Origin of the sequence: Brevundimonas sp. (assembly GCF_027484365.1) — a bacterium.
In the GTDB taxonomy this organism is placed as follows: Bacteria; Pseudomonadota; Alphaproteobacteria; order Caulobacterales; family Caulobacteraceae; genus Brevundimonas.
Genome location: NZ_JAIXTC010000009.1, coordinates 1 through 54532, shown reverse-complemented (window position 1 = coordinate 54532; position 54532 = coordinate 1). Strand labels below are relative to the sequence as shown.

Here is a 54532-nt window from a genome sequence, read left to right as displayed (position 1 = left end):
GGCGTCACCGAACCCAGCGTCTTCGGCTTCATCTCCGTGCGCGGCCGCCCCATCCGCCCCTTTGTCGACCGCGTCGCCGCGGCTGTGGAGGCGCAGGGCAAGACCTGTCAGGTCATCGACCATTCGGCCCTGTCCTCGGTCTCCGAATGGTTCTCGCGCATGGAGGACACCCATGACTTCGTCCTCTATGTCGCCGAGCTGGACGAGCCGTCCTGGGCCAACCTCTGCGCCCGCCAGGTGGACCGACTGTTCCTGGTCGGCGACGCCCTGACCGCTCCCCCATCCAACATTCCGATCCGAACGGCGCACGGCCTGCAGCAGTTCACCGATCTGATCCTGCTGCGCGATCCGCGCATGCGCCGTCCGGCAAATACCGCCGTCTGGCTGGACAAGATCAACCCGGGTCGCTGGTTCCACGCCATCGAGGGCGACGCCGCCGATGCGGCCCGGATCGCCCGGATCGTCACCGGCACGGCCGTCGGCCTCGTCCTCTCCGGCGGCGGCGCCCGCGCCTACGCCCATATCGGCGCTGTGCGGGCCCTCCACGAAGCCGGGGTGCGGTTCGACTTCCTCGGCGGCTCTTCGATGGGCGCCGTCATCGCCGCCGGTCCGGCCCTGGGCTGGACCGATGATGAGCTCGACGCCCGCATCCGCACCGCCTTCGTCCGCTCGGACCCCCTGTCGGATCTCGCCTTCCCGATGATCGCCATGACCCACGCCGGCAAGGTCGCCGGGCTGCTCCAGGACGCCTATGGCGAGATCGACATCGCCGACATGCCCCTGCCCTTCTTCGCCGTCTCCTCGAACCTGACCAGCGGCCGGATCGAAGTGCACCGTCGGGGTCTGCTGCGGCGGGCCATGCGCGCCTCCATCTCCATCCCCGGCGTCATGCCGCCGGTCGTGATCGACGGCCAGGTGCTGGTGGACGGCGCGGTGATCAAGAACTTCCCGACCGACGTCATGCGCCAGCTGAACGCCGGCCCCATCGTCGGCGTCGACATGTCCCAGATGCGCGGCGTGGATCCTGCGACCCTGGCCAATCCGCCGTCCTGGTGGCGCTGGATCGTCTCGGGCGCGTGGAAGAAGGGTCCGCCGATCGTCTCGGTGCTGATGCGCTCGGCCACCATCACCACGGACGCTGACATGATCAGTTCGCGGGCAGAGGCCGACCTCCTGATCCTGCCGGAACCCGAGGGCTCCGACATCCGCGACTGGAAGGTCTACGAACCTGTGGTCGCGACCGGCCATGCCGCGGCGATCAGCGCACTGTCGAAGCTGGAGGGGCCGATCGAAACCCTTCGCCAGCGGCCCGACGTCACCGCATCACCGCTGGATCAGGACGAGCCCGAACCCGTCGTGGCCTGACGATCGAAGGGTGAGAATGGTACCGCCTCTCAGGCTTGAACTGAGGACCTCCGGTTCCACAAACCGGCGCTCTAACCAACTGAGCTAAGGCGGCACAGCGCGCCCCGATTGTCGGCCGATCGGAGGATCGAACCGGGGAAGGGCGACGCGAGGGGCGTTGTCTAGCGGCGCCACGAGCGGCGATCAAGGCCGCTTTGACACCTGCAAGCCATCCGGCAACGAAAAACGCCCCGAGGTTTCCCTCGGGGCGTCTTCCCTGGTCCGTTTCCGGGCCATGTCCTAGTCCGGCAGGTTGAACCTGACGGTGAAGCGAACCGTACCCCCGGTGGCCACGCCGTCGACCGAACGGGGCGACAGACGGGCGCTGCGGGCGGCAGCCAGGGCGGCGCGACCGAAGCCGGCGCCCGACGGCGTTTCCGAGACGACCGAGCATCCGGAGACGCTGCCGTTCGGGTTGACCGTGCAGCTCAGATCCGCGCTGCCCGACAGGCCGCGCTCGAGAGCGCGATCGGGGTATTGCGGGCGAGGCTGCGAGGCCCAGCTCGGGTTGGTGATCACCGGCGGGCGAACCGGAGCCGGCGGGGCCGGCGGCGGCGGCGGTCCGGGGACGATGACGGGGGGACCCCGATACTCGACCCGGTCTTCCTTCTTCGTCGGCTCGATCGGAAGGGTGATCGGCGGCGGAGGCGCTTGGGTGTTGATCACCGGCGGACGGACCTGCAGCTTGGGCGGCGGCGGGGTGTCCGGCGGAGGCGGAGGCGGCGGCGGCGGCGGGGGCGGCGGGATCGGTTCAACGATCTCGACGTCCACGGCGTCGTCCGAATACTCCTGGATGCGGAGTTCGAACTTGGTCTTCTGAAGGTAGAAGATCATGATCGCGAACAGAACGGTGACCGTTCCGAGGGCGATCAGCCAAACGCCGGGGGAGACCCCCATGAAGCCCTTCTTGCGAGGGGCGTCATAGCGGCTGCGATGATACTCAACGGGTGCGTCTGTCATGTCCGGACCTACTGCGGCGAGTTGTCTTCGCCGACCAGGGCGACGGAATAGAAGCCGTTGTCCTGCAGGGCGTTCATGACCTGCATGAAGTCACCGTAGCGGGTCTGCTGGTCGCCGCGGATGAAGATGCGCTCTTCCTCCGGGTTACGGGTCCGGATCAGGCGCCGCAGGTCGTCCCCGAGCTGTTCAGGGCTGCTGCGTCCGTCACCGATGAAGACGTCGCCATCGTTCTGGATGGAGATGAACACCGGCTTCGGCGGATTCTCCTGGGGCGGTGCGACCGCGGTCGGAAGTTTCACCTCCACCGACACGGTGGCGAGCGGGGCTGCCACCATGAAGATGATGAGGAGGACCAGCATGATATCAACGAAAGGCGTAACGTTGATATCGCTGTTCTGCTCGACGTGATACTTCCCGCCGCCGCCGCCTGAAAGTTTGGCGGCCATCCGTCTTACGCTCCCTTGTCGAGTTGACGCGAGATGGCGTTGATCAGCTCAGCGTTGAAGCCGTCCGAACGGGTGCCGTAAGCCGAGATGCGGGTGTTGAAGTAGTTGTAGAAGATAACGGCCGGGATAGCGGCGAACAGGCCGATACCGGTGGCGAGCAGGGCTTCAGCGATACCCGGGGCGACGACGGCCAGGTTGGTCGTGTTCGACTGGGCGATACCGATGAAGGAGTTCATGATGCCGTAAACGGTGCCGAACAGACCCACGAACGGGCCGGTCGAACCGGTCGAGGCGAGGAACTGCTGACCGCCCGAGAGGCGAGCGGCAAGGCCGGCCTGGACAGCGGCGACGGCTTGCTGAGCGCGCAGCAGGGCCGAGTCGCTGTGGTCGCCATGGATGTTCAGGCCTGCCTGGCGGGACAGTTCGATTTCTTCGGTGGCCGCGGCGGCCATGTCGGCCAGCGGGTTGCCGTCGAACTCGTCGGACGTCGACACGCGACGCATGTCAGCGATCGTCCGGGCGCCGCGGAAGGCTTCCAGGAACTGGTCGGTCTTGCGGTTCAGGCCGCCGAACTCGATCAGTTTGATGAGCAGCAGGGTCCAGGAGAAGATCGAGGCCAGCAGCAGGCCGATCATGACGATCTTAACGACGATGCCGGCTTCCAGGAACATCGAGATCGGCGTGATGCCGCCCGAACCGTGGCCGCCGGAGACGGCGTCGCCGACCGATTCCGGATCGGCTTCGGCAGCGGGAGCGGCCGGAGCCGGGGCGGCGGTGGCCGGAGCGGCGGCGGCAGGAGCCGCGGTCGCGTCAGGGGCTGCCGGGGCTTGCGCCAGAGCCGGCGAGCCCGCCATCAGGACGGCGGCGCCGGCCAGGGCGAGAAGGGTGTTGGTCTTAATCATGTGTCGCCAGTTCCTGCTTTTTTGGTCTGACTCGTGGAACCCAAGGAACGGAGCGCGTCAGGGGCGCTCCGCCCTCTATGAAAACGGTTTTGTCCCGCCGGCCGGCCAGGATGGCCAACGACGGAACGCCTTCTGTCGCATCCGGTTGCCCGAGGGCGCCCATCGGCGGGTTGGTCGAAGCCTTTGAGCACGATGCTCACGGGGCGTTCGGCCGCTCACGCAAAGAAAGCGGTCAAGCTCCTTTGGCGAACCGATAACAGAGCGTCAAGGCTTCAGAGGTGCTTTTCGCCCCGCAAGCGAGCCCCCGACCCAAAACCCCGCAATGTCTTACCACTGCTGCATTTCGGCGTTAGGTTAATCGACCCCGCCGATGCCAAACAGGCATGACAGGCTTACGTTTGGGAATGGCCTGTCAAACACGCGGATTCCGGCGGTCCAGCAGCCGGGATCGGGAGTCTATGCGGTCCCGTGCATCACGGAGCCCACCGGGCGGACGAAGAGTCTGATTTGGGGGAAAAGGGAATGGTGCCTGGAGGCGGGTTCGAACCACCGACACATGGATTTTCAATCCATTGCTCTACCAGCTGAGCTATCCAGGCGCCCGCGCGGAAACGCGAGAGGCGGGTCTATAGGCGAGCCGAAACGGGGTGTCCAGAGCAGGATCAGTCTTCGTTTTCAGGATCGGCGTCGGGGACGCCCTCGTCGGTGTCAGGCAGGACATAGGCCCCCACCAGCCAGCGCTGCAGATCCACATCGGCGCACCGCTTCGAACAGAAGGGCCTGTAGGCCTCGACGGTCGGATTCCTGCGACAGATTGGACAGGTCGCCATTCGTTCAGCCCTCCTCGACGGTGAAACGCCCGGGTGCGACCGCCGGGTCCGCCTTAACCCCTGCGCGCGGACCGAGGCGTGCGACCAGCGATGCCGAGGCTGCGGCGTCCTCGGGCGCGCACCGGGCCGTGAACCGCGGGGCGGTCGTGTCCGACAGCATCCTGTGCCTCAGAGACCGCGCGACATCGATCGCCCGCGTCGCCGGCGCGCGTCGCCGGCCGGCGTCCAGCAGAATCTCCTCCACCGGCCGGGACCGCCACGGCAGGGCCAGCTGCAACAGGCCGAACCGGCTCAGCGGCCCGAGGGTCGCGTCGTCGCCGGCAAAGGCCGCCCTGGCCATCTCCGTGATCTGGGCCGGGTCCAGAGCGGTCCCGACGAGGTCGACGGCGACCAGCCCGCCCCACCCCCTCAGCCGGATCATCCGGGCGGCGTGCATAAGGCCGAGACGATTGGCCTGGGCCCTGCCCTTGCGCGCGTCCCGCCCCGGAAGGTGCGTATAGTCGATGTCCACGGCGATCAGTGCCCGCGTCCGCTGCACCGCCAGGTCCAGCGCCCGGTCGGCGAACACTTCGCCTGGATTGAGGGCGTCTTCCTCGGCCTCCCGGCTCGCCTGAATCGCCTCGACGCCGGTGATCGGCGACAAGCCCGGCGCGAGGAGTCGCAGGCGTTCGGCGACATCGGGCCCGGCAGCGAGCAGACGGGGCCTGCCCTCCCCTGCCCCCAGTCGTTTCAGCGCCGGCCCCTTGGCCTCGCGCCGTTCGGCCGTCACCTCGACCTCGATAATCTCGCCCGCCCGCAGGCTCTCGCCCTTGCCCAGCGGCAGGAAGCCCGAGGGCCCGTCGCACCCCAGATCGACGAAGACGGCCCGGAAGGCGGCGTCGGCCTCGATCACCCGTCCGACGACCCGGGCGCCCAGCCGGTGCTGCGGCGGATCGTCCTCCCTGTGGATGATCAGCCGTTCGAACCGTCCGTCCCGCGCCACGATTCCCCGGATCTCGCCCGGCGTGTCGTCCAGGAAGACCTCGACCCCGCTCATTTGCGCCAGCCGGCGCCCGCCAGCAGGTTGACCGTCTCGGGCAGGGGCAGGCCCATCACGGCCGGATGGCTGCCGATGATCTTCAGCACGAAGGCCGCCGCCGGCCCCTGGATGCCATAGCCCCCGGCCTTGCCCTTCCAGTCACCGCCGGCGACGTAGTCGGAGATCTCGGCGTCCGACAGGCGTTTAATGGCCACGCGGGTGTCCACGACCCGATGCCGCACCGTCTCGCCGGTCGCCACGGCCACACCGGTGAAGACCCGATGGTTCCGGCCCGACAGCAGACGCAGGAATTTCTCCGCCTCCGCCGCATCGACGGGTTTTTCCAGCAGGCGACGTCCCACGGCCACCACCGTATCCGCGGCCAGCACGACGGCGTCCGGCGTCCGCGCGGCGATCGTCAGCGCCTTGGTCCGGGCCAGCCGGACGGCAAGCCGCGAAGGCGTCTCGTCCTTCAGCGGGGTCTCGTCGATGTCGGCGGGATCGATACGATCGGGGATGATCCCGATCAGCGCCAGCAGTTCGATGCGGCGCGGGCTGGCCGAGGCCAGCACCAGTTCCGGCTTGGGGTTCACCCCAGGCCCTTACTTGAAGCGATAGGTGATGCGGCCCTTGGTCAGGTCATAGGGCGTCATCTCGACCAGGACCTTGTCCCCGGCCAGCACGCGGATGCGGTTCTTGCGCATCTTGCCGGCGGTGTGGGCGATGATCTCGTGATCGTTCTCGAGCGTCACGCGGAACGTGGCGTTCGGCAGCAGTTCGCTGACCGTACCGGGAAACTCGAGCAGTTCTTCCTTAGCCATGCGGCCTCTCGCGCCCTTGAATACGAATCAAGGCCCGCGCCGGACGAAAGCGCGAGCCGTAAGAAGTCGGCGCTAATGCACGAAATCCGCGCGTTAGTCGAGTTCTCCTCCCCATCGCTTCGCGACAGGGAGGAGAAAACTACCCGCGGCGATAAAGTGCGCAGACCAGCGTAAACAGCCGCCGCGCCGTCTCGTGGTCGATCTGGACCTTGCCGTCCAGCCGCGCCTTCAGCAGTTCGGCCCCCTCGTTGTGGAGGCCCCGCCGGCCCATGTCGACAGCCTCGATCTGGCTGGCCGACGATCCACGCAGCGCCTCATAGTAGCTGTCGCAGATCATCAGATAGTCCTTCAGCACGCTCTTCAGCGGCGTCAGGCTCAGGGCATAGGTGCGGGTGTAATCGACGCCGGTGATGTCGAAGACCAGCCGGTTGTCCTGCAGCGACAGTTTCAGTCCGTAGGGGCCGCCCTCGGAACCTTCGGGTTCGAAGAGGTTCTTCTCGATCAGGTCGAAGATGGCGACGCGACGCTCGTGCTCGATCTCCGCCGTCGCCGACGGCAGGGTCGCCTCATCCAGGTCGACCGAGGCCAGTCGATGATCGCTCACGCTTCAGCCCCATTGGGAGGAGTGTCCAGATGGGTCGGCGCGACCCGGGCGGGCCAGCGTTCCGACAGGTCCGTCACCACCGCGTCCAGGCATTCGACGTCGACCCTCAGGTCCCCGCCCCCGGCGAACATCAGGATCGCCCGCCCGCCCGGGGCCTCGCCTTCGAAGAAATGGATCGCCAGCAGTTCCAACGGCGCGTCCGGCAGCCTCGGCAGGCCCCGGCTCTTGACCGAGATCACGTCGCCGAACTGCATCGCGGCGCGGACGCGGGTCCCGCCGCATTCCCAGCAGAACCGGCTCAATTCGATGGTCAGACGCCGCGCGCCCTTCTCCCAAACGATGTCCGCGGGCCTCAGGATCGCGTCCTGAAGGGCCGCCGAGATGATGGCCAGGTCCTCGCCGTCCTCGGCCAGCAGGCGCAGGGGCTCGTTCGCTCCGCCGCTGCTCGCAGCCCGGATCGCCTCCTGTTCGTCTCTTTCGACGGCCTCAGTGGTCATCACCCGGTCCTTCGACGGGCGGGCCCTTGACCCGCCGGATATCCGCTCCGCATGCGCCGAGCTTCTCTTCCAGACGCTCGAACCCACGATCCAGATGATAGACGCGACCGATATTGGTTTCACCCTCGGCGACCAGACCCGCGATCACCAGGCTGACGGAGGCCCGCAGGTCCGTGGCCATGACCGGGGCACCCTTGAGCTTCTCGACGCCCGTGACATGGGCCTCGCCCGCATGGACCGAGATCTCGGCCCCGAGCCGCGCCAGCTCCGGCGCATGCATGAACCGGTTCTCGAAGATGTTCTCGTGGATGACGCTGAGGCCGTCGGCCGTGGTCATCAGGGTCATGAACTGGGCCTGCAGGTCGGTCGGGAACCCCGGATAGACCTCGGTCGCCACATTGACGGCTTTCAGACGCTGCGACGGATCGCGCTTCACGATCACCCCGTCGTCGGTCGGGACGATCTCGACCCCCGCCTCGACCATCCGGTCGGTCAGGGCGGTGATCAGCCCGGCCCGACTGTTGGTCAGTCGGACCTCGCCTCCCGCCATGGCGGCGGCGCAGGCATAGGAGCCCATCTCGATCCGGTCCGGGATCACCGACCACTCGCCGCCGTTCAGCGAGGTCACGCCTTCAATGACCAGGGTGTCGGTGTCGATCCCCTCGATCTTCGCGCCCATCATCACCAGACAGCGGGCCAGGTCGCCGATCTCAGGCTCCCGCGCGGCGCGCTTCAGCACCGTCGTTCCCTGCGCCAGGGTCGCGGCCATCAATGTGTGTTCGGTCGCCCCGACCGAGACGAAGGGAAACTCGATCTCGGCCCCGATCAGACCCTTCGGCGCTGTAGCGGAGACATAGCCTTCCTCCAGCTCGATCACCGCCCCGAGGCGCGTCAGGGCGTCGATGTGCAGGTCGACCGGTCGCGCCCCGATCGTGCAGCCGCCCGGCAGCGACACCTTGGCCTGCCCGGTGCGCGCGAGCAGCGGCCCCAGGACGTTGAAGCTGGCCCGCATCTGGCGGACCAGATCATAGGGAGCGAAGGTCGAAGTGATTTCGCGGGCGTCGAACAGGGTCTCCTGTTCCGCGCCATAACCGTTCTCGGTCACCGCGATGCCGAACTGCTGCAGCAGCCGGCCGAGGAACTTTGTATCGGCGAGGCGCGGCATGTTGGTCAGCAGAAGCTTCTGGTCGGTCAGAATCGACGCCGCCATCAGCTTGATGGCCGAGTTCTTGGCCCCGCTGACCGGAATCGATCCGTGAAGCGGGCCGTTGCCGTGAACCGTGATGCTGTCCATGTCGTCCTTGAAGCCGCAAGGATCGACTGTCCCGGCGAGCCGGCTATCTAGCGCGCTCCCCCCGTGTCGCGAAAGGGCCGCCTCCCGCCGATTCGATGACTTTCAGTTGCCGCGCCCTAGTTCCCCGGCCTGTCCCGCTTCGGCTGAACCGCCTTGCGACGCCTGAGATTGTCCCGCAGCGCCCTGGCCAGCCGCGCGGTGCGTTCCGCCCGTTCGATATCCGCCGATGTCCGGGCCGCGGGCGGCGTTGCTTCGGCGGGCGCGGGCGTGGAGGACTCGGGCGGTTCGGTCATGCATCCACTCAGCCTCGGGAAAAGTTTCGGGGCAAGGGAAAATGGGCTTCCCCCCCGGCAGTGGAGTGGCTATACGGCCGCTTCCTCGGAACAGGCCGCCGTAGCTCAGTGGTAGAGCGCATCCTTGGTAAGGCTGAGGTCGTGGGTTCGATTCCCCCCGGCGGCACCACTCCGAAACGATAAGGCCCGGTCGCGAGACCGGGCCTTTTTGGTTTCCAGGCTCAAGCGGCCGGCTCGCCGTGTGGCGAGCGCCAGCCCACAGGGATGTTCTCAGTCCTCGGCGCTGATGATGGGTGTCCGATCGCGCCGGCCCTTGTCCTCGTCCCAGCTGAAGCCGATCGACATCGACCGGGACCGGCCCGGCGCGCCGTACAGCGAATCATAGACGCCGAAGGGCCGGATCCGCGCACCATAGCCGACCTGGTCATAGCCATACTCGCCCGGATAACCCCAGGCCCCATAGCCGTAGCCCGGGTAGCCATAGCCGTTCTTCGTCTGGCTGTAGGCCAGGTCCAGCCGGCCGTTCTCGCCGATCGGCAGGGAGACGCCCACGGACACGGAGGAATAGTCGTTGGTCCCGATCGAACCGCTGACGAAGCCGTGCATCTGGCGATCGTCCTGCGGACCGGCGGTCTCGGCGAACGGCTCAGATTCGGGCGCACGGGCCGCGACCCAGCGGTCGATCTGTTGGCGGGTGGTCAGGTTGTGCGGCGTCACGGCGACGACCTGGGCCGCGTCGGGGCGCGCATCAGTGGTCGGGGCCTCGGCCCCCACCATCACCGCGCCGGCCCCATGCCGCGCAGTCGTGACGACGCCGTCCGGGTCTTCCGAACCCAGGAGGGCGGTCAGGGCGAGGGCGATCAGCATGGGCGGGACTCCGGACTGGCGACCATCCTAACCCGGATTGAGGCCGGACCGTGATGGCTTAGTTTCAGGGGCGTCACGCCACCCCGTCGCCGCGCCCCAGCGGGTCGGGCAGAGGCCGCCCCTCCTCCACGAATTGCAGCGCCACGGAGTTGATGCAGTAACGCAGGCCGGTCGGCGGCGGACCGTCGGGGAAGACATGGCCCTGGTGGCTGCCGCAGCGGGCGCAGGTCGTCTCGGTCCGCACCATGCCGTAGGCGCGGTCCTCGATGGCCGTGACGTGATCCTCCGAGACCGGCTGGGTGAAGCTCGGCCAGCCCGTGCCGCTCTCGAACTTGGTCGTCGCCCGGAACAGCGGCAGGCCGCATTCGCGACAGCAGAACACGCCGGCCCTCTTCTCGCCCAGCAGCACGCCGCAGAACGGCGCCTCGGTGCCGTGGGAGAGCAGGACCCGCTTCTCCTCGGCGTTCAGATCCGCCTCCAGCGCCACGCGCTGCCCTTCGGACGGCGGCGTCAGGTCGTATCCGGCGGCGGACAGGTTCGGGCGGGCGTCGGTGATGTCGGTCATGGACGGGACATGGGGGCAACGCGGCGCGGTTCCAAGTGTCGCGATGCGCACCTCGTATCGTGGGTCTGAGAGGCTGCAAAGTGGACGAGTGAAGCTGTCCGCTTTCGACCCATTGCGGACCTCGGTCGGCATCTTGTCGCGGCCGGCATGCGCCTTTAGGTTTCGAGTGCCCACGGGCAGGAGGTTTTTTGTCAGCTTTCAACCACACCGCCTGATCTAGGCGCGCTCTCGAAGGAGAGCGCCCGAGCAGAGCGCCGACGCTGGAGAACAGCGGGCGCTTCTTCATGCCTGATCACAGCGAGAAAACCGTTGAACAACATCACCATTCGCCAGCTTACAGCGGGCGACCTGACTTCTGCGAAAGACGTTATCGACACCACGGGCCTTTTCCCTGGAGAGATGCTCGACGAAATGGCCGCGCCGTTTCTGACCGGCATCGCACCGGATGATCTCTGGTTCGTCGCCATGGATGCCGAGGTCGTTCTGGGGCTCGTCTACTGCACCCCGGAACGTATGACGGACGGAACCTGGAACCTGCTCCTGATCGCGGTTCGCGAAAGCCAACAAGGCCAGGGCGTTGGGTCCCGGCTGACACGTCACCTCGAACAGACGTTGTCCCAGCGAAACGGGCGCGTGCTTATCGTGGAGACGTCCGGGCTCCCGGACTTCGACCGCACCCGCGCTGTCTACAAGACGCTGGATTACGTCGAGGTGGCTCGGATTCCCGAGTTCTATGCAGCGGGAGAAGACAAGGTCGTCTTCTGGAAGCTACTCCACTAGCGTTCGGGAGGGACGGGGCTTCGGCTCCGTCCTGACCTCCCGGGAAGGAATTTCCGCTTCCCACCCATAGCGAACATCTGCGACGACCGCTCACCGTCGCAGGCCGTGCTGCCTGAAGCGCCCGGCCCAAACGAAAAAGGCCGGGCAAGGTCTCCCCCGCCCGGCCCCATCTCACTCAGACCGCGCTCAAGCCGCGGGCAACCACGTCGCCCGCGTTAGCGCACCAGAATGTATCAGCCGCCGAACAGGGTCGCGACCCAGGTACGCACGGCGTTCTCGTCCGCCGGGTTGCCCGTGTAGGCCAGGCCCTGCGCCGGGGTGAAGGGCGCGTTGTTCGGGCGTTCGCGGCTGGTCCAGGCCTTGTGGCCGTAGCTCAGGTCCGAATAGTTCGACGGCAGGCGGGCCTGGGTCGGCTCGATGAAGATGGTGTCCGTCGCCGTCACCGAACCGGCGATACGGACGTTCGGCAGTTTGGACAGCAGGTCGAGGGTGTCGAGGCAGCCGCCCGAGCAGCCCGCGTCGACCAGAACCACGACCGGACCCTGAACCGGGTTGGCCGCGCCCGTGTCGGCGACGGCGGCGCGTCCCGGCAGGGTGAAGGTCTGCTGACCGGCGGCGAGGGCCGCGTCGAAGGCCGCGACGATTTCCTGCGTCTGGGCAATGACCGGCGCGGCTTCCTGGACGAAGCGCGGGTCGGCCTGCATCCGGCCCAGGGTGTCGGCGTACCAGGTGCGGTTGCCCGGGGTGGCGCGATAGGTGATGGCGCCGGCGGCCGGCTGGCGGCTGACGGTGAACTCCGGGGTCCAGATACGGTTGGCCAGGCCATAGCCGCGCGCGGTCGAGGTGTAGGCCGAGGCGCCCGAGGCGGCGCGCAGGTCCAGCACGAAGCCTTGCGGGCCGCGCAGGGCTGCCGCCTGGCCTTCGACCAGGGAGTTGAAGGCGTCCCAGCCGGCTGAATCGGCGAACGAGTGGACATGCACCCACGGACGGCCGTTGACGGTCTCGACGTTCAGCGGCGTCGCCGGCGGCATATAGACAGTGGCGCGATAGGCGGCCTCGAGGTCACCGGCGACCAGCGGCACGGGGCGCAGTTCGACCGCGCGGGGCCGGGCGCGGGCGTCGCGCTTGAACTCGCAGGTCGAAGGCGTGCCGGCGGCGAACGGGTTGTTGCGGTTCCACAGAAGGTAAGGGGCCGAGGTGACGCGGCCGGCCTCGGTGTCGAGATTGCCCTCCCACTTGTCGAGCTTGGCGCGGGCGTACTCTTCGATCGGCGTCAGGTTGCAGCTGACCACGATCTCGCCGATGCGCGGCGCGTTGCGCGTGCCCGGCTTCACATAGGTCACGACGTACTGGCCGTTGCGCCAGCCGGTCGTGATCCCGGGCCAGCTGATGCCGAAATACGGGCCGAGGCCTTCGAACGACGGGGTGATGGCGATGTTCGAATCGCGGAAGCCGCCGGCGTAGTAGCGCATCAGATAGGCGTGGGCGTCGCCCGAATTGACCTGGCCGATGCGGCCGTTGGCGTCCGCCAGACCGGCATCGAGCCAGCTCCGGAAGGTGTCGCCCGGCGCGCCGGGAATGACGGCTGCGGGGTGGTTGTCACGGAGCGCGTCATGCGCGGCCTGCAGGTCCGTGCGCGCCAGGGCGCGGAAATCCTGCGCGACCGCGGCGGTCGCCGTCAGCATGCAGGCGGCCGCCGAAACGGCGGTCAGAAAGCGGATCATAACGAACTCCAGGCGGGGGATGCGAATGGCTCGGCCGCGAGTTAAAGCCGATGAACCCTGATCTTGCCAAGCGAGAACGGCGCCCGTGTGACGGTTCGCCTCTCGCGCGAGGGAGTGCAGCCCCCGTTTACAGGCTCGCGAGGCCCGCCTACGGATCGCCGCATGTTCTCAAAGATCCTGATCGCGAACCGGGGCGAGATCGCCGTCCGTATCATCAAGACGGCCCGCCGCATGGGCATCGGGACTGTCGTGGTCCACTCCGACGCCGACGCCGGCTCCATGGCCGTCGAGATGGCCGACGAGGCGATCCACATCGGCCCCTCGCCCGCGGCGGAGAGCTATCTGCTGCAGGACAAGATCGTGGACGCGGTCCGCCGCTCGGGGGCCGAGGCGGTCCACCCGGGCTTCGGCTTCCTGTCGGAGAACCCCGTCTTCGCCCGACGGCTAGAGGCCGAGGGCATCGCCTTCATCGGTCCCAACCCCCATGCCATCGAGGCCATGGGCGACAAGATCACGTCCAAGAAGTTCGCCGCCCAGGCCGGGGTCTCCACCGTCCCCGGCTATATGGGGCTGATCGAGTCCGACGAACACGCCCTCCAGATCGCCAACGAGATCGGCTATCCGGTCATGATCAAGGCCTCGGCCGGCGGCGGCGGCAAGGGCATCCGCGTCGCCCACTCCGACGCCGACATGGCCGACGGCTTCTCCGCCGTGAAGGCCGAGGCCCTGACTGCGTTTGGAGACGACCGCGTCTTCCTCGAGAAATTCATCATCGACCCGCGCCACATCGAGATCCAGGTCCTGGGCGACAAGCACGGCAACATCGTCTCCCTGTTCGACCGCGAGTGCTCGATCCAGCGCCGGAACCAGAAGGTCATCGAGGAGGCCCCCTCCCCCCTGCTGGACGACGCCACCCGCAAGGCCATGTCCGAACAAGCTGTCGCCCTCGCCCGCGCCGTGAACTACGACTCGGCCGGCACGGTCGAATTCGTCGCCGGCCAGGACCGCAGCTTCTTCTTCCTCGAGATGAACACCCGGCTCCAGGTCGAGCACCCGGTTACCGAATTGATCACCGGCGTCGATCTGGTCGAACAGATGATCCGCTCGGCCGCCGGAGAGACCATGGCCTTCGGTCAGGACGACCTGAAGATCAACGGCTGGGCCATCGAGAGCCGGATCTACGCCGAGGACCCCTATCGCGGCTTCCTGCCCTCGATCGGCCGCCTCGTCCGCTACGACCAGCCCGAGGAGGGCGAAAAGGACGGCTATACGGTCAGGAACGATTCCGGGGTCCGCGAGGGCGACGAGATCTCCATGTTCTACGATCCCATGATCGCCAAGCTGAACACCTGGGCCCCGACCCGCATCGGCGCGATCGACGGCATGAAGCGGGCGCTCGAAGACACCCATCTTCAGGGCGTCGGCCACAACGTGCCCTTCCTCGCCGCCGTCATGGACCAGGAGCGGTTCCGCTCGGGCGCCCTGTCGACCAGCTACATCAAGGACGAGTTCCCCGAGGGCTTCAAAGGCGCCGCGCCCGACCGTCGCCGCACCGACATCCTGATCGCCACGGCCGCGGCCATGAACGAGATCCTCTCCGAACAGTCCGGCGACCCGTCCGACCGCACCGACTGGATCGTCCTGATCGACCGGGACGCCCACGGCGTCTCACTCGGCTACGACGAGGATGAGGCCCTGACCCTCGACCTCGCCGGCGAGGATCGCGCCCTCCAGCTCTCCGACATCGACTGGCGCCCGGGCCTGGCCCAGTTCCGCGCCGTCCTCGACCACGAGCCCTTCACCGCCGAGGTCGCCCGCATCGCCGACGGCTTCTCGATCCGCACCGGCGCGACCCGCGCCCGCGTCCGCGTCCTCACCCCCCGCATGGCCGAGCTGTTCGCCCGCCTGCCCGAGAAACAGGCCGCCGACACCTCGAAACTGATCCAGTCCCCCATGCCGGGCCTCGTCGTCTCCATCGCCGTGACCGTCGGCCAGGAGGTCAAGGCCGGCGAGACCGTCGCCGTCATCGAGGCCATGAAGATGCAGAACATCCTCAAGGCGGAGCGGGATGGGGTCGTGAAGGCCGTCGGCGCCAAGGCCGGCGATCCGGTGGCTGCGGATGATGTGCTGGTGGAGTTCGCCTAGAACCTTCCTTCCTTTCGTCATTCCGGGCGGAGAGGCGAAGCCTCGCAGACCCGGAACCCAGCGGCGCGCGAGAGCGCGAAACTGTCGCGTTCGCTGAGCCATCGCCTTCGCTGCGCTACGGCGCCGCCCTGTTCCGGGTCTCCGCTACGCTGCGCCCGGAATGACGAAAGGATATGGCCGTCGGAGCGCTCGCCGCTTGATCATCGGCGGATGTGGAACGGGGTTTGGGTGGCCGCTAGCGGTTGCTAGCTAAAATGAGTTTGGCGGTAAGCTAGGTGCCTTCGGCGGGGGAAGCAGCAACGGCCAAGACGGGTTGGTGATGAAATTCCAAGTGTCTGCATCTGCACGCCCTTGCGCTCGCCTACCGTCTATTGCGGCGATGACGAACAGAGCCTCGGGGGGAAGTCGGGGTGCCAGAAGTTCAGCCAACACGTTCGACGTTATGGTCTCATCCGTGACGATAAAGATTGCTCCGACCGCCGCTCGCCAGTTTATCACCGAAGGTATCACACCAATGGCGTTTATGACGGCCTGTCGTTCGACGTATTGAAACGTCATCATATGACAATGCAAGATCACGATGGGCGCTCCAAATCCCGCGCAACCTCATTCGAAATTGCCTGCAGAGATGTCGGATTGATCGGTATATTACTACCTTTTTCCTGAATTAGATCGAGCGCTTGCTTCTTGATCAAATATTCTTCGGATTGCAGTCTGTTCGGACTTGCGATCATAAAGTAGAGATAGCCAATCGCTGCCACAACTACAGGCATCGACCCTATCATGAACAGAAATGTTTGGAGATGTGGCGGTACATATCTCAGCATCACGAAGCAGGGTATTGTGACCAACGCGCACAGAAAGAGGGCGGGATTCAGCGCGTTCCGGACGCGAATACGCCCGGTCGCGGTCGCGCTGCTAGAAACCAAGCGATTGACGATCTGTGATGGATCCATGATCGGATAATGCACGATTCCCGTCGAACATGGTTCCAAGATCGGCAGGCCTCGATCTACTGAATGATGGCAAGCTTGATGGACTAACCTCCCTTAGTCCACTACAATCCTTTCCATGGACACCCTCAACATCCACGCCGCCAAGACCCACTTCTCCGGCCTCGTCGAACGCGCCGAGAAAGGCGAGACGATCATCATCGCCCGCGCCGGCAAGCCGGTCGCCAAGCTCACCCCGCTCGAAACCGGGGTGACCGACCGCGTCGCCATGGCCGCGCGCCGGATCGGCTTCATGAAGGGCGAGTTCTCGATCCCCGACGACTTCAATGAAATGGGTCGTGAGGAAATCGAGCGGATGTTCAACGGCGACGACAAGGGTTGAGATTCCTCCTCGACACCCAGATAGTCCTGTGGACAGCTGCGGAGCCGGACAAGTTGCCCGCCGCAGCCCGCAACTTTCTGTCTGACCCCGACAACGACATCGCCTTCAGCGTCGTCAACCTGTGGGAGACCGCGATCAAGCGTGCGCTGAATCGACCCGGTTTTCAGATCAACCCTCGTCGCCTGCGTGAACGGCTGATCGCCACCGGCTTCATCGAGCTGGCGGTCACCGGCGAACATGCCTTGGCCGTCGAGCACCTGCCGCCGATCCACCGCGACCCGTTCGACCGCATCCTCGTCGCCCAGGCCATGGCCGAAGGCCTCGTCCTGCTGACCAGCGACCGCCTGCTGGACGGTTACCCCGGCGACATCCGCTGCGTCTGATCGCCATCTAACCCCAAGACTACACCGCCCAGACTCGCCCCCTCCAGCGCATCCCGCACCGCCGGCAGGCGGTTGCGGCTGATCGGCAGGGGCGGCCCCTCCTCCACCAGCAGCCGCCCCCGGCCTCCGTCTCGCTCATACCCCTGCACATGCGCCATGTTGGCGATCACCGACCGGTGCACCCGCAGGAAGCCTCCCGGCAACTCGGTCTCCAGCCGGTCCAGCCGCGCCGCGTGCAACAGCCTGCGCCCGTCGGCCAGCCTCAGCTCGACATAGTCGTCGGCCCCCACCACCGCGATGATCTGCGCCAGCGGCACCCGCAGCAGACCCCGCGCCGAGGCCACTGTCAGACAGTCGGGCCGCGCCGCCGCCTCGGTCAGCACCGCCTCCCGCGCCCGGTCGTCCCGGCCCAGCCGGATCATCTCGGCCATCAGCAACGGCAGCACCAGCCCGGCCGCGAACACGAAATAGGACAGGTCGACCAGCCACCTCGGCATCGCCACCCCCACCATCACGAACGCCACCAGATAGGCCAGGGTCAGCCGCGCCCCCGTCTCTCCGCGCCGCACGGCCACCGCCGCCGCGACCGCCGACAGCCCCAGCCCCACCATCAGGGCGATCCCCGTCTTGAAATCGAACCCGGGCACCAGCAGGCTGGCGGCGAGGCCTGCGACCGTCACCCCGATCAGGCCTCGTCGCGCCCCCGGCCAGAACCGGCCCGCCACATAGCCGACCAGCAGCACGGCGAACGCCGCCGTCAGCCCCCAGATCCCGACCAGTCGCCAGACGTGCAGCGGATAGGGATAGTTCACCAGCGCCCTCAGGGTCTCCAGCACCGCCTGAAGCCCCGCCACCCCCGCCATCCCCGTCAGGATCAGGCTGGACCCGGTCCGCCGCAGCGCGTGGATCACCCCGAAGCCGAAGGCCGCCGCCAACAGGGCCCCGGCCGCCAGAAACGTCGCGGCCAGAGGCAGGGCCTGCGACGGCGGCGGGAACCCCGCGACCCCCATCCTCCCGATCGGCCCGTCCAGCCGCAATCCGCCGTGGAACGACGACATCCGCACCACCAGAACATTGCCGGTCGGCCGCCATGCCGACGACTCGATCGGAAACGCCGCCCCATGGAGCCCCGGGACCTCCGTCGCCGCCGAGATGCCCGGCCGTCCGTTGGCCCCCAGTCTCACCCCGTTCAGCCAGACCTCGGAGGATGCGATCCCGCCGACATAGAATGCCTGTGGCTCCGCTCCCGCCGGCCGGTCGATCACCGCCCTCAGCCAGAGCTCGCGCCCCTGCGGATCGATCACTCCCTCTATCGGGCGACAAGCCCCGACCACGGGCCCGGCCGCCTCCAGCGCCCCGCGGCACACGGTCCAGTCCTGCGCCCCTGCTACACAGGGCAAGGCGATCAGGATCAGGCTCATCAGAATCGTACGGATCATTCGCGGACCCTATCGCGCTGTTCGCCGGAAGGCGTCACCGCTGACCGATCCAGCGTCACCATTCACCGAAGCGGGGCTGCACACCGCCCCGGGCCGGGGCAGTCAGACCCCATGACCCACATCTCCCTGAACCGCCGCACCCTCCTCGCCGCCGGCCTCGCCGTCCCGGCCCTCGGACTCGCCGGTCGCGCCCTGGCCCAGACCCCGCCCTCGCCCCTGACCGGTCCCTTTACCTTCACCGCCCGCAGCGGCGAGACCGCCCCGGCCGAGCGCGGCTTCTTCGACGTGCCCGAGGATCGCAACGATCCCCGCTCGCGCCGCATCCGTCTGGGCTATATCCGCTTCCCCACCACCGCACCCAACCCGGGTCCGCCGATCGTCTATTTGGCCGGAGGCCCGGGCGGCAGCGGCGCCGATGCCGCCACTGGCCCGCGCTTTCCCATCTTCACGGCCCTGACCGCCGTCGCAGACGTCATCGCCTTCGACCAGCGCGGCACCGGACTGTCGGCCCACATCCCCGCGCGCCCCGACCCGACCGGCCCCTTCCCCGACCTGACCCGCGCGGGCCTGACCGGCTACTACCGCGAAGACATCCAGAAAGCCTGGATCGACTGGACCCGGTCCGGGGTCGCCATGGCCGGCTACACCACCGAACAGAACGCCGACGACATCGAGGATCTGCGTCGCCATCTGGGCGTCGACCGGATCAATCTGTGGGGCATCAGCTACGGCACCCATCTGGCCCTGTCGGTGCTCAAGCGCCATCCGGACTCGATCGGCCGCGTCGTTCTGGCCAGCCTCGAGGGCCAGGACCAGACGGTCAAACGCCCGGCCCATATCGACGCCTTCCTCGACCGGGTCGACGCTGTACTGGGTCAGGACCCGGTCGCCCGCGCCGCCATCCCGGACCTGCCCGCCCTGATGCGCCGCGTCCACGCCCGGCTGGACGCCGACCCCGCCCCGATCACCCTCGCCTCCCCCACCGGCCCTGTCACGCTGAAGCTCGGAGGCTTCGGAGTTCAGTTGATCACCGCCGCCATGGTCGCCAATCCCCCGACCCTCGCCCGCCTCCCCGGCCTGTATCTGGCGCTCGACGCCGGCCAGACGGACGGCGCCGCAGGCTACTTCGGCGGCGTCACGCGCGTGTTCGGGGTTTCGGGCATGAACGAGGCGATGGACATGGCTTCGGGCATCTCGCCTGCCCGCCTGGCCCTGGTCGAACAGGAAGCCCGGACAGCCGTCATGGGCGACGCCCACAACTACCCCATGCCCCATCTGCTGGGCTCCATTCCCGGACTCGATCTGGGTGAGGACTTCCGCCGTCCGATCACCATCGACACTCCGGCCCTGCTGCTCACCGGCTTGCTGGACGGCCGCACCCCACTGGAGGAACAGGCCGAGGTCATCGACCAGTTCCGCGCGAGGTCACAGATCCACGTCGAGAACGCCGGCCACAACGTGTTCGAATCCCACCCCGAAATCGCCCCCCTGCTGGTCCGGTTCTTCGCGGGCGAGGCCGTGCCCGACACCCACCTCTCCCTCCCGTCCCCGACGTTCGTCATGTCGTAGATTGACCCGGCCGGGCGGGCGCGCATCATCGCCGCATGATCCGCACCGTGCTCACAGCCGGCCTCACCCTGGCCCTGGGCGCCTTCGCCCTGGCCTGGCTCGACCTTCAGCAGGCGACGCGCCGGATCACGCCCGAGCTCTACGCCGCCGTGATCGCCATCGTCTTCGCGGCCGGGGGACTTTGGCTGGGCTGGAAGATCGCAACACGCAGGCACGGTCCCGACTTCGTCCGCAACGACGCCGCCGTCCGCTCGCTGGGCCTGACGGGTCAGGAGATGAAGGTGCTCGACGCCCTCGCCTCGGGCCGCGCCAACAAGGAGATCGCCCGGTCGATGGGCCTGTCGCCCAACACGGTGAAGACCCACCTCGCCAACCTGTTCTCCAAGCTCGAGGTCGCGACCCGGACCGCCGCAGTGACCCGTGCCCGCGACCTCGGACTGATCCCCTGAACGGTCCGGACTGTCGAATTCACCCGTTCGGGCGATAGGATCGGCGCGCCGCCGGGGTCAGCCTCCCCGCATCACAAACGCAAGGGAGGCCGCCATGGCCCGCATCATCCTCGTCTACGGCCTGATCTCGGGACTGATCATCATCGCCGGCGTCATCGGCACGGTCGTCATCGGCGGCGACCAGCCCCACGGCAACGTCTGGCTCGGCTATCTGATCATGCTGCTGGGCATGGCCGCCGTCTTCATGGGGGTGAAACAGCACCGCGATCACAACCGGGGCGGCGTCATCAAATTCCTGCCTGCGCTCGGCGTCGGCCTGGGCATCGCCCTGTTCGCCTCCCTCGCCTATGTCCTGGTCTGGGAGGGCTATCTGGCCGCCACCGACTATGCCTTCATGGACCAGTATATCGCTGCGACGCTCGAGGCCCGCCGCGCCGAGGGCATGCCGGCCGCCGCCTACGCCCGGCTCGAGGCCCAGATGCGTGAGATGGCCGAGGCCTATGAATCCCCCCTGTTCCGCCTGCCGTTGACCTTCGCCGAGATCTTCCCGGTCGGCCTTCTGGTCTCGGTCGTCAGCGCCGTCTTGCTGCGCAACAGCCGCTTTCTGCCGGCGCGGGCGAGGGGGTAGCCGGGAACCGGGCCCGGAGTCGGTTAACAGACACTGCGGCTCCCCGGACTGGACTTCCCGCAGTTCAGCTTCGATAGGTGGAGCCAGCAGCCTCGCATCATGCGCCTGCCGGGGACCGCATGCCTCAGGATTTCTTCCGACGCGCCGCGTGGCGCGGCTATCTGCTGGCGATCTTCGCCTGGGCTGTCGCCTTCGGCGTGCGCTACGGGCTGGCGCACTGGTTTCCGCCCGGCTTCCCCTATCTGACCTTCTTCCCGGCCGTGGTGCTGGTGGCCTATTACGCGGGCCTGCGTCCGGCTGTCCTGACAGCGACGCTGTCCGGCCTGACCGCCTGGTGGTTCTGGATCGGCCCTCCGGGCTTCGACCTCGCCGTCGCGACCCTGGTCGCCCTGGGCTTCTACATCTTCGTCGCGGCGGTCGACATCTTCTTCATCGTCGGCATGGACGGCGCATCACGCCGGCTGGCCCGCGAGGTCGAGCGCAATGCCGCCCTTGCGGAGAGCCGCGACATCCTCCTGCGGGAGGTCCAGCACCGGGTTTCCAACAACATCCAGGTGGTCAGCGCCCTGCTGAGTCTGGAAGCCCGCGCCGCTGCCGATCCGGGGGCCCGCAAGGCCCTGGCCGATGCTTCCACCCGCACCGCCCTCGTCGCCAGCATCCAGAGAAGCCTCGCGGACGCCGAGCAGCAGGCCACCGCCTTCGAGGATCTTGCACGCACCATCGTCGATGACGCACTCGCGGCCGCCGCCCGCGACGATGTCGTCGTCTCCATCTCCAGCGGCGAGGTGGCGCTGTCGGCCGAAGAGGCCACGCCGGTCGTCCTGATCATGCTGGAATGCGTCAACAACGCCCTTGAGCACGCCTTTCCGGATCGTCCCGGCCGGATCACGATCGAACTGTGCGACCACGGCGAGATTCGAACTCTGGTCATCGCCGACGACGGCGTGGGCGTTTCTGAAGCGGCGAGCGCCGAACCGGGGAGTCTGGGGCTCAGGATCATCAAGGCCCTGGCCCGGCAGCTGGGGGGCCAGTGGTCGCTTCGCTCTGCCGACACCGGCGCATGCGCCCGGCTGTCCTGGCCGAGCGCCGCCGCGTCGCGCCGGACCTGACACAGCCCTCCCAGGAAGGCGCGCCGTCCGGAGCCTCTCCTTCGCTGTCCTACTCCACGACCGCCTGGGCGATTCCGGCCAGCAGGCTCGCCGCCGTCACAGGCTTGGCCACGTGCAGATCCGCCCCCGCCGCCAGGGCCTCGTAGCGGTGCTCGGCCATGGCGTTGGCGCTCAGCATGATGATCGGGGTGCGCGTCCCGCCCGGCTCGATCCGGCGGATTTCACGGGTGGCGGTCAGGCCGTCCATGACCGGCATCTGCATGTCCATCAGGATGACGTCGAAGCGTGACCGGCCCACGGCCTCGACAGCCAGGGCCCCATTCTCCACGGTCACGACCTCTGCACCCGCAGACCCCAGGATCAACTGCACCACGCGCTGATTGGTCGGATGATCCTCGGCCAGCAGGACGCGCAGGCTGCGCTCGGGCATGAAGAGCGGGACCGGCCCGAACTCCGCCGGGGCGGCCAGGCCGTCGTATTCCTCGAGCGCCACCACCCGCTGCAAGGGCAGGGTCAGGGTGAAGGTCGAGCCCTCGCCGGGGCAGGACCGCGCCTCGACCACACCGCCCATAAGCTCGGCGAGGGACCGGCAGATCGACAGGCCCAGGCCCGTGCCCCCGAACCGGCGGGTGATCGACGTGTCGGCCTGGTTGAACCGCTGGAACAGGGTCGCGCCCGTGGCCGCATCGAAGCCCACCCCCGTGTCGGACACGGTGAAGGTCAGAACGCCCTCGCCGACCTCGTCGCCGCTGACGTCCCAGTCGACCGTGATCTTGCCCTCGGAGGTGAACTTGACCGCATTGGACAGCAGATTGCCGACGATCTGGCCGATCCGGGTGCTGTCGCCCATGAAGACGCCGCGCGCGCCCGAGCCCTGGCGTTCCTCGAACTGGAGGCCTTTTTCGGCGGCGCGGCTGTGGGACAGGTCTATGATGCCGGCGAGGGCCTCGCCGAGATCGAACTGGCGCGACTCGAAGTCCAGTCGTCCCGCCTCGATCTTCGACACGTCGAGGATGTCGGAGACCAGCCGCTCCAGTGTGATCCCCGCGCCCTGAATCAGGTCGACCATCTCGCGCTGTTCGGGGTCCAGGTCGGTGCGACGCAGGGAATCGACGATGCCGATGACGCCGTTCAGAGGGGTGCGAATCTCATGGCTCATATTGGCCAGGAAGTCGGTCTTGGCCCGGCTGGCCGCCTCGGCCGCCGCCTTGGCGTCGCTGAGAGCCTGTTCCGCCGCGACCCGGTCGGTGACGTCGCGCGCCACCCCGTAGATGCGGTCGCCGAACCGGTGGGCCCGCCATTCCAGGGTGCGGTAGGAGCCGTCGCGGTGTCGATAACGGTTGATGTGCCCCGGGACCGGATCGCCGGGCCGACGCGTCTCGACCGCGACCACGCCAGCCCGGGTCGAAGCCAGGTCTTCGGGATGGACGAGACGCAGCAACTGCGTCCCCTCCAGCTCGTCTGTCCTCCAGCCCAGCTGGGTCTCCCACGATCGGCTGACCTTCAGGATCATGCCGTCGAGATCACGGATGACGAGCATATCGAGGGTGACGTCGAAAAAGGTCGACAGGTCGGCGGAAGCGAACAAGGCGGGGGCCTCGATCCTCTGTGCCGTCGCCGCTCCGTCCATCTGACGCACCCTTCAGTCAACCCTGACGTGCGAAAGCTTACACTTGAGCCGTTAAGCCCGTGTTTCGTCGGGCGAAGAATCTCGCGCCGCGCCAAAAACGCCCACGAAACTGGTCTTCAGGGCCGCATCCGCCTCATCCATCGTCGCCAGAACGCCGAGATCGAGCAGACTGGTGACGCCGTGCTCGGCGATGCCGCAGGGCACGATGCCGCTGAAATGATCCAGGTCGGGTTCCACATTCAGACTGATCCCGTGAAAGCTGACCCATTTCCGGACCTTGACGCCGATGGCGGCGATCTTGTCCTCGCGCGACCAGCCGGGGCCCTTCCGCTCGACCCAGACCCCGACCCGGCCCTCACGCACATCAGCCTCGACCCCGAACCCGGCCAGCGCGCCGATCAGCCATCGCTCCAGCCCGCGCACGAAGCCGCGCACGTCCTTGCCCCTGTGGTTCAGGTCCAGCATCACATAGGCCACCCGCTGGCCCGGCCCGTGATAGGTGAACTGCCCGCCCCGCCCCGTCCGGTGGACCGGGAACCGCCCGGCGTCGATCAGGTCTTCGTCCTTCGCCGAAACCCCGGCGGTGTAGAGCGGCGGATGCTCCAGCAACCAGACCCGTTCCGGCGCCTCTCCGGCCGCGATCAGGGCCACACGCGCCTCCATTTCGGCGACCGCCCGCTCATAGGGAACATAGCCGGGCGCGACGACCCATTCGACGGCGCGGCCATCGGGGCGAATCAGCGATGAAACGGCGGCGCTTAACGGCTCGGCAAGCATGATGGCCCCAATGTGAGGTCGAGGGCCGCCAATGCAAGTTTCGTCGCCAGTACCCTCCAGCGTATCCGGAGATTCCTTGAGCCAGATCGAAGCCGTCGACGTTGAGCTGTCCGTCGTACTGGGCCGCTCCGTGCTGCCCATGTCCCAGCTGCTGAAAATGGGCCGCGGGGCGGTGATTCCGCTTGATGCGTCCGAACACGACGAGGTCTGGATCCTCGCCAACAACCACCCTGTCGCCCGTGGCCAGATCGAAATCCGCGACGACCGGATCGCCATCACGGTCACCCGTCCCGCCGACGTCTACGACTTCATGGCCGGATCGGCCTAGACGCCGCTATCTCTCTCCGCTATCAGCCCCCCTCCGATGCGAGCGGTCGTGGCGGAATTGGTAGACGCGCAGCGTTGAGGTCGCTGTGGGGCAACCCGTGGAAGTTCGAGTCTTCTCGACCGCACCATCAGACTAGGGAATAAGAATCCGGCACCTACCAGGCTGATTCACATCGAGAGAGGGAGGCCCCCGCGTGAGCGAACGACCCGCCACTCTCGATCCCGACGTCAACGAAGACCACGAGGCGCTGGACGAGGACTATGTCCTGACCGCCGCCTTCGTCGAGAAGGTGGTCGATGCCGCCGACGACGGCGACGGGATGCGGCTGCGCTCCCTGCTCGAAGACCTGCACCCGGCCGACGTCGCCGACCTGATGGGCTTCCTGACGGCCGAGCACCGTGGGGTGGTGGTCCTGTGGCTGCCGCCCGAACTGCTCGCCGAGACCCTGCCCGAGCTGGACGACGGCATCCGCGAGGAGGTGCTGGAGCGCGTCGCCCCCGGCACCCTCGCCGAAGCGCTTCAGGAACTGGATTCCGACGACGCCGCCGCCGTTGTCGAGGATCTTGAGGACGACCAGCGCGAGAAGGTGCTGGCCGCCATGCCGGCGACCGACCGGGCCGCGATCGAGAACTCGCTGGGCTATGCCGAGGATACCGCCGGCCGTCTGATGCAGCGCGAGGTGATGGCCGCGCCCCTGTTCTGGAGCGTAGGCGACACCATCGACCACGTCCGGGCCCAGGGCGAGGACCTGCCCGAGCTGTTCTTCGACATCTATGTCGTCGACCCTCACAACAAGCCGGTGGGCGGCATCCCGATCAGCGGCCTGCTGCGGGCGGCGCGGACGGTGAAACTGTCCGATCTGATGGAGCCGGTGAACGCCATCGCCGCCGACACGGATCAGGAAGAGGTCGCCTACATCTTCGAGAAATATCACCTGATCTCGGCGCCGGTCGTCGATGCGTCCGGGCGTCTGGTGGGTCAGATCACCGTCGATGACATCGTCAACATCATCCAGGAGGAGAACCGCGAGGACATCCTCCGCCTGGCCGGCGTGTCGGACGAGAGCCGGGGTGCGGGCGTGTTCGGCGTCGTCCGGTCCCGCATCCCGTGGCTGGTTGTGAATCTGGGTACGGCACTGTTCGCCTCGTCGGTGATTGGAGCCTTCACCAAGGAGATCGAGGCGCTGGTCCAGCTTGCGATCCTGATGCCGGTCGTGGCGTCCATCGGCGGTAACTCGGGAACGCAGGCCCTGACCGTCGCAGTGAGGGCCCTGGCCTCGCGCGAGTTGAACTCCGCCAACGCCATGCGGATTCTAAGCCGCGAAGTCCTGGTCGGACTGTTCAACGGTGCGGCGATCGCCCTTCTGCTCGGCGCCGTTTCGCTGCTTTGGTTCCGCATTCCGCTGTTGTCGCTGACGATCGGCCTGGCGGTGATGATCAATCTGGTGGCGGCCTCCCTGGCCGGCACCCTGATCCCCCTTATCCTTGATCGCCTCGACCGCGACCCGGCGGTGGCCTCGCCCGTATTCGTCACCTGGATCACCGACACAGTGGGTTTCCTGTCCTTCCTCGGACTCGCCGGCGTGATCCTGTTGTAAGGACGACACCGAACGGCGCGACCCTTGCTCACTCCCCTGCAGGGCGATCGCGCCCTGTCTCGATTTGGGTCAAATCCGGTGTCCGACGCGTCCAGGCAAGAACTGAAGGTCTCCCGCGAGGGGATCGTGCTGATCAAGAGCTTCGAGGGCTTCAGGCCCCGCGCGATCCGTCGCGAGGACGGCGGCTGGGTCATCGGCTATGGCCACACCCTGTCCGCCCGCGAAGGCGCCTCGGTGTCGGAAGCCGACGCCGAATTGCTCCTGCGCTACGACCTCCTTCCCGTGGAGAAGACGGTCAATGAAACCGTCCCCGGAGATCTGAACCAGCACCAATTTGACGCCCTCGTCAGCTTCGCCTTCTCGGTCGGCGTCGATCGCTTTGCCGACTCCGACGTCCGCCAGCGCCTGAACGCCGGTTCGCCGGGCGAGGCCGCCGACGCCATGATGGGCTGGCCCGAGCCGGCCCTGCCCGAGACCGCCCTTCGCCGCCGCGCCGCCGAGCGCGCCCTGTTCGTGGCCAACCCCCTGGCCCCGGTCGCCCTGTCCGACCTGCTGTCCGCTCCCCTGCCCCCGCCTGCCGTGGCTGCGCCGCCGGCAGAGACCGAAGTCGAAATCGAGACCGGGAGCGATGCCGCGCCCGACACGGTGCCCGCCACCGTCCCGGAGGTCGCCGCCCCGATCGACCCGCGAAGCGCCGCCGTCGCCGCCCTGCTCGGTGAATCGACCGTCCGTCTCGTCCAGGTCGATGCGCCGCCGGCGCCCTCCAACGACAATCCGCCGGCCGACAGCCCGTCCGAAGCCGAAGCCGTCTCGCCAGATCCGGTGCAGGTACAGCCGGCGAACGACGAGCCATCCGTACCTGAAGCAGAGGTCGAGGCCCCGAACGAGGTCGAACCCGCCCAGGAGCCGACTGCCGTTCCGACCCCGGTTCTCGATCCCGTCGTCCTGACAGCGGCCCGCTACGCGCCCTATGCCGCGGTGATGGTCGGCCCGTTGCCCTTCCTTCAGCCGGCGACGCCGCGCCAGGCGGCCGGCGAGGTCGAGGTTCGCACGATCGATCGTTCGGTCGTCGAGATCACCCCGGATGAAGGGGGCGAGAGCTCGCCCGACGACAATCAGCCTGCGCCCGTGGTCATCGAGGCGCCGTCGGACCCTGCGGACACGGTTGACGACGAGTCCGCGCAGGCCTCCGACCCCGTTCTGACGGTTCCGGACGACGCCTCCGGGCCCGTCGTGACGCCGTCCTTCCCGGTTGTGACCGCCACCATCGATCTCTCACCGGCCGCCGAACCGGTCCTGACCGTTTTTGGGGACGTCCCTGAGTCCGTCCCTACGCCGTCATTCCTGGTCGAGACGGTCACCGTCGATGAGGGGCCAGCCGCCGAACCGGGTCTGAACGTCCTCGATAAGGCCCCGGAGCCGGTCCAGACGCCGTCGTTACCGGTCGAGACGGTCACCGTCGATCAGGCGCCGGTTTCGGAACTGATCCTGACGCCGCTGGAGGAGTCGCCGGACCCCGCCATCGAACGCCCGTTGTGGACGTCCGAGGAACGCGACGCGCCGGACGCCTCGGAGACCAATCTGTTCGGAGAGGACCTGGCCCTGACACAGGGCGGCTCCATCATGCGCAACGACATCGAGTTCGAGCCGACCGCCCGCTTCGACTGGAGCGAGACCGGCCCCTTCATCTTCATGGGCGGCGTGGGCCTCGTGTCTTTCGGCGCCTCGATGGCGGCCTTCCGGCGGGCTGCGGAGCAGTCCGGCGGCAATGAACTGACGCTCATCGGCTGGGTCCTGGCCCTGATCGGCCTCGCTTGCGTCGGTGTGTCTTCGATCAACCTCTACCGTCGCTTCGGTCTGCCCGGCGGAGACTGATCTCCCTCTCCCCTCGGCTGTGGGGATCGTGCTACCCCGCTCTCATGAGCATTCCGAACGCACCCCAATCGATGGAATTTGGCCTCGGCGAGAACGCCGACATGATCCGCGAGACCACCGCCCGCTGGGCCGCCGACCGCCTGGCGCCGCGCGCGGCCGAGATCGACGAGACCAACACCTTTGCCCGTGACCTCTGGCCCGAGATGGGCGAACTGGGCCTGCACGGCATCACTGTCCCGGAAGAGGACGGCGGCCTCGGCATGGGCTACCTCGAACACGTCGTGGCGATGGAGGAGGTCTCCCGTGCCTCCGCCTCGATCGGTCTCAGCTACGGCGCGCACTCCAACCTTTGCGTCAACCAGATCCGCCGCTGGGGCAATGCGGAGCAGAAGGCGAGATACCTGCCCGGGCTGATTTCCGGCGAACACCTGGGCTCTCTGGCCATGTCCGAGGCCGGCTCCGGCTCCGACGTCATGTCGATGCGGACCCGTGCCGAGAAGAAGGGCGACCGATACGTCCTGAACGGCACAAAATTCTGGATCACCAACTCCCCGACCGCCGACACCCTGGTGGTCTACGCCCGCACGGGCGAGGGCAACGGCGGCGTCACCACCTTCCTGATCGAGAAGGGCATGAAGGGCTTCAGCGTCTCGAAGAAGCTGGACAAGATGGGCATGCGTGGCTCCGACACCGCCGAACTGGTGTTCGAGGACTGCGAGGTCCCGGAAGAGAACGTCATGGGCCCGATCGGCGGCGGCGCCGGCATCCTGATGAGCGGTCTGGACTATGAGCGCGCCGTCCTGGCCGGCGGCCCCCTCGGCATCATGCAGGCCGCTCTGGATGTCGTCCTGCCCTACGTCCGCGAGCGCAAACAGTTCGGCAAGGCCATCGGCTCCTTCCAGCTGATGCAGGCCAAGGTCGCCGACATGTACGTCGCCCTGAACTCGGCCCGCACCTATGTCTATGCGGTGGCCAAGGCCTGCGACGCCGGCAAGACCACCCGCTACGACGCCGCCGGCGCCATCCTGCTGGCCTCGGAGAATGCGGTGAAGGTCTCGCTGGAGGCGGTCCAGGCCCTGGGCGGCGCCGGCTACACGAAGGAATGGCCGGTCGAACGCCTCGTCCGCGACGCCAAACTCTACGACATCGGCGCCGGCACCAACGAGATCCGGCGGTTCCTGATCGGGCGGGAACTGCTGGGCGGCTAGAGGCCGGAGCCTCAGGGTTCGACGGGTTCGGTCAGGTTTCTCCGTTCTGTCGGAATGTTAAGTGGCGACGGTGCAAGGTCGCGCCTAGATCGTTCTCATCCCTCGCCGAGCCGGTTCCTGATGCCCGACTACGACTTTCAGAGCGACCACCGGCCCTTCTCCCGGGTGCTCGACGACATCGGCGCCAAGGACGATCCGAAACTCTATCTCGGCGAGCTGGTGAATGCGTTCGGAGAGCGCGGTTTCGGCGCCCTGATGGTGTTCTTCGGCCTGATCAACGCCATCGCCTCCCCCATCCCCGGCTCGACGACGATCCTGGGCGCCCCCATGCTGCTGATCTGCCTGCAGCTGCTGATCCGCCGCGACCAGCTGTGGATGCCGAAATGGGCTCTCAAATCCAGCCTGCCGCGCGAAAACTACCGCGCCACCATCGACAAGGTGCGCAAGCCCCTGCTGTTCGTCGAGAAACTGTCCAGGCCACGCCTCAGCATCCTGAGCAGCGAGGTGGCCGAGGTCCTGATCGGCCTGGTCACGACCCTGCTGACCCTGATCGTCATGCTGCCGATCTTCGGCGGCAACCTGTTTCCGTCCCTGTTCGTCGCCCTGTTCGGGTTCGGCCTGATGCAGAGGGACGGCGTCCTGATCGGCGTGGCCTGGTTCGGCGTCGCGGGCTTCTGCATCTTCGTCTGGGCGGCCTGGGCCCTGATCTCCAGCCTGTTCCTCGCCAGCGCCGGCTGGTTCCTCGAGGCCTGGCAATGGGTCCAGGGATTGTTCGCCTGATCACCAGCCAAAAGGCCCGCCGGATCGCTCCGGCGGGCCTCATTGTCTGACCGCATGACGGCCTGACCGATACTCAGCCTGACTCTGCGCTCAAGCAGCCCGAACGGGCGTTAGCGCGCAAAGGAAGTAATCAGGCCCGGACCTCGCGAGAGGACCAAGCTTCGGTCACCGTACGGGTTTGGGACAATGAGATCACTTGATCACCTCCTTTCGACTGTTGAACAGGACCCTGAAGGTGGGATGTGTTCGGCCGCGCGTCAATCGTCCTCAGCCAGCGGCTTCAGGGTGACCGTCAGGCCTTCGAACATGACGCCGTCGGGACCTTCCTGACCGATGACGATGCTGGCGTCTCCGCCGCGTTTCAGGATCAGGTTCGGTTCGAAGGGCTGGGCCTCCCCGTCGATGATCGAAACCGTCAGGGCCAGGGTGTCGTCGTCTCCGTCGCCCTGCACCGGCGTGAGCTGGGCGTTCATCTCGAACAGGCCGTCGACGTCCTGGACGGTGATCTGGGCGGAACTGTCCTCGACGAGGACGGCGCGAGCCCCCACCGTCTGCACGCCTGCATGGATCACAGTCAGCTCGAGCGAATAGCGATCGGGTGCTTCACCGGTCTGGAGAGGTCCTGCGACTGCGAGGGCGAAGGCGGCGGCGAGGGCGCTCAGCATGGGGCATCTCCGGGTTGAATAATCCCAGGGTTCGCGGATTCACTTGCCGAAAGGTTAGCGAGCCCCGGCGTTCTCGCTCAAGCCGCCAGATCCCCCGCACCGAGCGACAGCGCCACCTGAACGAAAGACGCCCGGAGCGAACCCCGGGCGTCCTGCACTCAGTTAGCCGCGGAACAGCGACAGAAGGATCTGCGGACCCTGGTTGGCGATGCCCAGCGCCTGGACGCCCAGCTGCTGCTTCGTCTGCAGCGACTGGAGCTTGGCGCTTTCCTTCGCCAGGTCGGCGTCCACCAGATTGCCGACACCGGATTCCAGCGAGTCCGTCAGCTTCCCGACGAAGGTGCGATGGGTCTCCAGCGCCCTCGACTTGGTACCGAGACGGCCGAGGGCCGCTCCGACCTTGTCGATCGAGGCATTCACCAGACCCAGGGCCGTGGTGGCCAGGGTCGCGGTGCCGATGGTCGTGGTCGCCGTCACGGTGACGTTCGTCGACCCCAGCGACAGCACCTCGGCGCCGACCGTGAGGGTCGCGGTGCCTGCCGCATTGGCCAGAGCCTGGAAGCCGGTTGCGCCGGTCTTCAGCAGGTTGATCCCGTTGAAGTCGGCGTTGTTGGCAATCGTCGTGATCTGGTCGCGGATAGCCTTGAAGTCCTCGTTCAGTGCGGCCCTCGATGCCGTCTGCAGCGACTTGTCCGTCGCCGAAAGTGCCTTCTCCTTCAGTTGCAGCAAGAGATCCGAAATGCTCTCGCCTGCCGCCAGACCCACGTCCACCGCCGATACGCCGCGGTCGAGTGAGCCCTTCACCGCCCCCAGGGCGCCGATGTCGGCTCGTTGACCCTGGGCGATCGCCCAGATGGCCCCGTTGTCCTTGGCGCTGGCGACCTTTTTCCCGGTGTTGATCCGGGTCTGGGTCGACGCCAGTTCGGCGTTGGTGGCGTTCAGGTTTTGCAGCGCGATCATCGCGCCGAGGTTGGTGTTGACCGAGTTAGCCATGGGTAGAGTCCTTCCATTCTGGTCGGGGGAGCGGCCTTCTGGCCGTTGAACCGGTTCTGGTCCTGCGCGCGGTCTCGCAAGGACCGGGCCGGGCCGATCAGATTGAAAGGATTGAGAAACTTATCCGGAAATTCCGGCGCTCGGCAATTTCTCGCCAGTCAGCGCCGGACTTTGCCCACCGATCAGGCTCAGGGCGCGGGCGTGCCCTGCGGGGCCAGGCCCTGCATGATCGAACGATTGATGTCGATCAGCGGCTCGAAATCCTCCTCGCCGCGCATGACGGCCGAGGAATGGCGTCCGACGAACAGGCTGATCGAGATGATCTGGGCCTTGAGCGGAGTGTTCAGCTGGTTCTCGCTGTCGGAGCAGTCTGTGGCGAGCACGGACCAGAGGCGACGGTTCCAGTCGAGGGCGTCGATGCGGGTCTTCACGTCGCTCTTGTCGACCGTCGCGGCGTGCATGAGGGCGCGCGTCACCTGGCCGAACAGGCGATACTCCATCTCGCGCGGCGTCTCGGTCCGGTTCGACGCCTGGGCATAGGCCTTCAACATCAGATCAGGCTTTCCTCGTAGTCGACGATCTTCCGCGCGCTCATCAGGGCCTTGTAATATTCGCGCGCCATCACGTGTTTCGACGTCGAGACACACTCCGCCATGATGGCTGGATTGCGGGTCGCGCTCATGAATTCAGTCAGGCGGGTGACGAACTCGTCATAGACCTTGGGGGCGGAGGTTTCGTCCAGGTACATCATCATGACCGGGAAATAGATGCGCTTGGCGGGCGTGGTGACGTCCTCCAGCTGCATGATGTCCTTCTCGCGCAGGACGGAGGCCTTGTTCTGCAGGATCAGCACGCCGCGACGGTCGCCGTTCTGCACGACGGCTCCGTTCAGAACGAACTTCTCCCCCGGCTTCAAAGACAGCTTCAACGGCATGGGCGCCCTCCTTGCGTCCGCGAGGCTTTCACATAGCCGGGCGGTGACTGACGCACGCTAAACAGCCGTGGTTAACCATGTGTTCTAGAGCACGGCCGTAATGCTCCTTAAGAGCCTTCATCCTGCGCGCCGAGACCTCTCATGCCCGTCGTCGATTCCACGCCCTCAGAGCTGGCCCTCGGCCATATGCCAATGGCCCAGGGATCGGCCGGCGACGCCGCCTCCCCGGCCGCGATCCGGCGCCTCTCCCATGCCCTGTCCGATCGCAAGGGGGCCAATCTCAAGGCCCAGAAGAAGGCGATCGAATCCCTCAAGGCCGCGATCGCCTCGATCCGGGTCGGCGATTATGACGCAGGCGCCCGCCGCTGCCTCGCCATCCTCCAGGTCGACGAACAGAATGGTCTGGCCTGGCACGTCCTGGCCATCTGCCGCGAGAAGTCGGGCCACCTGTCGGAGGCTCTGAACGCTTACGACGTCGCCCTGCGCATCCTGCCCGAGGACGCCAATATCGCCCACGATCTGGCGCGTCTGGCCCAGAAGCTGGGCCACCTCGACATCGCCGAAAAACTGCTGCGCCGCTTCCTCGCCATGGAGCCCGGCCACCCGGAGGGCACCAACAATCTGGCCTGCGTTCTGCGCGACCAGAAACGCTATCAGGAAGCCATCGACGCCCTGCGCGACCTGATCCAGATCGAACAGTCCGACCCCACCCTGTGGAACACGCTCGGCACGGTCCTCAGCGACCAGGGCCAGATGAAGGAGTCCCTGACCTTCTTCAACGAGGCGCTGCGGATCGACCCCGCCTTCGCCAAGGCGCGCTACAACCGCGCCAACGCCCTCCAGCCCCTCGGACAGCCGGAACAGGCCCTGGCCGATCTGGACGAGGCCCTGAAAGGCGCCGAGAGCCCCTACGAGCACGCCATGATGCGGATGGCCCGGGCCATGACCCTGATGGGCCTGGGTCGTCTCAAGGAAGGGTTTGAGGAATATGAGGTCCGGCTCGATCCCGAAATGCCCGAGGCGATGCATGTCGTCGTCGATGCGCCGCGCTGGGATCCCGCGACCGAAGACATCGCCGGCAAGCGACTGCTCGTCGTCGGCGAACAGGGGATCGCCGACGAAATGGTCTTCGGCACCTGCCTGCCGGATGTGATCGAGGCGGTCGGCCCGACCGGAAAGGTTTTCATCGCCGTCGAACCGCGTCTGGTCGATCTCTACCAGCGCTCCTTCCCCACGACCGTGGTCGGCGGCCACCGCGCCGTGCGGCTCGAGGGCCGGCTGACGCGCTACTGTCCCTTCATGGAGGAGATCGGCGAGACCGAAGGCAAGGCCGACGGCTGGACTCCGATGGCCAGCCTGAGCGCGGTCTATCGGCCGGACATCGCCGCCTTCCCCGACCGCGACGGCTATCTGACGCCCGATCCGGATCGGGTCGCGTACTGGAGAGCGGAGCTCGAGAAACTGGGGCCGGGGTTCAAGGTCGGCCTGCACTGGAAGAGCCTGGTACTGACCGGGGTCCGTGCCCGCTACTTCTCCAGCTTCGAGCGTTGGGAGCCGGTCCTGACCGCCCCCGGCTGCATCATGGTCAACCTGCAGTGCGGCGATGTGACCGAAGACCTCGCCGCCGCCGAGGCCGCCGGGGTGAAGATCTGGACCCCGCCCATCAATCTGAAGGACGACCTCGACGATCTGGCGGCCCTGTCGAACGCCCTCGACCTCGTCATCGGCCCCGGCATCGCCGGCACCAATCTCGCGGCCGCCACGGGCGCGCGCACCTGGCTGATCCATGCGGCCGATGACTGGCACCTGCTCAACACCGACCGTTATCCCTTCTACCCCCGCGTCCGCACCTTCGCGACCGGCGGCTTCGACGGCTGGCCGAGGGCGATCGCCGAGGTCAGGGCGGCGCTGGAGGCGGAAAAAGGGTAGTCCTCTCCCACTGAGAAAGGGTTCCGGGCCCCATAACCATCAACACATCCGCCCAGGACCCCAATGATTTCAATGCCCGGCCCGATTTAGAGCCTTTGTGTGCGCCCCCTCCCGAACCGCGCTTACACTTCTCCCCGTCCCGTCGCGTGGGGAAGGCGTCCTGGGCCCAGGACCCGGACGTGCGGCGGGGTCGATCGCGGGATTGCCGGGGCGAGGGAAAAGCCCCGGGCCCGGCGGCGCTCTGGACGCCGTCGCCCGTCGTGGGCTTAAGCGCGGAATCGGGACGAACCGGGTGACACCAAGGCGGCGGGGAAGAGGCTCCGTCGCTCCCGGCGCAAGAGCTTCCCTCACCGCACAGCTTGCGAAAACCGGTCGAGCGGAGCCGAGGCGACCACGCCGAAACTCTACACACAGGCTGACGTCGGCGACGGCGTCCGCCACGGTCCCGGGCGAGATCGCCCACGGCTCCGCCGCTTCCCCGCCCCGTTCACAGCGGAAGAACGATGACGGCTGGCCGACATAGCGGAACGCCCGGCAAAGCCACGGCGTTGAACCTTCACAACAGGGAGGCGACCATGCCCGATCAGTCCGAGGCTTTCGACGAAGACAACAACGACGCCTCCGAAACCGGCGGCGTCACCAGCGAATTCAAGACCTTCGAGGAGATGCCTGAGGTTCTCGACGTGACCACCGCCGACGGCGATGCCGACGAGGAGGAGTTCGACGAGGACGATCAGGATCTCGATGAAACCCTGGCGGCCGACGGGGTCGACCCGGAGGCGGATGGCCAGTACGGGGCCGACGGCACGCGCATCAACGACCTCGACCTCGGTGCCGACCAACCCGGCGAGGGCGAGGTCGAGCTGGTCTATTCCGGCCTGATGGAGGACGCGCGCGGGGCCCAGGCCAGCGCAGCCCACTGGGAAGCCAGGACCCTGTCGGACGACGACATCGCAGACCTGGGCTATGGCCCCGAAGGAGACGACAAATGACCGACGCCAAACCCCTGGCCGGCACGCCGCGCGATCCCGATCATGACACCGACACGCCGCACGCCCGCCGCGTTGATCGTCTGGAAGGCAAGCCCGACCAGCTGAACGAGAAGCACGGCGACGCCGAAGATCGTCAGGAAGCCCTGGTCGACGAGGGCGTCGAGGAGACCTTCCCGGCCAGCGATCCCGTCTCGGCCAAACGCATCACCTGAAACTGATCGTTGTTAACCGGCCGCGCCATCGGCTAGTCGTGATCCGAACTCACGGAGCATCCGATGTCGCGGCCGACCGACCGGTTCGAGGGAACCTCGAACTATATCGCCACCCAGGACCTGAAGATCGCGGTCAATGCCGCCGTCGCCCTGGAAAGACCCCTCCTGATCAAGGGCGAACCGGGCACCGGCAAGACGGTCCTGGCCTATGAGATGGCCAGGGCCCTCAACGCCCCCCTGATCACCTGGCACATCAAGTCGACGACCAAGGCCCACAACGGCCTGTATGAATATGACGCCGTCAGCCGCCTGCGGGACTCCCAGCTCGGCGAGGAACGCGTCCACGACGTCCGCAACTACCTCAAGCCCGGCAAGCTTTGGGAAGCCTTCACCTCTCCGGTCCGCCCCATCCTGCTGATCGACGAGATCGACAAGGCCGACATCGAGTTCCCCAACGACCTGCTTCAGGAACTCGACCGGATGGAGTTCTACGTCCACGAGACGGACGAGACGATCCGCGCAGAGGTCCGCCCCATCGTGGTCATCACCTCGAACAACGAGAAGGAACTGCCCGACGCCTTCCTGCGCCGATGCTTCTTCCACTACATCCGCTTCCCCGACGATCAGACGATGAAGGCCATCATCGACGTCCACTTCCCGGGCATCAAACCCCGGCTGGTGTCGGAGGCGCTGAAGACCTTCTACGAGATCCGCGACACGCCGGGCCTGAAGAAGAAGCCGTCCACCTCCGAGCTGCTGGACTGGCTGAAGCTGCTGATGGTCGACGACGTCCAGCCCGAGACCCTGCGCGAGACCTCGCCGAACAAGCTGATCCCTCCCCTCCACGGCGCCTTGCTGAAGAACGAACAGGATGTGCATCTGTTCGAGCGTCTGGCCTTCCTCAATCGTCGCGAAGGCTCACGCCCCGGCGTTTGAGAAACGGCGCATTCCGGCCATTCCACGGACAGATATCGTCAGATCGATTACCGCGATTTCACTGGAATAGTGGCGGCTACTGTTCAAGATGAAGCCCTGAAGAGGACCCCGTTTGATGCGACTGCTTCTCGCCACCATCTGCACCGCTTGCCTGTTGACGGCAGGCTGCGACGGCGAATCCGTGCGCATCTCCTCGACCACGACCGACACGGGCGGCAAGGGCGTGCTCAAGGTCGTCGACACCCTGCAGTGCCCCGAGACCATCGGCGTCCTGACGCGCAAGGGGACGGCGCACGCCGGCGGGGCGACCTGCCTCTACAGCGGCCCGCGCGGCGCCGAAGTCTCCCTGCAACTGATCACACTCTCGGACCAGACGGCGGACGCCGTACTGCAGCGTTTCGAGACCACCCTGTCGGCCGACATGCCGCACACCACCGCCGAACTCCGCGCCTCGGCAGACGCGGCGCGCGCCCAATCCGCGGCCGATGAAGCCCGGGTCCAGGCTGATGTGGCTGCGGTGGCGGCCGATGCCGCTGCAGTTGACGCTGACGCCGCCGCTGCGGCCGCCGACAGCGCCCACGTCCGCGCGCCGGGCGTCGCCGTCGACGCAGAGGGCGATCACGCCCGCGTCCGGCTGCCGGGCATGAGCGTCGACGCGGACGGCGACAAGGCTCACGTCCGTATCGGCGGCTTCTCCATCAGCGCCGACGACAGCACCGAAACCGTGGACATCTCGTCGTCCGACGAAAGCGTCAGCGTCCAGGCCCACGACGACGCCGCGGAAATCCGCACCCGCGCACCGGGTGAGGCCACCCGACGCACGTATCTGCTGACCGACAGCCGCCCGGCCGACGAGGGCTGGAGGCTGGTCGGGTTCGAGGCGCGCGGCCCCGTCGGCGGCCCGATCGTCATCGCCACGGTCCGTGCCAAGGACCGCGACAGCGACGGCGTCTTCGACTCCGCCAAGGACCTGGTCACGCTCAACGTCGGCGAATAGAGCGCCCAGGCTTGATCCGGCCGCCGGGATGGGTCACCTGACCTGCCGTTCGCCGTCTGGATTCCCGCCTTGGCCTCTGCCCCCACTCCTCGCGCCTCCAGGGCTCCCGCGCCCCGCGCCTGGCAGCGTATGCTCTCCGGCCGCCGCCTGGACCTGCTGGACCCGTCGCCCTTCGACATCGAGATCGAGGACATCGCCCACGGCCTGGCCCGCGTCTCCCGCTGGAACGGCCAGACCATCGGCGAACACGCCTTCTCCGTCGCCCAGCATTCCTGCGTTGTCGAGGAGATCGCCGCCCACATCAAGCCGGGGCTAGAGCCCCGATGGCGCCTCGCCGCCCTGCTCCACGATGCCTCTGAATACGTCATCGGCGACATGATCTCACCCTTCAAGGCGGCGCTGGGCGTCAGCTACAAATCCTTCGAGGCCCGACTGGAAGACGCGATCCACGTCCGCTTTGGACTACCGCCCAAGACGCCCCTGCCGATCAAGAAGCTCATCAAGAGCGCCGACAAGGCCTGCGCCTTCTTCGAAGCGACCCAGTTGGCCGGCTTCAATGAAAAGGAGGCCCTCGGCTTCTTCGGCTCGCCCCCGGCCGGCTACGACCTGGTCATTGATCCCCTTCCCGCCCCGATCGCCCAGCAGCGGTATCTGGAGCGCTACCGCGTGCTCGCCGAAGCCGTGGGCATCCTGCCCGCAGCCGACGCCTGGCATACGGAATAGCGCCGTGTCCTGGGGCGGCGAACACGGGGTCCGAATCGGCCTGTCCGCCGTTGTCATGGCGCTTCGCTCGGGACACCTCTGCATCCTGACCACGGAGACCCCCGAAGGCCAATTGGCCCTGCCTTTCGGTCCGTTCGATCCGGCCGGAGACCGCACCTTCGAACGCGCCCTGCGCGCCTTCGTGACCGCCCAGACGGGTTTTGGCCTCGGCTTCGTCGAACAGCTCTACACCTTCGGTGACGCCGGTCGCGCCGCGCCGCGCCCCACGCCGGGTCCCGACCGCCAGCGCGAGGTCTCCGTCGGCTACCTCGCCCTGACCGCCGACGCGGTCGACATGGCCCCGCCGGGAGCCCGCTGGACCCCGGCTCTGGAGATCTTTCCATGGGAGGACCGTGGCGCGCCCTCGATCAGGCTGATGAAAGACATCTTCGATGGTTTGACGATCTGGGCCGGCGGCGATCCGCGACGGTCCGACCGGATCGACGCCCTGTTCGCCCCGTCCGGTTCCGCCCGCTGGGACGAAACACGCGTGCTCGAGCGCTATGAGCTGTTGTACGAGGCAGGGCTGGTCGCCGAGGCGGCCCGCGACCGGGATGACGCCACGCCGCTGGACCTGCACGACCGCCCGATGGCCTCGGACCACCGGCGCATCACCGCCACCGGCCTCGGACGGCTGCGCAGCAAGCTCCGCTACCGTCCGGTCCTGTTCGAGCTGACCCCGGACACTTTCACCCTGTCCGCGCTACAGGCTGCGGCAGAAGCCGTCGTCGGCCTCAAACTCCACAAGCAGAACTTCCGGCGCGGCGTCGAACGCACAGGCCTGGTCGAGCCCACCGGCCGCCTCTCAACCGGGACTGGAGGCCGTCCCGCCGAGCTGTTCCGCTTCACCGGCGCCGGCCCGCGCGACGGCCAGGCTCCCGGCCTCGCCCTCCCCGCCCTGCGGTAACCCCGCTTCGTTCGGAAAATCGTCCGCACCCGCTTGCGGCGCAGGCCGCACCCCATTAGAGAAGCCGCTCGCTTTCGACCGAGCGTCCTACGGCCCCGCGGAGAGGTGGCAGAGTGGTCGAATGTACCGCACTCGAAATGCGGCGTGCCTTTACGGGTACCGTGGGTTCGAATCCCACCCTCTCCGCCACTTCGTCATACAGTGACTGGCCTTTAGGCCCACTTGGCGAAACCACCCATCATTTACCCCATCATCGCCGTGGGCGGCGCTTTGAGCCTGTTCTACCGCTCTGACGTCAGGGAACGGCTGCGATTCTTCGACCTACTAATCGTTCGCACTGGACCTCATTAAAAGCGAACTCGGCGGCGCTACGAATACCCTCCAGGTACTGGCCAGTCAGGTACACGCTGGCTCTGTCCCGGCTCTCAGCCGGCGGCAAATGCCTCGATAACATCGCATCACGTCTGGCCGCTGGCAGGACGGTGCTGCAAGCCCCTAGCGCCATTAGAAGGTCCCCCTTCGCAGTCAACGCAGGTGTCTGCCAACTCGCTAGGCCGCCGACCTCTACCCAGCTGTCGATTTTCGCCTGTCTCGCGAGGGCTCGCGCGGCCGAACCATCGCTAGAGATCAGCCCGACCGAGATAGGATCAGCCGCGAAGGCGTAGCATCGCCTGTCGGCCCCCGCAAAAAAGGCAGCAAGCGCCGTCAGCTCTCCCTGTTCTCTGAAAGCAGCCGCTGCACGTGTCATTTCGGTCCGCAGAATATCCGAATGGCGGCGGAGTATTTCACCACTCCATAGATCAACAGTTGCTTGATCGACCCCAGTTTCAGCTTGCTCTGCATACACTCGGGTAGCTATTTGCTCAGTCGCTCCATCGCTTAATGTCCAGCCGATTTCAGAACAGACGGTCGTTGCCATCAGGTACGAACCGACCTCGTCCACTCTGGCATACGCTCTGGCCTGTTCTGGTGGCACGGTGGTTTGCAGCAAGGCTGCGATAGCCAAGGCGATCATGCGTCTGCCCTCGTAAATCGGCGTTCCGCAATCTGGAACCCGGAAGGCAGTCTCTGTCAAATCCTACGGCCGATGTGAGCCTCTACTGGAACTTGCGCCTCTTGAAGGCGGCAACGTCACTCGCCGAGAGCCTGAACCACTCTCCATTGGCCCGTTGCTCGGCGAACCGGCGATGCCAATAGGCTTCGATACCCGGGGGATCGTCCGTTCGGATCGCATGAATGAGCTCGACGGCTTCTGGAAGCGCCACGCTGATCTGCTTCACGCGCCTCTCGACCTCGGCACTCCGCCCGATCTTGAAATGGGCACCGGAGCGAAGGAGGTAAACCAGTCCCTCTCGTTGACCGGCACCCGGCGTTGCCGCTTCCGAGGGGACCGGCAGCATCGCGGCGATATCCGCCAAATCGGCCCGGGTGGCCGCCCATTCGCTGAGGCGCGCCGTGAGTTCGACCATGCTTCCGAACCGGGCCTGGATCACGTCGTAGGACGGAAACGACGGCTCTTGTTGGCGTCGATATAGCTTGAGCTCTTGTGCGGTGGGCAGGCGGCCGAAATGCCGGCAGGCCAAGCCGACCTTCTCCAGCACTGCGACTTCCGACACCCGGGCTTTCCGCTCATTCGGGGTGAAGCCCGCCTCGGAAACTGCGTCACCCCAACGTGCCCAAATGCGGCCGGCCCAAACCGAGTCAGCTATTCCGGTTTCGCGGGCGAACGCAGAACGTCCCGGCGGGACCCCGGCAGCCGCATCAGCGAGGCGCTTGATCTCGGCGAGGATGTGGTCCTTCAAGACCAGGCCTGCCGGCGGCGTGGTATTATTCACTTGCGCCCTGCTGAAACTCCGCTGCCTCTAGAAGCTCAATCGCCGCGAGCACTATGTCCCGGGCGGTTTCCCGGGCGAACTCTCCGAGCAACATCCAAGACTGGCCGGCCGCTTCGATTTCTTGAAGGTTTTCACGATCAGCTATGAGATCGGCGGGCGACCTCAGCTTGGCGATCGTGTGCGCCACGATGAACTCGACTGCCCTCAATCGAACTTCGAGCGGATCAACGTCCATCGGCTCCTCCTACAATGTCGGCACGGCGACTTCTTGGACAAGTTCGCCGTTATCCTCTGGCCTAAAGAACGCGACGAAAACCTCCGGCTCCCGCTGGCGAAACTCTTCGGTCAAATATGCCTGAGGCTCGTTGAACTCGAGCTGGACCATGTTCTTTCCGCGAGTCTTCAGACGGTAGAACGTCATCCCGCCCTGGAACTCCAGCTCTGTATCGTCGGGCCACCCCGCGAGCTGGCGTTTGAGGTCTCCTACGGTGATGTCGGACATTGGCAGCTCCTATGACGGCCGAGTGAGCAGGATGGTGGCGAGAAGAGAGAGGAGCGCAACCAAGTTTCCGAAGAGCAGCAGGGTATGGGCGCGCCGAATGACGGCCCATCCGCTGTCTGTTAGGCGATAAATCGGCCCTACGCTGTCGAACATCTGGCCGGGACGGATCGTGCCATCGAGGTTCAGTTTTCCCCTCGGCATGGCCTTCTCAATCGGCTCGACCCATCCCCGCATCCAGCAAGTCATCAGGATCGCATCGGTATCGTCATCGTGCATTACGGCCTTCTCGATCACCCATATGCCAGGTCCACCGTTGGGGTCTGCGAGATGCATCGCAACGCGCTGGCCCGAGAGCTTCCTGAGCACGCGCTTTATCTTCGCTTCGCGTAAGAGGCCGGACAGCACGTCAGGAATGCCTCACGCCCTGATCAGCGTGCTTCGCCATCGTCGCAACCTGATCGAACATCCTCTTCAGGTGCTCGCGAACCAGGGCCTGGACTTCTTTCGGCATGTCGCCGGAGTCATAGACAGAACTCTCAACGACCTGCCGAAACTGCGCCACGGCAGCGCTCGGCGTGGTGTTGGCGAGGAAAGCGAAGTTACTCGCGGAAATTAGCGCCAACGAGTTGAAGGCATGCTCCAGTGCGATCAGACGCGCCAGGTCATCGGCTTGATAGCTGTCGCTCATGGTGGTCTCGGTCCAGTTAGGTGGTCTCGACGTTGACCTGAGTCGAACCCCTTCGCGAATCACCCGCGTCTTCTAAGGAGCGAGAATGCCGTTGAACCCTGACGTTGCCGATATGATCGCCAGTGCACGCTCGTTCGCGGAGCGCGCAGATCCAGTCAGCTTGCTTCAGTGCAGCAAAAACTCGGCGGCGATGCTGCAAAATGCGAGGCAGTTCGTGGTCGCGACGGCCGAGCTCGATGAACTATTCGCGAATGCTGAGCGGGCCTGTCGTGACCTTGGACGGGTCGATGCTTGGAACAGGGAGCAACTGGCCGAGGCGAAGGCGGCGGTCGATGTCGCTTTGACGGCCCTCAGGCCGCACCTGGACCGGGCCGAGCCCAATGATCACGCCAAGGCGCTGGGGCTAGACTAACAGCGAACCGGTGGCCCCCACCGCCGCGCCCATCAATGGACCGTCCGAAGAGCGCGCATCATTTCTCCGTATCGTCCGGAGCCATGAGTCCTAACCTTTGGCCGGTAGGGCTCCCCCCCAGGGCTCATCAGCCATGACGAGACGGCGTTGGCGACGGAGACCGGTCCATAGGCCGTCAGAGCGTAGGCCTGCGGGCCTAGGGGCTCCTCCACCACGTCGAACTCCATCTGGCCTTGCAAGAGTGCCGACACGGCGCGTCTGTAGACCGGCTGAACGTCAGCGGTCGTCAGGGCGCAGTCGAGCGCCCGATCAATAACGGCTCGGCGCAATCGCGCCTCGGCTTTGGTCAGCCGCGCTTCCTCAGCAGCCAATGCCCCTTGATGCGTGTCCAGCAGCGCGATGATCTCGGGGTGAAGCTGATAGCCACCCTCGGGTCTCTCGACATAGCCGCCCCGGTCCTCTGGAGCCGCGTCTTCCAAGCTTTGAATGATGAGTTGCATCGTCTGTCTCCTATTTGAAGCTGGCCAAGGCCCGTTCGGTGCGTTCCGCCGCCTCCTCCGCCCGGATCGCCTGGGGCGTCGTGGTGATGGCGTCGGTGAATCCGACCAGCGACACCGCACCCCGCTCAAGCCCCTCCAGGGCCTTGGTCAGCCGCGCGATCCGATCCGCCTCCCGGGGGTGGCGCTCATTGCGGTATCGGTCCTGAAGCATCCGCTGTTGATCAGTGCCGAGGCCCGACAGCAGCGCGGGTCCGCGAAGCATTGCACCTATGACCGCGTCCTCCCCATCCTCGAAAGCTTGAGAGATGGCAGCCGAGCGATCTCGTGCGGTCATCCTTGCGAGGGCCGCTCTGATCTCCCCTTCCAGCATCATGGCGCCGGCGTCGCGAGCGGGCAGAGGCGCCGCAGTTTCCGCAGAAAGACGGGCGACCGTGGCGGCCAGACGGTTGCGGGCCTGGTCCAGGGTGTGGGCGGCCCTCTCTCCGGCCTTAAGGCCCTTCTCGCGCAGAGTAAGGGCAACGGCGCCAGGGCTCTTCGTTGGGTCCGCTTTCAGAGCGTTGGAGAGCGCCAACACCTGTTCGGCCTGACCGCGAGCTTGGCGCAAGGCATCCGCGAGCGCGTCCAAGTCGTCGTCATGCAAGCGGGCGCCGGTGTTTGGATCGCGGGCATACAGCGGCTCGACGACGTCATCGCTGAGCGACAGAGGAACGTGATTCATGGGCTCAGCGGTCATGGCCGAAGCTCCTTTCAAGGGTTGAGGCAAAGGGAGAACGGAGCGCCACTAGCGGGCTCCAAAGGCTACGCGACGGATGACAGCGACCGCCCGCGCCGGCTTGGCGCAAAGAGTGATCACGCCTGCGACCGCGTTTGCGAGGTCGTCATGGCCGTGAGGCGGGTGATCGATGCTCTCACGACCGCCACGGGCGACCCGGCGCTCCAGGTTGGCGATCTGGTTCACGAGCGGCTTACTGTCTAGCAGCGTGACCTTGCCGCTGTTCAGGGCCGGGAGCATGGCCTGATAAAGATCGGTCCGAGGTCGGTCGGCTAGATTGTAGGCGACACCGTTCTTCCGGAACTGTTCGCGCGGCCATTCCCCGGCATAACGATCTCCGGTCACGTCACTGACCCCGTAAGACTTCAGCACCTCGCAGAAGTCGATCACAACCGCCTCAGGGCTGAAGGGCGGCTTACGCTCCCGCATCACGTCCAGGACAACATGGTCATCCTCCGCGTGCGCTATCGCTAGGGTCATCGCATCATTCGACCCACCGGACGGGTCCACGAACGCATGGTACGTCGTCCGCGCCATGAAGAGCCGTTCCGTCACTCCATGGGCGACGCAGCGTTCGACGGTGTCCCGGTCGATGAAGGCCGAAACGTCCGATCTGAACTCTGCGCCGTACTCGGCAGCGGCGGCAACCGGATCACGCTCATAGGCCCGGGCGATGACCCGATCCGGCAGGGTCGAGTTGAAAGCCTTTGATGGTCCCTTGGCGACCAGAACTAGCGGATCACCGTCCGGACCGAAGTCGCGCTTGAAGTTGCCGTAGAGCTCGCCCCGCTTGGCGTAGGGCGAAGAGATCACGAACAGCGGTCCGCCGGTCGTGGCGAGTGCCGGGCGGAGCGCGGCGAGTATCTCGCTGTCGGGGTTGGCCGCGCCCTCCACCTGCCAAAAAGCGATCTCATCCGCGATGGCCGCGACGGCCGTGATGGACCGGACCGTTCGGAAGTTCGCCGGCCTGACTTCGATATCGACAAGCGTCGTCAGTCGGATCGTGTCCGCCGTGGGGTCGCCGTCGATAAGGTCAGACAGAACCGGCGAATGCTGGAGGATAGCCTTGCCGTGCATGAAGGCGCGACCGGCCTGACTGACGCTCGCCGCCAAGATGGGTATGACGCCTCGCTCCCCGGGCGCCAGATAGCTGCTGTGGTCGCAAAGGCCGCCGACGTAGGCCGCCATCGTCCCGGCCGCCCGCGTCTTTCCTCCGCGTCTCCCGACGATGCCCCAGAGCTCCTCGACAGGCTCTAGGGGCTCCACGTCACGCTCCGTCAGGGCGGTGTAGATGGCCCGCTCGTCATCCGTCAGGGCCTCACCCATCGCGGCGATCAGCAACGTCCGCCACGGCAGCCAACTGTCGCCAGGGATTGCTCCGCCTAGCAGGTTGGGATCAGCCAAGGCCTCCCGCATGGCGACGAGGGGTTTCATTCGGCGGCGTCTAAGGCGGGCTGACGACCGGACAGGTAGGAGGTGAGACCGGCGGCCGACGGACGCTTACGAGCCGGCGCACGGCGCGAGAGCGAGGCCAAGGCGCGGATCGCTCCGTTGGCCGCACGGGACATGTCCTCCGCAGATACAGGTTCTCCTCGTACCATTCGCGCCGTGAGGTCTTCGACATGCGTCTGCATGGATGCGGCAGCCCGGATTTGCAGCCGCATCGCCTCTGACACGGGGAGTTGGGCCTCCGAGGTCAGAGCCTCGACTAGGTCGCGGAATCGGCGGGCGGAAGCCGAACGGCCATCGATACCGGAGAGCACGGCCGATCCATTCGTGATCCGACTACGGTTCGTCGTCGAAGGCTTGGCGAAATGGGTTGGAGACGCGGGCATAACGAGACCATTAATGATGGGTGTGACGTTGGGTTAATAGACCGACAGTGTCAATCATTCCCATCTGCGCTTGCTTCCATGCGGATACTATCTCCGTAGAACCGAACTTCCGGATCGCGCGGGAAAAGGCGGTGGTCGAAGTCTGTCTCTGTCCACGACAACGAGCACTCGGCTTCCGCATCAATCAGCCACCCGCTCTCGATGACGGTGAGGGACGCGGCGACAGGGACACTCTCTGCCCGAAGGTGACGGGACAGACGGGACACACCCCCTATAGGGGTGTCCCTGTTGTCCCCCTCCGGGACTGTCCCGGCGGACAATATGTCCCCCTTCATTTGTCCCCCGCGTCCATGATCCAGGCGAGCGGTTCGACGACACCGACAACTCCCTTGGCCACCAACTCTTTGACGGCGCGGGAGAAGGCCTTCTTGCGGGCTTCAGGGGAGCTATCGCTGATTTCCATGCGGTAGGCGTATTCACGCCAGAGCACCGTCTTCGCGCACTGGACATGCGTTGGTATTGCGCCACCGGGAGACCGGACCGCCTCATCGGCAATGCACTGGTTCAGAGCCTTCAGGGCGACCTTCTGCGATGCCGAGAGCCTCACCCCCTTTTCCTTTCGGGGAATACCCTCGCCAGCCTCCAGGATGTCGAACCGGGAGCCATCGGACGCGAGCCGGAAGGTCTTCCCGGCGCGGCTGTAGTTGCTCTTGGTGAGCGCGAGCGTGAGAAGGCGCCGTTCCTCCGGATCGTCCTGGACCTCATCAACAGAAAGGTGGAGGAAGGCGCGGGCTTGGTTGCGCCACGCGGTCGAACCTGAAGTCCCTCGGCCGCCCTTCATGCCGTCAACGGACGGGTGACCCAACAGCAGGATCGAGATGTCGTGCTCTTTCGCTAGGGCATTGAGCCGGCGCATGAAGGCGGAAACCTGAGAGCGGTCGATCTCATTGCCGCCGAAGACGGCCGCTGCGTAGTCGATGACCAGTAGGGAGGCAGCTTCGGCCCTCACCCGGTCCAGCAACGCATACATGAGGGGCGTAAGAACCAGTTCGCCGGTGTCTGTGAAGTAAGCGATGATGGTGTCGAAGCCGACACCTGGCAGTACGATGACGCTAGGCACGATGGCTGCAAAATCGACGCCTGTACCAATGCAGATGCGGTGCAGCCGACGGACGATCTCTTCGGCGTCATCCTCGGCGAACAGACCTACTGACTTCCACCCCAAGGCCGTCTCATCCAGCCACTTGGCTGACGACCGTGAGGCCATGCAGACCATGAGCCAAAGAGCCAGGAGCGTCTTGCCTGATCCGCCATCGCCATAGAGCGCCGTGACGCACCCGTAGGGGATCAGGCCACGCACCAGAAAGGCCCGCTCGTCAGGTTCGCATCCCGCCCATTCGCCGAGATTGAGGAACGGAAACGCTTCAGTTTCCGCGTGCTGCTCAAGCCGTTGTTCGGGCTCCGACCTTTGAGGCAGCTTCGCCACCGCTTCGATCACGGCTCAGGCCTTTGTGCCGGCAGCCAAGGCGCGGCGGAGATCGCCGACGTTCCAGGCCGTGACGCGAGGGCCAAGTTTTCGCGGGGCGGGAATCTGGCCTGCCTTCACGCGGCGCCGGATGGTTTCATCGCTACAGGCATAAAGAGCCTGGACGACAGGCAAACGAACGTGCGCGGCATCCGGTAGGCTGTCGAAGCCGCTTAGCGCGTTACCGTTGGGAACTGACATTGCGATCTCCTTGGATATGGAGACCGCAGGAGGCCATTCGACGCCACGTTGGGGGAGGGCGCTAAAGTCAGAGGTTTATTTGCCGGAGAGCATCGTCCGCAAAGCGCGGCGTTGAATACCGAAAATCTCCGCCACTTCCTCCTCAGCTTCGTCCCGCTTCATACCCTTCGCTTGTCGCTCTCGGATCAGGGACGCCGCTCCCAAAGCGCGCATGGCCCTGTTGGTGCGATGGTACGTGGTCCAGGTATCTTCGCCCGGCCTGCCTCCATTCAGTTTGGGGAACCACTGCCGCTCCAAAATGTCGGCCAACTCGGCCTGGTCCTCGACCGTCATCGGCTGATCAGATCGAAGGCCAGCGAGCCACATTCGCTTTTCGCCGTCAGTTACGCCGGAGGCGAGTTTCTCGGCTGTGAGCTCGACTCGCGAGTCGATTGTCACGCTCTGAGGGCGGACTCCCCGAGCCCTATCCTCATCCGAAATCGGTTCGCGGCGATCTCGACTCATGCTCGGGCCGCCGTAATCGAAACGATGTCTGCTGACGCGACTGGCTTCTCAATGAACTTGGCCCAATCAGCCATCATCCGAGTCCGCTTGGCGAACAGGTCGCCACGCCGATAAGCGGCCTCAACCTTATCGCCAATCGTATGAGCCAAGGCCATTTCGGCGACGTCTCGCGGGTAGTTCGTCCGCTCGGCTGCCCAATCCCTAAATGTTGAACGGAAGCCGTGGGCGGTCGCCGGGACCTTCATGCGTCGCAGCACCGCCGTCAGTGTCATGTCCGACAGAGGACCACCTCTGGGCGCGGGGAAAACAAAGTCCGTCCCTGCAATCTTCGGCAACGCGGCCAAGAGGTCCAGGGCCGGTTGTGAGAGTGGGACGCGATGCTCTTTGCCCGCTTTCATCCGGTCGCCCGGCACGGTCCAGACCTTTTCGATGAGGTCGATCTCAGACCACTTGGCTCCCCTCACCTCGCCCGACCGAGCGGCCGTTAGGATCACGAACTCCAGAGCCCGGGCGCCCATGCCCTCGGCGCGGCGGAGGTCAGAAAGGAACGACGCCATGCTCTCGGCCGGCAGAGCGGCGTGGTGAACCGCTTTGGCGATCTTGCCCGGTGCCGCCAACTGTTGGTCCAGATGATCGCGCCAGCGAGCTGGATTCAGGCCGTCACGGTGGCCCCGCGCGGTCGCCCATCCGAGAACCCGCTCAATGCGGCCCCTGAGCCGCGTGGCGGTCTCGGTCCGATCCTTCCAGATGGGTTCGAGGACCGACATGACGTGCACGCCCTCGATGTCCCGAACAGAGAGCTTCGCCAGCTTCGGGAAGGCATAGGTGGCCAGCGTGTTTTCCCATTGCTGACGATGCTTGGTATTTCGCCAGCCATCCTCGTGGGCGGCGATGTATGCTTTGGCCGCGTCCTCGAACGTGATGACCTTGGCGGTCTCGGCGCGCAAAGCGCTCTTCCGAGCTTTCCGGTCCTCAATGGGGTCAATACCGTCGTCAATCTTCTCGCGTGCTCTGCGAGCGGCTTCGCGCGCACCGGCCAGGGTCACGTCTGGGAAGCCGCCCAAGCCCATGTCTCGGCGCCGCCCGCCGATCATTGCACGGAGAACCCAGGAACGCCCCCCGCTCGGCAAGACTTGAAGATAGAGACCGGACACGCCACCGACGGCATAGAGCCCCGGCTCTTTCAGCCTGGACACCGCCAACGGACCTAGTTCAGGAGCCTTGCGGGCCATCGACTTCACCATCCACCAACTCACCCATCAATAGATATGTGGTTTCGTGTGGTGTCAAGCGGGCCTGTGGGGGTTGGAATCCAAGCGGCGCGGCCCGTGCACGCTGGTACTGTGGCCTAGTGTGGCTAACTGGAGTTCTACGGAGGCGGACACCCTCTCCGCCACTTCCTGAAAAACAGCCGTATTAACAACGGCCCATTTCAGGACTTGGCTGTCACCAGCCCAAACTGGTACCATTTACTGGCCCACACCGATGCTGGCGTGGGCAACCGTGATTTCGGCGCAAGCGCGAAATTACGGTGACTGGGGTTCGCCGCATCACGCGGAAGCCGTCCCCGCACCTTCTCCTAAGGAACGGCGTCTATTACCTGCGCGTGCGGGTGCCGGTCCATTTGAAGGCGCGGATCGGTGCCTCCGAGATCCGACGGTCCCTGGCCGTCCATCACCCTCGAACAGCACAGGTTCTCGCCACTCGTTACGGCGCGCGCGTGTTTGAAGTGTTCGAGATGCTTAGTCACCAATCTGTTTCCAAAACCGAGGTCCGGAGCCTTATCGAAGGTTGCTTCGCGGGCCTAAGGGACGCTGCCGATATGGGCTTCCTCCCGCGTACGGACCAACCGGATATCGAAATCGACGAACAACGAGACCTGTCGCTCACGCGTATCCGCGGGCTTGAAGAACAGATCACGATGAAGGTGTTTGACGCGGAAATCCGCACGCGTGCCCTGTTGCTTGCCAGTCAGTCGGGCCTGCCGTTCTTCGAACAGTCGCAGGCGGTCCAGATCGACATCATGGAGGGCGTCGCTCGTGCTCACGTCGAGCAAGCGCGACTGCTCCTGTTCCGTTTGAAGGACCGGCTAACCCCCTACGCGGCGATCGATCCGCTTTTCACGATGGCCCCGTCGGAAAACGCCATCCTCTTGCAAGGTCCGGCGACGAGCGGTGGGATTAAGCTTCGCGAGTTGTTCGATACCTATATCGAGTGCGGCAAGAGCCAGTGGGTGCCCAAGACCGTGGCCAGTCGGTCTCGCCAGCTTCAGTTGCTGCTGGACTATTTCGGAGACGAGACGCCGGTCGCCGCGATCACGCCCCCTCGCCTCCGCGATTACCGGGACGCTCTGATGAAGCTGCGCGCCCGGAAGGGGCCCGGCCCGAGCCTGCCGTTCGCCGCTCGTCAGACCACCGATGTGAACGCCAGGATTGCTCCCAAAACCGTGCTTCTCCTGTTCGAGACCGCGAAGTGCTTCTTCCGGTGGGCTTATCAAGAAGCCCATCTGGCCGCCGATCCGTCCCGCGATCTTCAGGTGAAGCTTCCGGCGACTAAGGCTAAAGGCAAACGATCGAGGAAGCCCTTCACGGGGGATCAACTGGGCAAGATTTTCGGTTCGCCCGTCTTTCAGGGCAGCTTGTCGATCACGCATCGGACCCGACCCGGCGACAAGCGGATTTATGACGCCAAATTCTGGGTTCCCATCATCGCTCACTACACCGGCCTCCGCCTGAGCGAGATCATTCAGCTCCAGTTGGGCGATATCATTGTAATCGACGGCATCGACTGCATCAGCGTTTCGGAGGACGGCGGAGGCGAACGAGGCAGCGGCGATCCAGTCAGCTGACGGTTCAGGCGTGGTCACGACGGACCTGCCGTGGATCGCCGCAAGGATTCCGGAGCGCGTTGACGGGCTCGAAAAGGAAACACGGGCCGCCAAGCTCCTCTACGACGCACACGACGACGCCGGTTACGAAGCAGCGGTTGCGAAGATCTACAGCCGCCTGCGCAGCACGTGGGAACGAGGGCTGGAGGATGTCGCGCTCTGCGGTGTCGTGACTCGCCACCGCGACTACATCAACACCAAGGACCTTGCGAAGGTCACCGTGCTCCAACCGCAGGACGTTCTCGATTTCCAGGCCGCCTTCAAGAAGTGCTGCGACCAGACCGATGCGCACGACCCGTCGCGCGGCCGCAACGCCGCGCCGCCCCCGCCGGATGAGGTTCTCGCCGACATCGCCAAGGTCCGTCCTTGGATGGATGCGATCCGTGAGCGGCAGAAGGCTGTTGGATAGCGCTGTCGCGGCTACCGACAGGCCCATGATGCCGACATCATCAATCGGGGTGGCTGCTCGTGCAGCAAACGCCGCCTAATCCGATCGCTGCGCTCAGGCGGGCGTAGGCCGCGAGCGCCTGACCCCGCGCCGCGGCGTCATCGGCGCGGGCGTCCGCGGCGGCCCGCTGTGCGGTGAGGACCTCCAAGAAGGGTGCCACGCCGCCCCGGTAGCGCTGGTTGGCAAGGCGGGTCTGGTCGTCGGCGGCCGCGACGGCTTCGGTCAGGGTCACGGCGCGGGCCTCGGCAGAGGCCAGGGCGACGAGCGCCTGCTCGACCTCGGACAGGGCTTCGACGGCGGCCTGGCGATAGGCGATCTCGGCCTGGGTCCGGCGGGCGTCGGCGGCGTCGCGGGCGCTCTCCAGCCGGCCGAAGCTGAACAGGGGCGCGGTCAGGCCGCCGGCGATCTGGCTGAGGAAGCCCGACGCGGTGAAGGGCGTCTCGGGATCGAGCTCCTGGCCGCCGAGCGCGGCGCTGAGTGACAGCGTCGGCCAGAAGTCGCGGTGCGCGGCCCGGACGTCCGCGCCGGCGGCCCAGAGCTGGAGTTCGGCGGCGCGCAGGTCCGGGCGGCGGGCGAGGACGGCGGCGGGGGCCGACAGGGCGCGGACGGCCGGAGTTTCGAACGCGGCGGTGGTGGATTCGGTCAGAGTCGATGTCAGCGCGCCGGGGTTCAGACCGAGCAAGGCCTCTAGGCCCAGTCGCGCCTCCTGGGCGGCCTGGCGCGCGGCGATGGGTCGGCCGCGGGCGGAGGCCAGGGCGGCGCGGGCCGACGCCGCGTCGAGGCCCGAGGTCAGGCCCGCCCGTTCGCGCGTGTCGGCCAATGAAAGGGACTCTTCCAGCGCGCGCACGGCGAGGTCTCCGGCGGCGGCGCGGGCCTGGGCCTCGCGGTAGGCGGCGTAGAGCTGGACGACGGTCGACCGCGCGGTCAGGCGGGCGGCGTCGACGCGGGCGGCTTCGGCCTCGGCGCGCAGGCGCTCGGCCTCGGCGCGGGTGCGGAAGGCGCCGTTGAGATCCGGGTTCAGGCTGAAGGAGACCAGAGCCTGAAAGGTGTCCTGGTCGACGTCATCCACCGACTGCCGCTCGGCGGTACCCTGTCCGCCGATCTCGGGACGAAGGGCCGCGCCGGCCGAGCCGAGCCGGGCGCGGGCCGCGAACAGCCGGGCTTCGACGATACGGACGTCGGACGCCTCGCCCGCCAGTTCGACGATGCCGTCGAGAACCGGATCGCCGATGGCGATCCACCAGCGGTCGGTCGCCGGGTCGGCGGCGGGCAGGGCGACGACGTCCCAGGCGGCGGGGGCGGCCAGCGCCGACGCAGGCGGCGTCAGGTCCGACGCGCAGGCCGACAGCAGCACGCCTGCGGTGGTGATCATCAGGGCCTGGCGGATCATCGCGCGGGCTCCGCCGTCGGAGCCGCCGCCTGCGTCGCCGAGGGCGCGGCCTCGACGAAGACGTCCATGCGCTGGCCGAGATAGGCGGGCGCTGCGGCGGGGTCGAAGCTGTAGATCGCTTCGACGACGCGCGTGTCCACACGCTCGGAGCCGCCGGACAGGGCGCGCTTCTCGACCACCTGCGGCTCGATGCGGACCAGCGTGAGAGGGATCCGACGGCTGGCCTGTCCGCGCAGCGTTCCATAGGCGCGGCCCGAGCGGGTCAGGCGCGCGGCGTCGGCTTCGTCGAACTCGGCGCGGACGTGCAGGCGGGCATCCTCGCCCATGGCGATCAGGGGCTGCGAAACCGGGCCGGCCGGGGCGTATTCGCCGGATCGAACGTCGACCCGGAAGATGCGGCCCGCGATGGGCGCCGCGACCGTCAGCCGGTCCAGATCGACGCGGCGGGCCTGGGCCTGGGCGCGCGCGGCGGCGGCACTGGCCCGGGCCTGGGCGGCGGCCGCCTCGGCCCGGCGCACGGCGAAGCGGCGGCGCTCCAGTTCGTCTCCGGACAGGGCGCGGGGGTCGTCAACCGACTCGAACAGGGACAGCCGCTGGCGCTCGTCGGCCAGAGCCACTTCGGCCTGACGGGCAGCGGCCTCGGCGGAGGCTGCATCGGCGACGGCGGTGGCGACGGCCGCCTGGGCGGCGCGGGCGTCCAGCCGGAACAGAGGCTGGCCCTTGGTCACGCGGTCGCCGGGCTGGACCAGGACGCTTCGGACCACGCCCGGCACCTCGGCGGCGACTGCGATCAGTTCGGACTGGGGCTCGATGGTCCCGATGCCCGCCACGGTCGAGGAATAGGCGGCGGTGGGCGGCGTCGCAGGCGGATCGGCGCGGGTGCGCTCGGGCCGGATCACGGCGCTGATGGCGAAGATCAGGCATCCGCCCGCGACGGCGGGCAGGATCAGGCGCTGGATCTGTTGGCGACGACTAGTGGGCATGAAGTCCCTCCGGGAGTGTTCCAAGGCGGCTGTCTCCGACGATCCGCCCGTCTTCCATGGCGACGATCCGGTCGGCGTAGCGGTAGATGCGGTTGTCGTGGGTCACGACCAGGACGGCGCGGCCGGGACCGCCGGCGGCCTCCTTCAGCAGTTCCATTACCTGGCGGCCGGTCTGGGCGTCGAGCGCGGCTGTGGGCTCGTCGCAGACCACCAGATCCGGCTCGTGAACGATGGCGCGGGCGATGGCGACGCGCTGCTGCTGACCGCCCGAGAGCATGCGCGGCAGCTTGTCGGCGTCGGGACCCATGCCCAGCGTCTCGAGCACGGCGCGCGCCTTTTCGGCAGCGACCTTCAGCGGCATGCCGTCAGCGACGAGCGCCATGGCTGCGTTCTCGGCGGCCGTCAGGGCGGGCAGGAGGTTGTACTGCTGGAAGATGAAGCCGATCCGGCGACGGCGCAGGATGAC

At 66.5% G+C, this 54532-nt stretch carries 62 protein-coding genes and 5 tRNA genes (1 of these 67 cut by a window edge); 27 read left to right on the top strand and 40 right to left on the bottom strand.

What is annotated here, in order from left to right:
* Positions 1-1365 carry the 3' portion of a patatin-like phospholipase family protein gene (locus Q0044_RS04110; RefSeq protein ID WP_298159926.1) on the top strand. It extends 402 nt beyond the left edge of the window, so the window shows 1365 of its 1767 coding nt (coding positions 403-1767); its start codon lies beyond the left edge, outside the window; its stop codon occupies positions 1363-1365.
* Between the two features lie 17 nt (positions 1366-1382).
* Here Q0044_RS04110 and Q0044_RS04105 read toward each other — a convergent pair.
* The 13 genes from Q0044_RS04105 to Q0044_RS04045 all read right to left on the bottom strand — a co-directional run bounded on the left by Q0044_RS04105 (position 1383) and on the right by Q0044_RS04045 (position 9069).
* Positions 1383-1459, bottom strand: a tRNA-His gene (locus Q0044_RS04105).
* 185 nt (positions 1460-1644) lie between these two features.
* On the bottom strand, positions 1645-2364 hold the full coding sequence (locus Q0044_RS04100) for a TonB family protein (RefSeq protein ID WP_298159921.1): 720 nt from the start codon (positions 2362-2364) through the stop codon (positions 1645-1647).
* A gap of 8 nt (positions 2365-2372) precedes the next feature.
* Positions 2373-2810, bottom strand: coding sequence for a biopolymer transporter ExbD (locus tag Q0044_RS04095; protein ID WP_298159919.1), 438 nt, complete (start codon positions 2808-2810; stop codon positions 2373-2375).
* A 5-nt stretch (positions 2811-2815) separates the two neighbouring features.
* Positions 2816-3712 (bottom strand): tonB-system energizer ExbB, encoded by an 897-nt coding sequence (gene exbB, locus Q0044_RS04090; RefSeq protein WP_298159916.1) that lies wholly within the window; start codon positions 3710-3712, stop codon positions 2816-2818.
* A gap of 523 nt (positions 3713-4235) precedes the next feature.
* Positions 4236-4311 (bottom strand) — tRNA-Phe (locus Q0044_RS04085).
* A 63-nt stretch (positions 4312-4374) separates the two neighbouring features.
* On the bottom strand, positions 4375-4542 hold the full coding sequence (locus Q0044_RS04080; protein WP_298159913.1) for a DNA gyrase inhibitor YacG: 168 nt from the start codon (positions 4540-4542) through the stop codon (positions 4375-4377).
* A gap of 4 nt (positions 4543-4546) precedes the next feature.
* Entirely contained in the window at positions 4547-5578 is a 1032-nt protein-coding gene (locus Q0044_RS04075) for a ribonuclease E/G (protein ID WP_298159911.1), read from the bottom strand.
* Positions 5575-6153, bottom strand: a complete 579-nt coding sequence (locus Q0044_RS04070; protein ID WP_298159908.1) for a Maf family protein — start codon at positions 6151-6153, stop codon at positions 5575-5577. The genes Q0044_RS04075 and Q0044_RS04070 overlap by 4 nt, the downstream gene beginning before the upstream one ends.
* 9 nt (positions 6154-6162) lie before the next feature.
* A complete protein-coding gene (gene infA, locus Q0044_RS04065; protein ID WP_008261544.1) occupies positions 6163-6381 on the bottom strand; it encodes a translation initiation factor IF-1 in 219 nt (72 codons plus the stop codon).
* A gap of 139 nt (positions 6382-6520) precedes the next feature.
* Positions 6521-6985 carry a UPF0262 family protein gene (locus tag Q0044_RS04060; RefSeq protein WP_298159905.1) on the bottom strand — a complete coding sequence of 155 codons (465 nt, stop codon included), beginning with the start codon at positions 6983-6985 and terminating at the stop codon, positions 6521-6523.
* Positions 6982-7482 carry a DUF2948 family protein gene (locus Q0044_RS04055; RefSeq protein ID WP_298159902.1) on the bottom strand — a complete coding sequence of 167 codons (501 nt, stop codon included), beginning with the start codon at positions 7480-7482 and terminating at the stop codon, positions 6982-6984. The genes Q0044_RS04060 and Q0044_RS04055 overlap by 4 nt, the downstream gene beginning before the upstream one ends.
* Positions 7472-8776: a UDP-N-acetylglucosamine 1-carboxyvinyltransferase gene (murA, locus tag Q0044_RS04050; protein WP_298159900.1), complete on the bottom strand. Its 1305-nt coding sequence runs from the start codon at positions 8774-8776 to the stop codon at positions 7472-7474. Before murA ends, Q0044_RS04055 begins: the two co-directional genes overlap by 11 nt.
* 116 nt (positions 8777-8892) lie before the next feature.
* Entirely contained in the window at positions 8893-9069 is a 177-nt protein-coding gene (locus Q0044_RS04045) for a hypothetical protein (RefSeq protein WP_298159897.1), read from the bottom strand.
* 94 nt (positions 9070-9163) lie between these two features.
* Between Q0044_RS04045 and Q0044_RS04040 the strand changes: the two genes are divergently transcribed.
* A tRNA-Thr gene (locus Q0044_RS04040) sits at positions 9164-9238 on the top strand.
* Between the two features lie 101 nt (positions 9239-9339).
* Here the strand turns inward: Q0044_RS04040 and Q0044_RS04035 are convergent.
* The gene (locus tag Q0044_RS04035; protein WP_298159895.1) at positions 9340-9936 is read right to left on the bottom strand and encodes a hypothetical protein; all 597 of its coding nucleotides are present in this window, start codon (positions 9934-9936) and stop codon (positions 9340-9342) included.
* Between the two features lie 73 nt (positions 9937-10009).
* Positions 10010-10492 carry a peptide-methionine (R)-S-oxide reductase MsrB gene (msrB, locus tag Q0044_RS04030; protein ID WP_298159971.1) on the bottom strand — a complete coding sequence of 161 codons (483 nt, stop codon included), beginning with the start codon at positions 10490-10492 and terminating at the stop codon, positions 10010-10012.
* 318 nt (positions 10493-10810) lie between these two features.
* On the opposite strand from msrB, the gene Q0044_RS04025 reads away from it, so the two are divergent.
* Positions 10811-11281, top strand: a complete 471-nt coding sequence (locus Q0044_RS04025; protein ID WP_298159893.1) for a GNAT family N-acetyltransferase — start codon at positions 10811-10813, stop codon at positions 11279-11281.
* A 233-nt stretch (positions 11282-11514) separates the two neighbouring features.
* On the opposite strand, the gene Q0044_RS04020 is transcribed toward Q0044_RS04025, so the two are convergent.
* The gene (locus Q0044_RS04020) at positions 11515-13005 is read right to left on the bottom strand and encodes a hypothetical protein (RefSeq protein WP_298159891.1); all 1491 of its coding nucleotides are present in this window, start codon (positions 13003-13005) and stop codon (positions 11515-11517) included.
* A gap of 162 nt (positions 13006-13167) precedes the next feature.
* On the opposite strand from Q0044_RS04020, the gene Q0044_RS04015 reads away from it, so the two are divergent.
* Positions 13168-15150 (top strand): acetyl-CoA carboxylase biotin carboxylase subunit, encoded by a 1983-nt coding sequence (locus tag Q0044_RS04015; RefSeq protein WP_298159887.1) that lies wholly within the window; start codon positions 13168-13170, stop codon positions 15148-15150.
* Positions 15151-15725: 575 nt separating this feature from the next.
* On the opposite strand, the gene Q0044_RS04010 is transcribed toward Q0044_RS04015, so the two are convergent.
* Entirely contained in the window at positions 15726-16121 is a 396-nt protein-coding gene (locus Q0044_RS04010) for a hypothetical protein (protein ID WP_298159884.1), read from the bottom strand.
* A 100-nt stretch (positions 16122-16221) separates the two neighbouring features.
* Between Q0044_RS04010 and Q0044_RS04005 the strand changes: the two genes are divergently transcribed.
* Complete coding sequence (locus tag Q0044_RS04005; protein ID WP_298159881.1) at positions 16222-16485, top strand: type II toxin-antitoxin system Phd/YefM family antitoxin; 264 nt, start codon at positions 16222-16224, stop codon at positions 16483-16485.
* Positions 16482-16868, top strand: coding sequence for a type II toxin-antitoxin system VapC family toxin (locus Q0044_RS04000; RefSeq protein WP_298159878.1), 387 nt, complete (start codon positions 16482-16484; stop codon positions 16866-16868). The genes Q0044_RS04005 and Q0044_RS04000 overlap by 4 nt, the downstream gene beginning before the upstream one ends.
* Here the strand turns inward: Q0044_RS04000 and Q0044_RS03995 are convergent.
* On the bottom strand, positions 16841-18307 hold the full coding sequence (locus Q0044_RS03995) for a LytR/AlgR family response regulator transcription factor (RefSeq protein ID WP_298159875.1): 1467 nt from the start codon (positions 18305-18307) through the stop codon (positions 16841-16843). The two genes, Q0044_RS04000 and Q0044_RS03995, sit on opposite strands and share 28 nt — an antisense overlap.
* A gap of 111 nt (positions 18308-18418) precedes the next feature.
* On the opposite strand from Q0044_RS03995, the gene Q0044_RS03990 reads away from it, so the two are divergent.
* From Q0044_RS03990 to Q0044_RS03975, 4 genes are all read left to right on the top strand, one after another.
* On the top strand, positions 18419-19876 hold the full coding sequence (locus tag Q0044_RS03990) for an alpha/beta fold hydrolase (RefSeq protein ID WP_298159873.1): 1458 nt from the start codon (positions 18419-18421) through the stop codon (positions 19874-19876).
* A 35-nt stretch (positions 19877-19911) separates the two neighbouring features.
* Positions 19912-20325: a response regulator transcription factor gene (locus Q0044_RS03985; RefSeq protein ID WP_298159870.1), complete on the top strand. Its 414-nt coding sequence runs from the start codon at positions 19912-19914 to the stop codon at positions 20323-20325.
* A gap of 94 nt (positions 20326-20419) precedes the next feature.
* On the top strand, positions 20420-20953 hold the full coding sequence (locus Q0044_RS03980) for a DUF4199 domain-containing protein (protein WP_298159866.1): 534 nt from the start codon (positions 20420-20422) through the stop codon (positions 20951-20953).
* Positions 20954-21072: 119 nt separating this feature from the next.
* Positions 21073-22062 (top strand): sensor histidine kinase, encoded by a 990-nt coding sequence (locus tag Q0044_RS03975; protein ID WP_298159864.1) that lies wholly within the window; start codon positions 21073-21075, stop codon positions 22060-22062.
* A 49-nt stretch (positions 22063-22111) separates the two neighbouring features.
* Here Q0044_RS03975 and Q0044_RS03970 read toward each other — a convergent pair whose 3' ends face one another.
* The gene (locus Q0044_RS03970) at positions 22112-23650 is read right to left on the bottom strand and encodes an ATP-binding protein (protein ID WP_366941097.1); all 1539 of its coding nucleotides are present in this window, start codon (positions 23648-23650) and stop codon (positions 22112-22114) included.
* A 93-nt stretch (positions 23651-23743) separates the two neighbouring features.
* Positions 23744-24469 (bottom strand): lipoyl(octanoyl) transferase LipB, encoded by a 726-nt coding sequence (gene lipB, locus Q0044_RS03965; protein WP_298159861.1) that lies wholly within the window; start codon positions 24467-24469, stop codon positions 23744-23746.
* Between the two features lie 76 nt (positions 24470-24545).
* Between lipB and Q0044_RS03960 the strand changes: the two genes are divergently transcribed.
* From Q0044_RS03960 to Q0044_RS03935, 6 genes are all read left to right on the top strand, one after another.
* Positions 24546-24797, top strand: coding sequence for a FliM/FliN family flagellar motor switch protein (locus Q0044_RS03960; protein WP_298159858.1), 252 nt, complete (start codon positions 24546-24548; stop codon positions 24795-24797).
* 42 nt (positions 24798-24839) lie between these two features.
* Positions 24840-24924, top strand: a tRNA-Leu gene (locus tag Q0044_RS03955).
* A gap of 66 nt (positions 24925-24990) precedes the next feature.
* Positions 24991-26394, top strand: coding sequence for a magnesium transporter (mgtE, locus tag Q0044_RS03950; RefSeq protein ID WP_298159854.1), 1404 nt, complete (start codon positions 24991-24993; stop codon positions 26392-26394).
* Positions 26395-26418: 24 nt separating this feature from the next.
* Positions 26419-28269, top strand: a complete 1851-nt coding sequence (locus tag Q0044_RS03945) for a glycoside hydrolase family protein (protein WP_298159851.1) — start codon at positions 26419-26421, stop codon at positions 28267-28269.
* A 44-nt stretch (positions 28270-28313) separates the two neighbouring features.
* The gene (locus tag Q0044_RS03940; RefSeq protein WP_298159847.1) at positions 28314-29477 is read left to right on the top strand and encodes an isovaleryl-CoA dehydrogenase; all 1164 of its coding nucleotides are present in this window, start codon (positions 28314-28316) and stop codon (positions 29475-29477) included.
* Positions 29478-29597: 120 nt separating this feature from the next.
* Complete coding sequence (locus Q0044_RS03935) at positions 29598-30257, top strand: exopolysaccharide biosynthesis protein (protein WP_298159844.1); 660 nt, start codon at positions 29598-29600, stop codon at positions 30255-30257.
* A gap of 257 nt (positions 30258-30514) precedes the next feature.
* Here Q0044_RS03935 and Q0044_RS03930 read toward each other — a convergent pair whose 3' ends face one another.
* The 4 genes from Q0044_RS03930 to flbT all read right to left on the bottom strand — a co-directional run bounded on the left by Q0044_RS03930 (position 30515) and on the right by flbT (position 32849).
* Positions 30515-30922 carry a hypothetical protein gene (locus tag Q0044_RS03930; protein WP_298159841.1) on the bottom strand — a complete coding sequence of 136 codons (408 nt, stop codon included), beginning with the start codon at positions 30920-30922 and terminating at the stop codon, positions 30515-30517.
* A 162-nt stretch (positions 30923-31084) separates the two neighbouring features.
* Positions 31085-31915 (bottom strand): flagellin, encoded by an 831-nt coding sequence (locus Q0044_RS03925; protein WP_298159839.1) that lies wholly within the window; start codon positions 31913-31915, stop codon positions 31085-31087.
* 188 nt (positions 31916-32103) lie between these two features.
* Positions 32104-32469, bottom strand: a complete 366-nt coding sequence (flaF, locus tag Q0044_RS03920) for a flagellar biosynthesis regulator FlaF (protein WP_298159965.1) — start codon at positions 32467-32469, stop codon at positions 32104-32106.
* Entirely contained in the window at positions 32466-32849 is a 384-nt protein-coding gene (gene flbT, locus Q0044_RS03915) for a flagellar biosynthesis repressor FlbT (RefSeq protein ID WP_298159837.1), read from the bottom strand. Before flbT ends, flaF begins: the two co-directional genes overlap by 4 nt.
* Before the next feature lie 141 nt (positions 32850-32990).
* Here flbT and Q0044_RS03910 point away from each other — a divergent pair, with 141 nt between their 5' ends.
* The 8 genes from Q0044_RS03910 to Q0044_RS03875 all read left to right on the top strand — a co-directional run bounded on the left by Q0044_RS03910 (position 32991) and on the right by Q0044_RS03875 (position 39773).
* The gene (locus Q0044_RS03910) at positions 32991-34778 is read left to right on the top strand and encodes a tetratricopeptide repeat protein (protein WP_298159835.1); all 1788 of its coding nucleotides are present in this window, start codon (positions 32991-32993) and stop codon (positions 34776-34778) included.
* A 575-nt stretch (positions 34779-35353) separates the two neighbouring features.
* Positions 35354-35770, top strand: a complete 417-nt coding sequence (locus Q0044_RS03905; protein ID WP_298159833.1) for a hypothetical protein — start codon at positions 35354-35356, stop codon at positions 35768-35770.
* On the top strand, positions 35767-35982 hold the full coding sequence (locus Q0044_RS03900) for a hypothetical protein (RefSeq protein ID WP_298159831.1): 216 nt from the start codon (positions 35767-35769) through the stop codon (positions 35980-35982). The genes Q0044_RS03905 and Q0044_RS03900 overlap by 4 nt, the downstream gene beginning before the upstream one ends.
* Before the next feature lie 63 nt (positions 35983-36045).
* Positions 36046-36918 carry an AAA family ATPase gene (locus Q0044_RS03895; RefSeq protein ID WP_298159828.1) on the top strand — a complete coding sequence of 291 codons (873 nt, stop codon included), beginning with the start codon at positions 36046-36048 and terminating at the stop codon, positions 36916-36918.
* A 115-nt stretch (positions 36919-37033) separates the two neighbouring features.
* Complete coding sequence (locus Q0044_RS03890) at positions 37034-37915, top strand: methyltransferase type 11 (RefSeq protein ID WP_298159825.1); 882 nt, start codon at positions 37034-37036, stop codon at positions 37913-37915.
* A gap of 129 nt (positions 37916-38044) precedes the next feature.
* On the top strand, positions 38045-38638 hold the full coding sequence (locus Q0044_RS03885; RefSeq protein WP_298159963.1) for a YfbR-like 5'-deoxynucleotidase: 594 nt from the start codon (positions 38045-38047) through the stop codon (positions 38636-38638).
* A gap of 4 nt (positions 38639-38642) precedes the next feature.
* Positions 38643-39584, top strand: a complete 942-nt coding sequence (locus Q0044_RS03880) for an NUDIX hydrolase (RefSeq protein ID WP_298159822.1) — start codon at positions 38643-38645, stop codon at positions 39582-39584.
* A gap of 99 nt (positions 39585-39683) precedes the next feature.
* Positions 39684-39773: transfer RNA gene (locus tag Q0044_RS03875), tRNA-Ser, on the top strand.
* A 106-nt stretch (positions 39774-39879) separates the two neighbouring features.
* Here the strand turns inward: Q0044_RS03875 and Q0044_RS03870 are convergent.
* From Q0044_RS03870 to Q0044_RS03845, 6 genes are all read right to left on the bottom strand, one after another.
* Positions 39880-40599 (bottom strand): hypothetical protein, encoded by a 720-nt coding sequence (locus tag Q0044_RS03870; RefSeq protein WP_298159820.1) that lies wholly within the window; start codon positions 40597-40599, stop codon positions 39880-39882.
* 82 nt (positions 40600-40681) lie between these two features.
* Positions 40682-41386 carry a GIY-YIG nuclease family protein gene (locus Q0044_RS03865; RefSeq protein WP_298159817.1) on the bottom strand — a complete coding sequence of 235 codons (705 nt, stop codon included), beginning with the start codon at positions 41384-41386 and terminating at the stop codon, positions 40682-40684.
* A 25-nt stretch (positions 41387-41411) separates the two neighbouring features.
* A complete protein-coding gene (locus tag Q0044_RS03860; RefSeq protein ID WP_298159814.1) occupies positions 41412-41654 on the bottom strand; it encodes a hypothetical protein in 243 nt (80 codons plus the stop codon).
* Between the two features lie 9 nt (positions 41655-41663).
* The gene (locus tag Q0044_RS03855; protein WP_298159812.1) at positions 41664-41921 is read right to left on the bottom strand and encodes a hypothetical protein; all 258 of its coding nucleotides are present in this window, start codon (positions 41919-41921) and stop codon (positions 41664-41666) included.
* A gap of 9 nt (positions 41922-41930) precedes the next feature.
* Positions 41931-42326, bottom strand: coding sequence for a hypothetical protein (locus tag Q0044_RS03850; protein ID WP_298159809.1), 396 nt, complete (start codon positions 42324-42326; stop codon positions 41931-41933).
* A gap of 1 nt (position 42327) precedes the next feature.
* Positions 42328-42609: a hypothetical protein gene (locus Q0044_RS03845; protein ID WP_298159807.1), complete on the bottom strand. Its 282-nt coding sequence runs from the start codon at positions 42607-42609 to the stop codon at positions 42328-42330.
* An 85-nt stretch (positions 42610-42694) separates the two neighbouring features.
* Between Q0044_RS03845 and Q0044_RS03840 the strand changes: the two genes are divergently transcribed.
* Positions 42695-43021 (top strand): hypothetical protein, encoded by a 327-nt coding sequence (locus Q0044_RS03840; protein ID WP_298159805.1) that lies wholly within the window; start codon positions 42695-42697, stop codon positions 43019-43021.
* A gap of 32 nt (positions 43022-43053) precedes the next feature.
* Here Q0044_RS03840 and Q0044_RS03835 read toward each other — a convergent pair whose 3' ends face one another.
* The 7 genes from Q0044_RS03835 to Q0044_RS03805 all read right to left on the bottom strand — a co-directional run bounded on the left by Q0044_RS03835 (position 43054) and on the right by Q0044_RS03805 (position 49602).
* Positions 43054-43521: a hypothetical protein gene (locus Q0044_RS03835; RefSeq protein ID WP_298159803.1), complete on the bottom strand. Its 468-nt coding sequence runs from the start codon at positions 43519-43521 to the stop codon at positions 43054-43056.
* A gap of 10 nt (positions 43522-43531) precedes the next feature.
* A complete protein-coding gene (locus Q0044_RS03830) occupies positions 43532-44254 on the bottom strand; it encodes a hypothetical protein (RefSeq protein ID WP_298159800.1) in 723 nt (240 codons plus the stop codon).
* Between the two features lie 48 nt (positions 44255-44302).
* Positions 44303-45727 (bottom strand): hypothetical protein, encoded by a 1425-nt coding sequence (locus Q0044_RS03825; protein ID WP_298159798.1) that lies wholly within the window; start codon positions 45725-45727, stop codon positions 44303-44305.
* Positions 45728-46459: 732 nt separating this feature from the next.
* Entirely contained in the window at positions 46460-47626 is a 1167-nt protein-coding gene (locus Q0044_RS03820; RefSeq protein WP_298159796.1) for an AAA family ATPase, read from the bottom strand.
* Between the two features lie 3 nt (positions 47627-47629).
* Positions 47630-47854, bottom strand: coding sequence for a helix-turn-helix transcriptional regulator (locus tag Q0044_RS03815; RefSeq protein ID WP_298159794.1), 225 nt, complete (start codon positions 47852-47854; stop codon positions 47630-47632).
* A 75-nt stretch (positions 47855-47929) separates the two neighbouring features.
* Entirely contained in the window at positions 47930-48187 is a 258-nt protein-coding gene (locus Q0044_RS03810; RefSeq protein WP_298159793.1) for a hypothetical protein, read from the bottom strand.
* Positions 48188-48354: 167 nt separating this feature from the next.
* Entirely contained in the window at positions 48355-49602 is a 1248-nt protein-coding gene (locus Q0044_RS03805) for a tyrosine-type recombinase/integrase (RefSeq protein WP_298159791.1), read from the bottom strand.
* 287 nt (positions 49603-49889) lie between these two features.
* On the opposite strand from Q0044_RS03805, the gene Q0044_RS03800 reads away from it, so the two are divergent.
* Positions 49890-51206 carry a DUF6538 domain-containing protein gene (locus Q0044_RS03800; protein ID WP_298159789.1) on the top strand — a complete coding sequence of 439 codons (1317 nt, stop codon included), beginning with the start codon at positions 49890-49892 and terminating at the stop codon, positions 51204-51206.
* Between the two features lie 10 nt (positions 51207-51216).
* Positions 51217-51654: a hypothetical protein gene (locus tag Q0044_RS03795; protein ID WP_298159787.1), complete on the top strand. Its 438-nt coding sequence runs from the start codon at positions 51217-51219 to the stop codon at positions 51652-51654.
* Positions 51655-51694: 40 nt separating this feature from the next.
* Here Q0044_RS03795 and Q0044_RS03790 read toward each other — a convergent pair whose 3' ends face one another.
* The 3 genes from Q0044_RS03790 to Q0044_RS03780 form a co-directional block, all read right to left on the bottom strand.
* Positions 51695-53083: an efflux transporter outer membrane subunit gene (locus tag Q0044_RS03790; protein ID WP_298159785.1), complete on the bottom strand. Its 1389-nt coding sequence runs from the start codon at positions 53081-53083 to the stop codon at positions 51695-51697.
* Positions 53080-54066, bottom strand: coding sequence for an efflux RND transporter periplasmic adaptor subunit (locus tag Q0044_RS03785; RefSeq protein ID WP_298159782.1), 987 nt, complete (start codon positions 54064-54066; stop codon positions 53080-53082). The genes Q0044_RS03790 and Q0044_RS03785 overlap by 4 nt, the downstream gene beginning before the upstream one ends.
* Positions 54056-54532: ABC transporter ATP-binding protein (locus Q0044_RS03780; RefSeq protein WP_298159780.1), on the bottom strand; the 477-nt coding region annotated here is incomplete at its 5' end. The genes Q0044_RS03785 and Q0044_RS03780, both read right to left, overlap by 11 nt.

Excerpts from the sequence above, each read along its gene's own strand:
- Q0044_RS04100 (WP_298159921.1), bottom strand. The coding sequence starts at position 2,364 with ATGACAGACGCACCCGTTGAGTATCATCGCAGCCGCTATGACGCCCCT.
- Q0044_RS04095 (WP_298159919.1), bottom strand. The coding sequence starts at position 2,810 with ATGGCCGCCAAACTTTCAGGCGGCGGCGGCGGGAAGTATCACGTCGAG.
- exbB (WP_298159916.1), bottom strand. The coding sequence starts at position 3,712 with ATGATTAAGACCAACACCCTTCTCGCCCTGGCCGGCGCCGCCGTCCTG.
- Q0044_RS04080 (WP_298159913.1), bottom strand. The coding sequence starts at position 4,542 with ATGGCGACCTGTCCAATCTGTCGCAGGAATCCGACCGTCGAGGCCTAC.
- Q0044_RS04075 (WP_298159911.1), bottom strand. The coding sequence starts at position 5,578 with ATGAGCGGGGTCGAGGTCTTCCTGGACGACACGCCGGGCGAGATCCGG.
- infA (WP_008261544.1), bottom strand. The coding sequence starts at position 6,381 with ATGGCTAAGGAAGAACTGCTCGAGTTTCCCGGTACGGTCAGCGAACTG.
- Q0044_RS04055 (WP_298159902.1), bottom strand. The coding sequence starts at position 7,482 with ATGACCACTGAGGCCGTCGAAAGAGACGAACAGGAGGCGATCCGGGCT.
- murA (WP_298159900.1), bottom strand. The coding sequence starts at position 8,776 with ATGGACAGCATCACGGTTCACGGCAACGGCCCGCTTCACGGATCGATT.
- Q0044_RS04045 (WP_298159897.1), bottom strand. The coding sequence starts at position 9,069 with ATGACCGAACCGCCCGAGTCCTCCACGCCCGCGCCCGCCGAAGCAACG.
- Q0044_RS04035 (WP_298159895.1), bottom strand. The coding sequence starts at position 9,936 with ATGCTGATCGCCCTCGCCCTGACCGCCCTCCTGGGTTCGGAAGACCCG.
- Q0044_RS04020 (WP_298159891.1), bottom strand. The coding sequence starts at position 13,005 with ATGATCCGCTTTCTGACCGCCGTTTCGGCGGCCGCCTGCATGCTGACG.
- Q0044_RS04015 (WP_298159887.1), top strand. The coding sequence starts at position 13,168 with ATGTTCTCAAAGATCCTGATCGCGAACCGGGGCGAGATCGCCGTCCGT.
- Q0044_RS04005 (WP_298159881.1), top strand. The coding sequence starts at position 16,222 with ATGGACACCCTCAACATCCACGCCGCCAAGACCCACTTCTCCGGCCTC.
- Q0044_RS03995 (WP_298159875.1), bottom strand. The coding sequence starts at position 18,307 with ATGATCCGTACGATTCTGATGAGCCTGATCCTGATCGCCTTGCCCTGT.
- Q0044_RS03990 (WP_298159873.1), top strand. The coding sequence starts at position 18,419 with ATGACCCACATCTCCCTGAACCGCCGCACCCTCCTCGCCGCCGGCCTC.
- Q0044_RS03985 (WP_298159870.1), top strand. The coding sequence starts at position 19,912 with ATGATCCGCACCGTGCTCACAGCCGGCCTCACCCTGGCCCTGGGCGCC.
- Q0044_RS03980 (WP_298159866.1), top strand. The coding sequence starts at position 20,420 with ATGGCCCGCATCATCCTCGTCTACGGCCTGATCTCGGGACTGATCATC.
- Q0044_RS03975 (WP_298159864.1), top strand. The coding sequence starts at position 21,073 with ATGCCTCAGGATTTCTTCCGACGCGCCGCGTGGCGCGGCTATCTGCTG.
- lipB (WP_298159861.1), bottom strand. The coding sequence starts at position 24,469 with ATGCTTGCCGAGCCGTTAAGCGCCGCCGTTTCATCGCTGATTCGCCCC.
- Q0044_RS03940 (WP_298159847.1), top strand. The coding sequence starts at position 28,314 with ATGAGCATTCCGAACGCACCCCAATCGATGGAATTTGGCCTCGGCGAG.
- Q0044_RS03935 (WP_298159844.1), top strand. The coding sequence starts at position 29,598 with ATGCCCGACTACGACTTTCAGAGCGACCACCGGCCCTTCTCCCGGGTG.
- Q0044_RS03930 (WP_298159841.1), bottom strand. The coding sequence starts at position 30,922 with ATGCTGAGCGCCCTCGCCGCCGCCTTCGCCCTCGCAGTCGCAGGACCT.
- Q0044_RS03925 (WP_298159839.1), bottom strand. The coding sequence starts at position 31,915 with ATGGCTAACTCGGTCAACACCAACCTCGGCGCGATGATCGCGCTGCAA.
- flbT (WP_298159837.1), bottom strand. The coding sequence starts at position 32,849 with ATGCCGTTGAAGCTGTCTTTGAAGCCGGGGGAGAAGTTCGTTCTGAAC.
- Q0044_RS03910 (WP_298159835.1), top strand. The coding sequence starts at position 32,991 with ATGCCCGTCGTCGATTCCACGCCCTCAGAGCTGGCCCTCGGCCATATG.
- Q0044_RS03905 (WP_298159833.1), top strand. The coding sequence starts at position 35,354 with ATGCCCGATCAGTCCGAGGCTTTCGACGAAGACAACAACGACGCCTCC.
- Q0044_RS03900 (WP_298159831.1), top strand. The coding sequence starts at position 35,767 with ATGACCGACGCCAAACCCCTGGCCGGCACGCCGCGCGATCCCGATCAT.
- Q0044_RS03895 (WP_298159828.1), top strand. The coding sequence starts at position 36,046 with ATGTCGCGGCCGACCGACCGGTTCGAGGGAACCTCGAACTATATCGCC.
- Q0044_RS03890 (WP_298159825.1), top strand. The coding sequence starts at position 37,034 with ATGCGACTGCTTCTCGCCACCATCTGCACCGCTTGCCTGTTGACGGCA.
- Q0044_RS03885 (WP_298159963.1), top strand. The coding sequence starts at position 38,045 with ATGCTCTCCGGCCGCCGCCTGGACCTGCTGGACCCGTCGCCCTTCGAC.
- Q0044_RS03870 (WP_298159820.1), bottom strand. The coding sequence starts at position 40,599 with ATGATCGCCTTGGCTATCGCAGCCTTGCTGCAAACCACCGTGCCACCA.
- Q0044_RS03860 (WP_298159814.1), bottom strand. The coding sequence starts at position 41,654 with ATGGACGTTGATCCGCTCGAAGTTCGATTGAGGGCAGTCGAGTTCATC.
- Q0044_RS03855 (WP_298159812.1), bottom strand. The coding sequence starts at position 41,921 with ATGTCCGACATCACCGTAGGAGACCTCAAACGCCAGCTCGCGGGGTGG.
- Q0044_RS03845 (WP_298159807.1), bottom strand. The coding sequence starts at position 42,609 with ATGAGCGACAGCTATCAAGCCGATGACCTGGCGCGTCTGATCGCACTG.
- Q0044_RS03840 (WP_298159805.1), top strand. The coding sequence starts at position 42,695 with ATGCCGTTGAACCCTGACGTTGCCGATATGATCGCCAGTGCACGCTCG.
- Q0044_RS03835 (WP_298159803.1), bottom strand. The coding sequence starts at position 43,521 with ATGCAACTCATCATTCAAAGCTTGGAAGACGCGGCTCCAGAGGACCGG.
- Q0044_RS03830 (WP_298159800.1), bottom strand. The coding sequence starts at position 44,254 with ATGACCGCTGAGCCCATGAATCACGTTCCTCTGTCGCTCAGCGATGAC.
- Q0044_RS03825 (WP_298159798.1), bottom strand. The coding sequence starts at position 45,727 with ATGAAACCCCTCGTCGCCATGCGGGAGGCCTTGGCTGATCCCAACCTG.
- Q0044_RS03815 (WP_298159794.1), bottom strand. The coding sequence starts at position 47,854 with ATGTCAGTTCCCAACGGTAACGCGCTAAGCGGCTTCGACAGCCTACCG.
- Q0044_RS03810 (WP_298159793.1), bottom strand. The coding sequence starts at position 48,187 with ATGACGGTCGAGGACCAGGCCGAGTTGGCCGACATTTTGGAGCGGCAG.
- Q0044_RS03805 (WP_298159791.1), bottom strand. The coding sequence starts at position 49,602 with ATGGTGAAGTCGATGGCCCGCAAGGCTCCTGAACTAGGTCCGTTGGCG.
- Q0044_RS03790 (WP_298159785.1), bottom strand. The coding sequence starts at position 53,083 with ATGATCCGCCAGGCCCTGATGATCACCACCGCAGGCGTGCTGCTGTCG.
- Q0044_RS03785 (WP_298159782.1), bottom strand. The coding sequence starts at position 54,066 with ATGCCCACTAGTCGTCGCCAACAGATCCAGCGCCTGATCCTGCCCGCC.